This window comes from Caballeronia sp. SBC1 (assembly GCF_011493005.1).
GTDB lineage: Bacteria > Pseudomonadota > Gammaproteobacteria > Burkholderiales > Burkholderiaceae > Caballeronia.
In genome coordinates, this window is sequence record NZ_CP049156.1 from 690298 (window position 1) to 747645 (window position 57348).

Annotated in this window: 51 protein-coding genes, 1 tRNA gene and 1 riboswitch (2 of these 53 cut by a window edge); of the genes, 27 read left to right on the forward strand and 25 right to left on the reverse strand. The window is 60.1% G+C overall.

All coding sequences use genetic code 11. The features are described 5' to 3' along the window. Together SBC1_RS02965 and SBC1_RS02970 are read left to right on the forward strand one after the other, a co-directional pair. Positions 1-784: the 3' portion of an MFS transporter gene (locus SBC1_RS02965; protein ID WP_165987249.1), read on the forward strand. Its footprint begins 395 nt before the window's first position; 784 of the gene's 1179 nt are visible here — the last part of the coding sequence; the start codon falls outside the window, past its left edge; its stop codon occupies positions 782-784. 298 nt (positions 785-1082) lie between these two features. Next, positions 1083-1952 carry a hypothetical protein gene (locus SBC1_RS02970; RefSeq protein WP_165987251.1) on the forward strand — a complete coding sequence of 290 codons (870 nt, stop codon included), beginning with the start codon at positions 1083-1085 and terminating at the stop codon, positions 1950-1952. Positions 1953-2179: 227 nt separating this feature from the next. Here the strand turns inward: SBC1_RS02970 and ribB are convergent, their stop codons facing one another. The 3 genes from ribB to glpD form a co-directional block, all read right to left on the reverse strand. After that, the gene (gene ribB / locus SBC1_RS02975; RefSeq protein ID WP_165987253.1) at positions 2180-2905 is read right to left on the reverse strand and encodes a 3,4-dihydroxy-2-butanone-4-phosphate synthase; all 726 of its coding nucleotides are present in this window, start codon (positions 2903-2905) and stop codon (positions 2180-2182) included. 159 nt (positions 2906-3064) lie between these two features. Continuing rightward, a riboswitch (FMN riboswitch) is annotated at positions 3065-3254 on the reverse strand. A gap of 100 nt (positions 3255-3354) precedes the next feature. Then, positions 3355-4128 (reverse strand): helix-turn-helix domain-containing protein, encoded by a 774-nt coding sequence (locus tag SBC1_RS02980; RefSeq protein WP_165987255.1) that lies wholly within the window; start codon positions 4126-4128, stop codon positions 3355-3357. A 164-nt stretch (positions 4129-4292) separates the two neighbouring features. Then, a complete protein-coding gene (gene glpD, locus SBC1_RS02985; protein ID WP_165987257.1) occupies positions 4293-5867 on the reverse strand; it encodes a glycerol-3-phosphate dehydrogenase in 1575 nt (524 codons plus the stop codon). Between the two features lie 245 nt (positions 5868-6112). Here glpD and SBC1_RS02990 point away from each other — a divergent pair, with 245 nt between their 5' ends. Next, a complete protein-coding gene (locus tag SBC1_RS02990; protein ID WP_165086611.1) occupies positions 6113-6493 on the forward strand; it encodes a hypothetical protein in 381 nt (126 codons plus the stop codon). A 94-nt stretch (positions 6494-6587) separates the two neighbouring features. On the opposite strand, the gene SBC1_RS02995 is transcribed toward SBC1_RS02990, so the two are convergent. Next, entirely contained in the window at positions 6588-6785 is a 198-nt protein-coding gene (locus tag SBC1_RS02995; protein WP_165093030.1) for a hypothetical protein, read from the reverse strand. Positions 6786-7114: 329 nt separating this feature from the next. Next, entirely contained in the window at positions 7115-7894 is a 780-nt protein-coding gene (locus SBC1_RS03000; RefSeq protein WP_165086613.1) for a DeoR/GlpR family DNA-binding transcription regulator, read from the reverse strand. 764 nt (positions 7895-8658) lie between these two features. Between SBC1_RS03000 and SBC1_RS03005 the strand changes: the two genes are divergently transcribed. Beyond that, a complete protein-coding gene (locus tag SBC1_RS03005) occupies positions 8659-9486 on the forward strand; it encodes a ferritin-like domain-containing protein (RefSeq protein ID WP_165086615.1) in 828 nt (275 codons plus the stop codon). Positions 9487-9573: 87 nt separating this feature from the next. Beyond that, the gene (locus tag SBC1_RS03010) at positions 9574-10080 is read left to right on the forward strand and encodes a hypothetical protein (protein WP_165987259.1); all 507 of its coding nucleotides are present in this window, start codon (positions 9574-9576) and stop codon (positions 10078-10080) included. A 179-nt stretch (positions 10081-10259) separates the two neighbouring features. Here SBC1_RS03010 and SBC1_RS03015 read toward each other — a convergent pair whose 3' ends face one another. From SBC1_RS03015 to SBC1_RS03040, 6 genes are all read right to left on the reverse strand, one after another. Next, entirely contained in the window at positions 10260-11750 is a 1491-nt protein-coding gene (locus tag SBC1_RS03015) for a DEAD/DEAH box helicase (protein WP_165987261.1), read from the reverse strand. 312 nt (positions 11751-12062) lie between these two features. After that, a complete protein-coding gene (locus tag SBC1_RS03020) occupies positions 12063-12683 on the reverse strand; it encodes a hemolysin III family protein (protein ID WP_165086623.1) in 621 nt (206 codons plus the stop codon). A 266-nt stretch (positions 12684-12949) separates the two neighbouring features. Beyond that, positions 12950-14248 carry a cytochrome c gene (locus tag SBC1_RS03025; protein WP_165086626.1) on the reverse strand — a complete coding sequence of 433 codons (1299 nt, stop codon included), beginning with the start codon at positions 14246-14248 and terminating at the stop codon, positions 12950-12952. 21 nt (positions 14249-14269) lie between these two features. Next, on the reverse strand, positions 14270-15031 hold the full coding sequence (locus SBC1_RS03030) for a cytochrome c (RefSeq protein ID WP_165086627.1): 762 nt from the start codon (positions 15029-15031) through the stop codon (positions 14270-14272). Positions 15032-15386: 355 nt separating this feature from the next. Then, positions 15387-15671: a DNA-binding transcriptional regulator gene (locus SBC1_RS03035; protein ID WP_165086630.1), complete on the reverse strand. Its 285-nt coding sequence runs from the start codon at positions 15669-15671 to the stop codon at positions 15387-15389. Further along, entirely contained in the window at positions 15664-15978 is a 315-nt protein-coding gene (locus tag SBC1_RS03040; RefSeq protein ID WP_165987262.1) for a transcriptional regulator, read from the reverse strand. The genes SBC1_RS03035 and SBC1_RS03040 overlap by 8 nt, the downstream gene beginning before the upstream one ends. Positions 15979-16368: 390 nt before the next feature. Between SBC1_RS03040 and SBC1_RS03045 the strand changes: the two genes are divergently transcribed. Beyond that, a complete protein-coding gene (locus SBC1_RS03045) occupies positions 16369-17304 on the forward strand; it encodes a CopD family protein (RefSeq protein ID WP_165987264.1) in 936 nt (311 codons plus the stop codon). A 35-nt stretch (positions 17305-17339) separates the two neighbouring features. Here the strand turns inward: SBC1_RS03045 and SBC1_RS03050 are convergent, their stop codons facing one another. Continuing rightward, a complete protein-coding gene (locus tag SBC1_RS03050; protein WP_165987266.1) occupies positions 17340-17645 on the reverse strand; it encodes a hypothetical protein in 306 nt (101 codons plus the stop codon). Between the two features lie 290 nt (positions 17646-17935). Further along, a complete protein-coding gene (dgoD, locus tag SBC1_RS03055; RefSeq protein WP_031359553.1) occupies positions 17936-19084 on the reverse strand; it encodes a galactonate dehydratase in 1149 nt (382 codons plus the stop codon). A gap of 149 nt (positions 19085-19233) precedes the next feature. On the opposite strand from dgoD, the gene SBC1_RS03060 reads away from it, so the two are divergent. From SBC1_RS03060 to SBC1_RS03080, 5 genes are all read left to right on the forward strand, one after another. Further along, positions 19234-19932 (forward strand): FadR/GntR family transcriptional regulator, encoded by a 699-nt coding sequence (locus SBC1_RS03060; protein ID WP_165988783.1) that lies wholly within the window; start codon positions 19234-19236, stop codon positions 19930-19932. A 149-nt stretch (positions 19933-20081) separates the two neighbouring features. After that, positions 20082-21146 (forward strand): DedA family protein/thiosulfate sulfurtransferase GlpE, encoded by a 1065-nt coding sequence (locus tag SBC1_RS03065; protein WP_165987268.1) that lies wholly within the window; start codon positions 20082-20084, stop codon positions 21144-21146. A 38-nt stretch (positions 21147-21184) separates the two neighbouring features. Beyond that, a complete protein-coding gene (locus SBC1_RS03070; protein ID WP_165987270.1) occupies positions 21185-22069 on the forward strand; it encodes an alpha/beta fold hydrolase in 885 nt (294 codons plus the stop codon). Positions 22070-22473: 404 nt separating this feature from the next. Beyond that, complete coding sequence (locus tag SBC1_RS03075) at positions 22474-23568, forward strand: IS630 family transposase (protein WP_165987272.1); 1095 nt, start codon at positions 22474-22476, stop codon at positions 23566-23568. Continuing rightward, the gene (locus SBC1_RS03080) at positions 23565-23807 is read left to right on the forward strand and encodes a DUF6429 family protein (protein ID WP_165987274.1); all 243 of its coding nucleotides are present in this window, start codon (positions 23565-23567) and stop codon (positions 23805-23807) included. The genes SBC1_RS03075 and SBC1_RS03080 overlap by 4 nt, the downstream gene beginning before the upstream one ends. A gap of 775 nt (positions 23808-24582) precedes the next feature. On the opposite strand, the gene SBC1_RS03085 is transcribed toward SBC1_RS03080, so the two are convergent. The 4 genes from SBC1_RS03085 to SBC1_RS03100 form a co-directional block, all read right to left on the reverse strand. Beyond that, positions 24583-24659: transfer RNA gene (locus SBC1_RS03085), tRNA-Met, on the reverse strand. Positions 24660-24778: 119 nt separating this feature from the next. Next, entirely contained in the window at positions 24779-26437 is a 1659-nt protein-coding gene (locus tag SBC1_RS03090) for an MFS transporter (protein WP_165086734.1), read from the reverse strand. 227 nt (positions 26438-26664) lie between these two features. Next, on the reverse strand, positions 26665-28242 hold the full coding sequence (locus SBC1_RS03095) for a sensor histidine kinase (RefSeq protein ID WP_165987276.1): 1578 nt from the start codon (positions 28240-28242) through the stop codon (positions 26665-26667). 21 nt (positions 28243-28263) lie between these two features. Then, the gene (locus tag SBC1_RS03100) at positions 28264-29007 is read right to left on the reverse strand and encodes a response regulator transcription factor (RefSeq protein ID WP_165988785.1); all 744 of its coding nucleotides are present in this window, start codon (positions 29005-29007) and stop codon (positions 28264-28266) included. A gap of 225 nt (positions 29008-29232) precedes the next feature. On the opposite strand from SBC1_RS03100, the gene recA reads away from it, so the two are divergent. The 8 genes from recA to SBC1_RS03140 all read left to right on the forward strand — a co-directional run bounded on the left by recA (position 29233) and on the right by SBC1_RS03140 (position 39405). Then, complete coding sequence (gene recA, locus SBC1_RS03105) at positions 29233-30309, forward strand: recombinase RecA (protein ID WP_165086739.1); 1077 nt, start codon at positions 29233-29235, stop codon at positions 30307-30309. A gap of 16 nt (positions 30310-30325) precedes the next feature. Beyond that, the gene (recX, locus tag SBC1_RS03110; protein ID WP_243830268.1) at positions 30326-31963 is read left to right on the forward strand and encodes a recombination regulator RecX; all 1638 of its coding nucleotides are present in this window, start codon (positions 30326-30328) and stop codon (positions 31961-31963) included. A 698-nt stretch (positions 31964-32661) separates the two neighbouring features. After that, positions 32662-33360, forward strand: a complete 699-nt coding sequence (locus tag SBC1_RS03115; RefSeq protein WP_165987278.1) for a DUF2889 domain-containing protein — start codon at positions 32662-32664, stop codon at positions 33358-33360. Positions 33361-33577: 217 nt separating this feature from the next. Further along, on the forward strand, positions 33578-34744 hold the full coding sequence (sucC, locus tag SBC1_RS03120) for an ADP-forming succinate--CoA ligase subunit beta (protein WP_047895824.1): 1167 nt from the start codon (positions 33578-33580) through the stop codon (positions 34742-34744). 131 nt (positions 34745-34875) lie between these two features. Continuing rightward, on the forward strand, positions 34876-35757 hold the full coding sequence (sucD, locus tag SBC1_RS03125; protein ID WP_031359567.1) for a succinate--CoA ligase subunit alpha: 882 nt from the start codon (positions 34876-34878) through the stop codon (positions 35755-35757). A 156-nt stretch (positions 35758-35913) separates the two neighbouring features. After that, on the forward strand, positions 35914-36624 hold the full coding sequence (locus tag SBC1_RS03130; protein ID WP_165987280.1) for a TerC family protein: 711 nt from the start codon (positions 35914-35916) through the stop codon (positions 36622-36624). 118 nt (positions 36625-36742) lie between these two features. After that, complete coding sequence (locus tag SBC1_RS03135; RefSeq protein WP_165086747.1) at positions 36743-37357, forward strand: pilin; 615 nt, start codon at positions 36743-36745, stop codon at positions 37355-37357. A gap of 230 nt (positions 37358-37587) precedes the next feature. Further along, positions 37588-39405, forward strand: coding sequence for a PglL family O-oligosaccharyltransferase (locus SBC1_RS03140; protein ID WP_165987282.1), 1818 nt, complete (start codon positions 37588-37590; stop codon positions 39403-39405). Positions 39406-39564: 159 nt separating this feature from the next. Here SBC1_RS03140 and SBC1_RS03145 read toward each other — a convergent pair whose 3' ends face one another. The 8 genes from SBC1_RS03145 to SBC1_RS03180 all read right to left on the reverse strand — a co-directional run bounded on the left by SBC1_RS03145 (position 39565) and on the right by SBC1_RS03180 (position 48070). Further along, positions 39565-41499 (reverse strand): acyltransferase family protein, encoded by a 1935-nt coding sequence (locus SBC1_RS03145; protein ID WP_165987283.1) that lies wholly within the window; start codon positions 41497-41499, stop codon positions 39565-39567. Between the two features lie 586 nt (positions 41500-42085). Continuing rightward, entirely contained in the window at positions 42086-42565 is a 480-nt protein-coding gene (gene moaC, locus SBC1_RS03150) for a cyclic pyranopterin monophosphate synthase MoaC (protein ID WP_165086752.1), read from the reverse strand. A gap of 103 nt (positions 42566-42668) precedes the next feature. Further along, positions 42669-43301 (reverse strand): DUF2946 family protein, encoded by a 633-nt coding sequence (locus SBC1_RS03155; RefSeq protein ID WP_165987285.1) that lies wholly within the window; start codon positions 43299-43301, stop codon positions 42669-42671. Next, positions 43294-44589: a YheT family hydrolase gene (locus SBC1_RS03160; protein WP_243830269.1), complete on the reverse strand. Its 1296-nt coding sequence runs from the start codon at positions 44587-44589 to the stop codon at positions 43294-43296. Before SBC1_RS03160 ends, SBC1_RS03155 begins: the two co-directional genes overlap by 8 nt. 149 nt (positions 44590-44738) lie before the next feature. Next, positions 44739-45185, reverse strand: coding sequence for a nuclear transport factor 2 family protein (locus SBC1_RS03165; protein WP_165086759.1), 447 nt, complete (start codon positions 45183-45185; stop codon positions 44739-44741). A gap of 299 nt (positions 45186-45484) precedes the next feature. Beyond that, positions 45485-46534 carry a lipopolysaccharide heptosyltransferase II gene (gene waaF / locus SBC1_RS03170; RefSeq protein WP_165987287.1) on the reverse strand — a complete coding sequence of 350 codons (1050 nt, stop codon included), beginning with the start codon at positions 46532-46534 and terminating at the stop codon, positions 45485-45487. A gap of 292 nt (positions 46535-46826) precedes the next feature. Continuing rightward, on the reverse strand, positions 46827-47021 hold the full coding sequence (locus tag SBC1_RS03175) for a zinc-finger domain-containing protein (protein WP_031359576.1): 195 nt from the start codon (positions 47019-47021) through the stop codon (positions 46827-46829). 125 nt (positions 47022-47146) lie between these two features. After that, complete coding sequence (locus SBC1_RS03180) at positions 47147-48070, reverse strand: branched-chain amino acid transaminase (protein ID WP_165086766.1); 924 nt, start codon at positions 48068-48070, stop codon at positions 47147-47149. Positions 48071-48662: 592 nt separating this feature from the next. Here SBC1_RS03180 and SBC1_RS03185 point away from each other — a divergent pair. The 8 genes from SBC1_RS03185 to SBC1_RS03220 all read left to right on the forward strand — a co-directional run. Then, the gene (locus tag SBC1_RS03185) at positions 48663-49523 is read left to right on the forward strand and encodes an AzlC family ABC transporter permease (protein ID WP_165987289.1); all 861 of its coding nucleotides are present in this window, start codon (positions 48663-48665) and stop codon (positions 49521-49523) included. After that, positions 49520-49843 (forward strand): AzlD domain-containing protein, encoded by a 324-nt coding sequence (locus SBC1_RS03190; protein ID WP_165086771.1) that lies wholly within the window; start codon positions 49520-49522, stop codon positions 49841-49843. The genes SBC1_RS03185 and SBC1_RS03190 overlap by 4 nt, the downstream gene beginning before the upstream one ends. Before the next feature lie 464 nt (positions 49844-50307). Beyond that, entirely contained in the window at positions 50308-51498 is a 1191-nt protein-coding gene (locus tag SBC1_RS03195) for a phosphoglycerate kinase (RefSeq protein WP_165086774.1), read from the forward strand. Between the two features lie 472 nt (positions 51499-51970). Then, a complete protein-coding gene (gene pyk, locus SBC1_RS03200; protein ID WP_165093035.1) occupies positions 51971-53407 on the forward strand; it encodes a pyruvate kinase in 1437 nt (478 codons plus the stop codon). A gap of 881 nt (positions 53408-54288) precedes the next feature. Continuing rightward, positions 54289-55191: a phosphoribosylaminoimidazolesuccinocarboxamide synthase gene (locus SBC1_RS03205; RefSeq protein WP_165086776.1), complete on the forward strand. Its 903-nt coding sequence runs from the start codon at positions 54289-54291 to the stop codon at positions 55189-55191. A 227-nt stretch (positions 55192-55418) separates the two neighbouring features. Next, the gene (gene purE / locus SBC1_RS03210; RefSeq protein ID WP_165086779.1) at positions 55419-55946 is read left to right on the forward strand and encodes a 5-(carboxyamino)imidazole ribonucleotide mutase; all 528 of its coding nucleotides are present in this window, start codon (positions 55419-55421) and stop codon (positions 55944-55946) included. Positions 55947-56014: 68 nt separating this feature from the next. Continuing rightward, positions 56015-57202 (forward strand): 5-(carboxyamino)imidazole ribonucleotide synthase, encoded by a 1188-nt coding sequence (locus SBC1_RS03215; RefSeq protein ID WP_165086782.1) that lies wholly within the window; start codon positions 56015-56017, stop codon positions 57200-57202. A 5-nt stretch (positions 57203-57207) separates the two neighbouring features. Beyond that, positions 57208-57348 carry the beginning of an L-threonylcarbamoyladenylate synthase gene (locus tag SBC1_RS03220; RefSeq protein WP_165987290.1) on the forward strand. Its footprint extends 882 nt past the window's final position, so the window shows 141 of its 1023 coding nt (coding positions 1-141); the start codon lies at positions 57208-57210; the stop codon falls past the right edge of the window.

A 57348-nucleotide genomic window follows, 5' to 3' on the forward strand; every position in this document is an offset into this window, starting at 1 on the left:
GTTCACCGGGCTCACGCTCGCGAACGTCCTCGGCGTGCCGTTTGGGACGTTTATCGGTCAGGAATTCGGCTGGCGCGCAACGTTCTGGGTCGTGGCGGCGCTCGGCGTGTTGTCGCTGATCGGCGTGGCCGCGCTTGTGCCGAACAAGCACGATTCGGGACCGTCGAACCTCGGCCACGAACTGCGCGTGCTGAAAGAGCCTCAGGTCTGGCTCGCCTTGGCAATGACCGTGCTCGGCTTCGGCGGCGTGTTCGTCGTCTTCACCTACATTGCGCCGATTCTCGAACAGGTCAGCGGATTTTCGCCACACGGCGTCACGTTGGTGCTCGTGCTGTTCGGCGTCGGATTGACGATCGGCAACACGATCGGCGGCAAGCTGGCCGACCGGGCGCTGATGCCTTCGCTGATGGGTATTCTCGTCGCGCTCGCCATCATCATGGCGATCTTCGCGAAGACCAGCCACAACCAGATGCTGGCGGCCATCACGATCTTTATCTGGGGTATCGCCGCGTTCGCCACCGTGCCGCCGCTGCAGACACGCGTGGTGGAGAAGGCGAGACACGCGCCGAATCTGGCGTCGACGCTGAATATTGGTGCGTTCAACCTGGGCAATGCGGGGGGCGCATGGCTCGGCGGCGTGGCGTTGAGCCAAGGGCATCCGCTGGATTCGCTGCCGTGGGTCGCGGCTGTAGTGGCCGTGATCGCGCTCGGCGTGACGTGGTACGCGGCCCGGCTCGATCGCGGCGGGCGAGACGCGAGGGCGGGTGCAGCGGATGCGGTTTGAGTCCGTGGGGCGGCTGGGATGAGGGAGTGCCTAAATCGATCTAACGTGCGGCGTGGAGCGGCGAGCGCGCCGATCCAGCGGGCGCCGCAGGGCGACCCACAGGCCGATCCAGCCTACGTACTCGCCGGATGTTGCCCCGGCGTGCATAAACCGATCTCGCGTGCGGCGCAGGGAGGCGTGCAGGCCGATCCATCCAACGTATTCGCCGGATGTTGACCCGGCGCCCTCAACCGACTAGCGTGTCGTGCGAGCCGCATCCGCGGCTTATCGCTTGATCACGCTTTTCGACCGAGGTTTTATGGAAGACATCACGCTGCGCCAATGCCTGAAGGGCGCATGGCGCGACGCCGCCTCCGCCGTGCGACACATGCCGATCGTATTTCTAGTGGCGTTCGTAGCCGTGCTCGCAACGGCAACCGCCGGATACAAGGCGCAATTCCCCGGGATGGAGGCATCGGGCGCTTCATTGACTGCGATGACCAGCAGCAGCGCCGGACACGCCGCCGGGTTCGCCCAGGGGTTGATTTCCCTTGGCGTCACGTTTGTACAGACATTGATACTCGCGGTGCTGGCCGTGTTCGTGGTCCGCTTCGCGATGAAACTGAACGCCGAGCCCGCCGGCGCTTCCGCAACGTCCGCGCCGGTACTCCCGGCAACGCGCCTCTGGGACGCCGGCATCCGGCGCTATTTCCTGCTTTGCATCGCGCTGATTGCCGGGTACGTGGGCGCGATGCTCGCGGTCGTGATCGTCTGGATCGGGTTGCGGCTGGCGGGATTGTCCAGCGGCACGTCCATGGCTGCGACCGCTACGCTCGCGATCCTGGTCGTTTGCGGCGTGAGCTATGTGTCGGCGCGGCTTTCCTTGCTATTTCCGCACACGGCGGCTGGCGGCCGGATTCAATGGCGCGCCGCGTGGGAGGACACGCGCGGGCACTTCTGGTTCATCACGACGGCCGCCGTGCTCGCGATCCTGCCTATCGTGGGAATTGCGACGGTGTTGACGGTGATCGCGGAAATGCTGGCGACGACAGGGTCCATCGGCGGCATGACCATGGGTTTGATGGTTGTGCAAAGCGTAGGCACCGTGCTTTATACGGCGACGGGGGCGACCTGTTCGGTCTGGCTTTACAGGAAGCTAGCGGCGATTTTGAAGGCGGAAGCTAAGTGATCTTGTGTTGACGGTGTTTGCGTTTCAACGCTTGCATGAGAGCGATTTGAAACGCTTCGGCCAGCGCGGCGCTGGTGGATGAATCGCTCTCTTGCCGGAAGCGGTTGTTGCAAGCTTTCCCACGATTTTCCCAAGATATCCAAACGCAAAACGCGACCCTTCAGCTCAGGGTCGCGTTTTGCATTGCTCAGTCGATACTCCGTTAAAACGAACGGAACCGCCAGCCGTTAAACCGTTTCTTCGGCTAATTCGCGCGCGGCGGCGAGCGCCATGCGGAAATCGGCGAGTTCGGCGATGGTCAGTACCGGGATGTTGCGCTCTTTAACAAAAGCATCGATCTGCGCACCGCGCGCCATCGTGCCATCCGGGTTCATCAGTTCGCACAGCACGCCAGCCGGCTTCAACCCGGCAAGGATCGTCAGATCGACAGTTCCTTCCGTATGACCGCGCCGGGTCAGCACGCCGCCCGGCTGCGCGCGCAGCGGGAACACATGGCCAGGACTCACGATATCGCCAGCCTTGGCGTTATCGGCAATCGCCGCGCGGATCGTGGTCAACCGGTCAACGGCTGAAACGCCCGTCGTCACGCCTTCGCGTGCTTCGATAGAGACCGTGAACGCCGTGCCGTATTTGCTGCCGTTGTCGACGACCATCGGCGGGAGGTGGAGCGCGCGAACGGTCTCGTCGGGAAGGCACAGGCACACAATGCCGCTGCACTCGCGGATCATCAGCGCCATGCCTTCAACGTCGAGCTTTTCAGCGGCGTAAATGAGGTCAGCTTCGTTCTCGCGATCGTCGTCGTCGAGCAGGGCGACTGCGCGGCCTTCGCGCAACGCTTGCAGGGCAGCGGCAATTCGGTGGGGAATAGCAACCGGCGCGTCGCCTGCGCGAAGTTGCGCAAGATCAGCAAAGGCGGTGGCCTGGGAGGTGGAGGTGAAAACTGAGTCGGACATGGATGAAACGCTCTCGCAAAAGAAATGGGGCGAAAAACGTTTCAGGGCATTGCAAACAGACAGAACGACACGCGTTTTCAGCGCCGTCAATTCGACAGCGCCAGTTCAGCGCGGGCGCAAATACGCCGCGGCAAACACGCGAAACGGACATGACCGTCTGCACATCTTCTTCCATCCGGACTATGACCGTCGGCTCTGGCATCTCACCAGATCTGCTGACCCCGTAACTTGTGACTGGCGGCCCACAATTGCTTGCAAGCCACGTTCACGGGCGCTCGCGGGCTCGCGAGAGGCTTTCGGCCACTCGCATACCGCCGGTGGGGAATTGCACCCCGCCCTGAAGACGTACTGACTTGTCGCTAAACACTTAACAACGCGACTATTTTCAGGATACAACAGACTTGGCCGTGTTGCAGTACTGAGTGTCTCTAGCTTGGTCGGAAACGCGCCTAGCTGGCATCGTCGATACGACGTAAATCGGCCGGAACATGCCAGCGCGGCGGCGTTTCAGCGTTCACCGTGACCTGATACGCACGCGCTTCCGTGTTGCCGGGATTGCGCAGCGTGTGGGGTTGATCGGCGTCGAACACAATGGCGTCGCCGGTGGCCAGCAACTGCGCCCGGTCATGCACGCGGATTTCCAGCGTGCCGTCGCTCACAACCAGATTGATCGTGGTGCCGGGCGGCCGCGGACTGCCGGATTCGGCGTGCAGCGGTGCGATCCGCAACTCGTGAAATTCCGCCGATCCAGGCGCGTTCAGCGGGAACAGCGGCCGGGCCGAAAAGCGTCCATTCGATGTCACGAGGCGCGTTGCCTGCTCGGCCGGCAAATATTCGATGCCATTGGTCGCGTGGCGTCGAAGAAACGCAGCCACCGATACCTTCAGCGCGCTCGCAATCTTGTGCAGCACCTTGATGGACGGCACGCTGCGCCCGGATTCAATCTGCGCCAGCATGGCCCGCGATACGCCGGACGCGCGAGCGAGGGCATCGAGCGAAAGTTGCCGTTCGGCACGCAGCCGCGCCAGGTTCACGCCAACGAGATATTCGAGCGCGTCGTTCGCTTCCTGCGCGTCCGTGTTATGCGCGTGATGAGTATTGGCCGGAATGTTGGCCGCGATGTTGGCAGACCCCGCCTGTGTTGCCTCGGCGAGTTCGGCCGGCGCGTGCGCATCGAACGACTCGCGCACGAGTTCCAGCGATGAATAAGCCGGTGCAACCATGGTGAGCCTCCAGTCTTGCTGTCGTCCTGTCGATTAGACTCGCTCAGCAATACGGCGCTGGAACGAGTGAAGGCAAGACTAGCATTCGCTCAACTGGCGTCAAACGAAGATATCGTCACACCGTTATCAGGTGCCGCAGGGTTGCTATTCGCGGCAACGCCCGGTTAAACGACCGTGCGAATAGGCATGGATGACGTCGCCCGCGGCTCCGCTTCCGGCTTGCTCGACGCGAACCAGCCATCAATGCGGCGAATCACGTCATCCAGCGACCCCGGCTCCAGGTGCAGACCGAGTTTCGAGCGGCGCCAGAGCACGTCGTCCGCGCAAGTTGCCCATTCGTTGTCGCGCATGTAGCGGAGTTCCGCTTCGTATAAGCCCGGAGCTAGTGCGTCGCCGAGATCGGCCAGCGAGCTTGCGTCGCCCAGGAGCTTCTGCGCGCGCGTACCGTAAGCCCGTGCATAACGATGCGCAAGCTCACCGGGCAGCCACCGATTGCGCTGCTTGAACGAGCTGAGGAAAAGCGCGAAGTTGGCATTGGCAATGTCCCCGCCCGGCAGCGGCGCGCCTTCCGTCCAGGTCTTGCTCCGGGCCGGCGATTGCAGTGCTTCGCCGAGTTTGTCGACAGCTTCTTCGGCCAGCTTTCGAAACGTGGTGATCTTGCCGCCGAACACCGACAGCAGCGGCGCTTCGTTCGCGGGCGTGTCGAGTTCGAGCAGGTAATCGCGCGTGACCGCCGATGCGTTCTCCGCGTTTTCGTCTTCGAGCAAACCACGCACGCCGGCATAGGTCCAGCAGACGTCAGCCGGACTGATGTGCTTTTTGAAGTAGCGATTGATGGAGTCGCAAAGGTACGCGGTTTCTTCCGGGCTGATGGCGACCTTCGACGCGTCGCCGTGATACTCGAGGTCGGTCGTCCCGATCAGCGTGTAGTCGTGCTCGTACGGAATCGCGAAGATGATGCGTTTGTCCGGATTCTGGAAAATATACGCGTGGTCGTGTTCAAAGAGACGCCGGGTGACTATGTGGCTTCCCTTGACCAGCCGCACGGTGTGGCGCGTGTGTGTGTTGCTGTTGAGCGAATCCTTGAGCAGGTCGCTGACCCACGGGCCGGCAGCGTTCGCGATGGAGCGCGCGCGAATGTCGAAGGTCGCGCCGTGATTGTCGCCGAGTGTGGCATGCCAGACGCCTTCGAAGCGGCGTGCACTTACCAGCCGCGTGCGCGTCTTGATTACCGCGCCGTGTTCCTGCGCGTCGACCGCGTTGAGCGCGACGAGCCGTGCGTCGTCCACCCAGCCGTCGGAATAGACAAAACCGCGCTTGATTGAGTCGATAAGCGGTGCGCCAGCCGGGTGCCGGCGCATGTCAATGCCCCTGGAGCCTGGCAGCAACTCGCGCCGCGCGAGGTGATCGTAGAGGAAAAGGCCGGCGCGGATCATCCAGGCGGGCCGCAGGTTGGGCATGTGCGGCATCACGAAACGCAGCGGCCACATGATGTGCGGCGCCGCGCGCAGCAAGACTTCGCGCTCCTGAAGCGCCTTGCGCACGAGCCGGTATTCGCCGTATTCAAGATAACGAAGGCCGCCGTGAATGAGCTTCGTACTCGATGACGACGTGTGCGAAGCCAGGTCGTCCTTCTCGCACAGAATGACCGTGAGGCCACGGCCCGCCGCGTCCCGCGCTATACCCGTGCCGTTGACCCCGCCGCCCACCACGAGCACATCATAAAGATTGCCTTGCATCGCTTGTCCGCCCCATGGCCACCAACGGAAAACTCCGTCGGAACATAATAATGTTCGAATTCGAAATTTAACGAACAAAAACGAAAATGTAAAGTCGTCTTAACGGCTAACGTTCCGCTATTGCTGCGATTCGCCGGAAAAGTGCAGATCGGGGTCGTATTTGGGCTCATAGGCCGTTCAGCCGAGTGGCGCGAAGCGGACCATCGACCGATACTGTAGTCACTGGAAACCAAGGAGTAGATGCAATGCGAAAGATGTGGGTGGCCGGTGCGCTAGGCGCGCTGATGCTGGGTGGATGTATATCCACGCCGGATGTCTCAGGATCAAGGGGGGCGCCGTCCCTGGCCGCGCTCCAGTCCATGTGCGGCGGCAGCGCTGTTGATTACGGCACGGACGCGCAGGGCGTGTATTCCGCGTTTCTCGACGCTTACGTGGCGCAAAAGCGCGGCAAGTTGCCAAAGGAACAGTTTTGCGCGTTCCAGGCCGGAATCGCGGGTCAATATGCGGCGTTTAGTGCCAGCCGTACGGCGGCAGCGCAGAGCGCGTGGGCCTCGTTCTTCGCGGATCAGCGGGCGCAAGCGCTTAGCTGGCGCGCAACCGTCGATCCGACGTTGCGCGCTGGCTAATTAGTTCGCTGAGGGTTCGCTGATCGGTTCGCTCGCAGCCTGATTCACTCGCCGGCGAGTGCGGGCTGACCGAAAAGCGGTGGGTTGCCGAAACTTACGAATACCGTTTGATTGCTTTGATCGTGGAGTCGCCGGAAGCCGTCAGGCTCCACAACTGGCGTCCAGACGCGAGATTTTCCAACTGAACAAGCTGGCGCTCAAGCAGGGCGTCGAGTTCGTCGCGCACCATTTCCATCTGATTGGGAGCGTCTTGCAATAGGAGCAGCGTGGCAAATTCATGCGGACTGAGCATCGTGTTCTCCATGACGATCTACCGGCACTTTTTCCGGTCGGCGACCGGCATTCGTGCTTAGGAACGTTGTACGAGACTGGAACTTCGATCCGGCAGACGCATGATGCATAGCGTGGTAGGCGGCGCCGAAAAGCGGCGCTTCGTTGCCGGGATTTGATTGTAGGCAAGTGTCGGACGAGTGCCAAACGCTTGCGGAAAATATTGGGTTTGACTTTTCAGGGGCGCGAAAGCGGTTCGGCGGACGAGCGGAATCGTAGAAATTACGTGAGGTTCCTGCCGCAGTGCACCAGGCAGCGCACACTTGCGGCGCAGGGTTTTGGGACCGGCTGCTACTCCGCTACGAACACCTGCGTGTTTGCCTCGGCGAGCGTTTGAGCCATTTCGGGTGGCGCGGGGGCATCGGTGAAAAGCGCGTCGATCTGGCTCAGGTGACCGAGCCGGACGAGCGCCGGGCGGCCGAACTTCGAATGATCGGCAGCGAGGAACACCGTGCGCGCGTGTTTGATGATTGCTTCGGCCACGCGGACTTCGCGGGTATCGAAATCGCGTAGCGTGCCGTCGGTTTCAATGCTGGACGCGCCAATAATCGCGAAGTCCACCTTGAACTGACGGATGAAGTCGATCGCTAGCTCGCCCACAATGCCCTTGTCCCAGGGCCGCACAATGCCGCCAGTGATCAGTACCTCGCATTCGGGGTAACCGCTCATCATGCTTGCTACGTTGAGGTTGTTCGTGATCACGTGCAAGCCGCGATGCCGGTTCAGCGCCCGGGCAACTTCCTCGGTCGTCGTCCCCAAGTTGATGAAGAGCGACGCCTGATCGGGAATGTGTGACGCGACCAGCGCGGCTATGCGGCGCTTCTCGTCGTGGAACATGCGCTGGCGCGCGGTGTATGAGACATTCTCCGAACTGGTCGGGAGGCTCGCGCCACCGTGATAGCGGCGCAGCAGGTTCATGTCGGAGAGCCAGTTGACGTCGCGGCGAATGGTTTGCGGCGTGACGTCAAAGTGCGTGGCCAGGTCCTCTACCGTCACGAAGCCATCGCGTTGCACCCAGTCGAGCAGCTCTTGCTGTCGTGCGTTCAAGGTGATGCGGGGATCTCGTGTCATGGCGTCGAAGAGTGCGCTTTATTGTCGTGAGGTGGCCCGTATTGTAAGGGAAAGGCCCGGCAGGCCGGCAATGCTGGATCACCCGTCTTGCCTTTGGATATAGCAGTCCTACGGCACGATGCAAGCGCGCCTGTGAGCGACTTGTCGAGGCAGTTTATGGCTCCGGCGAAGCATTGAGAGCGACGAGTTCGTTACGACGCGTTACGTCACGAGACCCACGCGAACGGGGTTGGATAAAGCCGCTCCCGCGTGATGCATACGCCGCGTGATGCATACGTATACATATCCGCATGTCCCTATGTCTGCACGGACCGTACGGATTGCATGCTTCGCGTTCTGCGCAGCAACTCGTCAGGATGGCAAAATTGATGGCGTCGAGTCTGAATACGGCTTAGCGGCCGGGACGCTATCGCGTTGTATGCGGATTCAATATGAAAATTGGTCGGCGAAAACGCTATTGCTCAATCGTCTTTCAGTGACTTGCCGAAATGTCTCTGTAAGCGGGTGGGAATCAATCGTGACATGCGTTATCGCAATGCGTTCCAGCGCGGTACGATTTATGCTCATTTAAGCGCTATCCGGAACTGATATGTGGTTCCCACGGTCTGTCTTCGGGCCTGCAGCTTCGTTGCAACCCGGCTAAGATGCAGGCTCTAAGTCTTCAAACACATGAGGACGCCGCAGATTTACGCTCACGGCGTCGCCTGATTTTCGGCCGGTTTGGCTGACGGCGCGTTCAGTACAGCTTTGGGAGCGCGATTTTTATGCACACTGACAGTACCCATGTGATGCCCTGGCGGATCGAAGATATCGACCTGTCCCGGATCGACCGGCGTAAAGCGGCATCCAATGAACACCTTCTCCTGTTGCTTTGCGCGGCTTCGTTCATTGAGAGCGGGACCGATCTTTATACGAGCAACCTGAGCACCTATTTCAACGACGACCCCGAAGTTTCCGACTGGCTCAACAATGAGTGGGAACCGGAAGAAATGCAGCACGGCCGCGCGTTGAAAACGTATATCCATCATGTATGGCCAGAGTTCGACTGGGACACGGCATTCAAGAACTTCTTCGCCGAATACTCGCTGACGTGTTCAGTCGAGGACTTCGAAAAAACGCGTGCGCTTGAAATGGTTGCGCGTTGCGTTGTTGAGACCGGGACGGCCACGCTGTACAGGGCCATCAACGACTGCTCGGACGAGCCGGTGCTAAAGCAACTCACCGACAACATCCGTACAGACGAAGTCCGGCATTACAAGCACTTTTTCCGCTTCTTCAAGAAGTACAACAAGATCGAGGGCAATGGACGCTTTGCCGTTCTCGGTGCGTTGTTGCGTCGCGTAATGGAAATCAAGAATGAGGATTCCGAGATCGCGTTGCGCCATGTATTTGCCATCCGTTATCCGGAACGTGCACATGACACTGCGCACAACCGCGAGTTGGCGGCGCGCGTGAATGCGCTGGTCCGGCGGAATTTGTCGGCCGATATGTGCGTGAAAATGCTGCTCAAGCCACTCGATCTGCCGGCCCGAATTCAGCCCAGCGTGCACTATCCGCTTGCGAAGATCACGCAGCACGTGTTCTTCCGATAGCCCAAGCGGGCGTTCGCACGGAATGATTCAGTACGCTTCAATCGATGGCCCGCTTTCGCGGGCCATCGTCTTTTCACGGAGGCCCGCATGACTGATTCCAATGCGTTCGGCATCGAGCATGGCACGTTTGACGAATGGCCTGCCGAATTGCGGACCTTGTTCGATGGCACGTCGATCGAGACAAAAATGGGCTTCACCGCGTCGTTGCTTGCAGCCGATGAAGGCCGTGTGCGGACGTCGCTGCTGAGCGTTGGCGAGTTGTTCGCACCGGATCCGGGTACGTTGTGTTTTTCGTTGTGGCCGCAGTCGCGGGCGGCGCGGTCGGTGCCGAAGACGGGAAACGCCACGCTGACCTTCGTCTTCGATGAAGCCTTCTTCCAGGTGCAGCTTGAGGCGCGAATCGTGCCATTGGAGGGCGCACCGGCCACGTGTTTTATCGCGACGATAGAAAGCGGTGAATGGCAGAAGGTGCCTTATGCGCGGCTCGTGCACGGCATCGGATTCGAGTTTGCCCCGGGGCAGGGTGACGCGGTGCTGGCGCGCTGGCGAGAACAGATCGACGCGCTGAAGCGTGCGGCGAGCGCCGCAGCGTGAAACAAAAAAGCGGAGCCGAGGCTCCGCTTTTTTATCGAGTGCTATGTCAGACAGTTGCGCCGCAAAAAATCTGACCTTCCGCCAGCGTAGCGAGGCTAAAGGCAGCCTCGCTCGCAGCACCTTCCCTCAAGCGGAGAGAAGGCGCAGGTGAACGTCCCACCCACACCTGCATCACTCAATTAACGCCCGCGTTGTCCGGTGCGCGGCGTATCGCGTCGACCTGCACCGCCGCCGCCTTCACTGCGGGGCTTGCCGCCAAGCAGCGCGGCACCAGGCGGCCGTGAGCCTTCGGGTTTGCGCGGCGCGGCGCCATTGCCACCGGTTTTCGCTGCAACAGGTTTCGGCGAGCGCGAACCGTACCCACCGCCGTTGCCACCATTACCGCCACCGTTACCATTCGCCGGCTTGGCCGACGGCCTGCCGCCGCCATTCGATTGCTTCGGTGCGCCCTGACGCGGCGCGCCTTGACCCTGACGCGCACCGCCGCCGCCTTGTCCGCGGCGGAGAATCGGTTCCGGCTTTTGAGTCAGATCCGGTTCAAAACCCGCGATGACTTCCTGCGGAATCGGCCGCTTGATCAGGCGTTCGATGTCCTTGAGCAACTGATGTTCATCGACGCAAACCAGCGACAGCGCCTCACCCGTCGCTCCGGCACGACCGGTACGCCCGATCCGGTGAACATAGTCCTCCGGCACATTCGGCAGATCGAAGTTGACGACGTGCGGCAATTGGTCGATATCGATACCGCGCGCCGCAATATCCGTTGCCACCAGCACTTGCAACGTGTTGTCCTTGAACTCGGCCAACGCACGCGTACGTGCCGACTGGCTCTTGTTGCCGTGAATGGCCAGCGCGCTGATGCCATCCTTCGTCAACTGCTCGGCGAGCCGGTTCGCGCCATGCTTCGTGCGCGTGAACACCAGCACCTGGAACCAGTTGTTCTGGCGGATCAGATGCGTGAGCAACTCACGCTTCTTGTCGCGATCGACCGGGTGAATCTTCTGGGCTATGGCTTCAACCGTCGAATTCCGACGCGCTACTTCAATCAGCGCCGGGCGGTCGAGCAGGCTGTCCGCCAGCGTCTTGATTTCTTCGGAGAACGTGGCCGAGAACAGCAGGTTCTGGCGCTTCGGCGGCAGCTTCGCGAGCACCCGCTTGATGTCGTGAATGAAGCCCATGTCGAGCATGCGGTCGGCTTCATCGAGCACGAGAATCTCGAGCTTCGACAAGTCGATGGTCCTCTGCTGCATGTGATCGAGCAGGCGGCCTGGCGTTGCCACGACAATATCCACGCCGCGTCGTAGCGCATCGATTTGCGGGTTGATGCCCACGCCGCCGAACATCACGGTCGATTTCAGTTTCAGATACTTGCCGTAGCCGCGCACGCTTTCTTCCACCTGGGCGGCGAGTTCGCGCGTCGGCGTGAGGATCAGTGCGCGTACCGGGCGCTTGGCTCCGGCCAAAGCCGCGGGCGCTTCGGACAAACGTTGCAGGATAGGCAGCGTGAAGCCTGCCGTTTTGCCGGTACCGGTTTGTGCGCCTGCGAGCAGGTCGCCGCCGTTCAGCACAGCCGGGATGGCCTGCAACTGGATGGGAGTAGGGATGGTGTAGCCGAGTTCGTTGACAGCGCGAAGCAAGGGTTCGGACAGGCCGAGGGAATCAAAAGACATAAGTGTTCACGGATTCGGTATGACGACCGGCGCTTTCGCTTAAAGCCCCAAAAGGCATGAAGCCCCAAAAAAAGGCGGCTCGCACAATTTTAGGTGCGTGCGTACGACGATCGAGGAAATCGGGCGGCATGACGTTCGGGGCGCTTGCTCGAAGTACAAGCTACGAGCGCCGGGAAAGTTGCCGCGAAGATCAACGCGCTATCAAGACACGCTGACTGGCGTTAAGTTGCATTTGAAACGCCGTAAAACGCTTCAAGTCAGGCATTAGGTGCCGATTAGGGCAGGCTCATGGAACGTACTCAAGCAACGTGCTCAAGCGACGTAGCGTGCAATGCTGACGAATTGACACAAGCTGCCGCCCAACACGAACAGGTGCCAGATGCCATGGCCGTGTCGGATGCGCTCGTCGTTGATGAAAAAGTAAATGCCGGCGCTATAGATCAAACCGCCGGCCAGCAGCCACGCCGTGCCGGCGGGCGGTAGTGCCGAAACGAGAGGACGGATGGCTACGAGCGCGAGCCAGCCCATCATCACGTAAATCACCATCGATACGCTGCGGGTTCGACGCCCGAGCGTGAGTTCCTGGACGATGCCAAGAGCAGCGAGCCCCCAGCTTACGCCGAATAACGACCAGCCCCACGGGCCGCGCAGCGTGACGAGCGTGAACGGTGTGTAGCTTCCCGCGATCAGCAAATAAATGGCCGAATGATCGCATTTTTGCAATACCGCCTTGGCCCGCGGGCTGCGGACCCAGTGGTACAGCGTGGAAATCGTGTACAGCATGAGCAACATGGCGCCGTACACCGCAAAGCTGACGATCTTGTACGGGTCGCGTTCCAGTGACGCCATGGTGACGAGCGTTGCGAGCCCTGCCACCGACAGCACCGTGCCGACGAGATGGGTAACGCTGTTGAACCGTTCACCAAAGTGCATCGACCATCCTCATCGCGGTATTGCGATCCTGTCTGTAACGCCGCGCTCTTCTGCTTTAAAAAGTGTTGAGACCGGAGCCAAACCGCGCAATCCGGCAAACCAACCCAGGGCATTTTACCGCCGCCGTGGCTCATCCCACCCGCTCACCCGACTTCCACCTTATTCGTGCTCAAAAAAGACGAAGGGCGCAGCCCCGGTTCCGAGGCCTGCGCCCTGCTTGCGCCGTTGAGCGCATTTTACTCTACCTGCGGAAAACCCTGCTTCAATCAGTCCAGCGGCGCCGAACGCAGGTTGCTGACTTGTTGCGGCGACACCGGCGTGCCGTGGTTGCCCCACGACATACGAATGTACGTCACGACCGCAGCCACTTCCGTATCCGACAGCGCTTGAGCGAACGGCGGCATGCCATACGGATGCGGGTTGCCTTCCGTACTCGGCGGATAACCGCCGTTGAGCACCATGCGGATCGGGTTCACGGCCGACTGCATCTGGATGGACTGGTTCGTGGCAAGCGGCGGGTAGGCCGGCGGTTTGCCGAGACCGTTTTCCGCGTGGCACTTCGCGCAGTTTTCCGTGTAGATCTTCTTGCCCTGTTGCAGCAATTCCGAACCGAACTGCGCCGATGTTTCGAACTGCATTGTTTCCGGCGCTTCGCCCTTTTGCGGGATCGACTTCAGGAACGTCGACATGGCGTTGATGTCCGCGTCCGTCATGTACTGCAAGCTGTTGTGGACCACTTCGGCCATTGGGCCAAACACCGCGCCGCGTTGCGACACGCCGGTCTTCAGCAGGTCGTTGATGTCCTTGATGTCCCAGTCACCCAGGCCAGCTTCCTTATTCGACGTCAACGACGGTGCGTACCAGTTCTGCAGCGGGATCAGACCGCCGCCGAATGCTGCGGAGCTGACCGGGCCGCCCAGCGGGTTGATCGATGTATGGCACATGCTGCAATGGCCAAGCCCTTCGATCAGGTAAGCACCGCGGTTCCATTCAACCGACTTGGTGGGGTCCGGCTTGAATTCGCCTTCGCTGAAGAACAGCACGCGCCAGCCAATCAGCATGTTGCGCTGGTTGAACGGGAAGCGCAGTTCGTGCGGACGGCTGGGTACATTGACCGGGGGCACCGAGCGCATGTACGCAAACATGGCGTCCGAGTCGGCGCGCGTGACCTTGGTATAGGCCGTGAACGGCATGGCCGGGTACAGCAGGCTGCCGTCTTTCGAGCGACCGAGATGGATCGAACGGTAGAAGTCGTCCGATGTCCACTTGCCAATACCGTACTGGTCGTCCGGCGTGATGTTCGGAGTGTAGAGCGTGCCAAACGGCGTCAGCATGGGCAGGCCGCCGGCAAACGTCTTGCCGCCGCGAACCGTGTGGCAGGCAATACAGTCGCCGGCACGCGCCAGATATTCGCCGCGTTTGATCAACTCGGTCTGGTCGGCGGGCACAGCGGCGACTGCGCCGCCCGAATGGAAGGTGTCGCCACCTGACCAGAGTGCGGCGGCGGCTGCGGCGGCCGTGATGACAACAACAGCCGAAAGTGCGAACAGGGACTTGCGTTTCATATTCTTCTCGCTCCTCGCGCCTTATTGCGGTTCGCTGCCGCAGGCGAGCGGCGTTTTGCGCGAGCCTGCGGGCGCGGGTACCGGATTAGCCGGTGCGGTTTGCGTGGACAGCCAGGCGGCGACAGCGGTCACGTCGTCGTCAGTCAGATGGGTGGCAATCTGTTGCATGCAGTCAGGTGCGATGGCGTGACGCGAGCCCGCACGCCAGGCGCCGAGTTGCGCGCTGATGTAGTCGGAGTGCAATCCCACGAGACCCGGAATAGCCGGTTGCATACCCGTCAGGTTCGTGCCGTGACACGCTGCGCAGGCGGGAATGCCGCGCCCTGCGTCGCCGTTCAGCACGATCTGCTGGCCTTTCGACAACGTGGACGCCGACACAGTCGGCTTGGCCGGTTGCGGATACGGCGGGCGTTGTTGCGAGAAATATGTGGCGATCTGATGAAGGTAGTCGTCCGAGAGATACGTGACGAGGTAGTTCATTGGCGGATACTTCCGGCGGCCTTCGCGGAAGTTCTGCAACTGGTTGTACAGGTAGTCAGCTGGCTTGCCGGCAAGACGAGGGAAATAGTCGTTGTCCGTGCCTTCGCCGTGGACGCCGTGACATGCCGTGCAACCTTGAACACGCGCTGCCATGGTGTCCGGTGCCATTGGCTGGGCGGCGGCTTGAGCGGGCGCCGGGGCTTCTGCTGCGCCGGCAATGCTGGCACTGCCGATCAGCGCCAGAGCCATTAGCGGGGCGAGCAACGGACGAAAGATGCGTCTTGAAGACACGCGACACTCCATGAATTTCGAGGACCTGCCGAGCTTCGTTCGGCTCGGTGCGAATATGTGTGAACCATTGCCACATTGGCTTTGCGAGCCCCTGATGCGACGCGGCATTCTATCATCGTTGCCTGATGATGACTATTTGGGCATCGCCCTGTTGCGTCTCGCTTTCAACGTGTACGCGACAATTTGCCGCGCGACCGATCGACATGGGTTTTTAACTGTGCGTGACATTTATCCGTTGACGGAGTTTGACAAAAAATCGACGCTCCGTGACGGGTTTCGGGGCGGTTTTGCGTGGCTTGGGTGTACGAAGGAAATGCTGATACATGGCGCCTTTGCATTTAAGCTGACTTGGCGCCGTATCCCGGCTTCACGCTGTTTGCAGGTCCCGCAATGCTTCCGGATGGAGAGCAGCGACACGCAGCAGCGTTTGTGCGGCCCCGGTGGGTTCCCGTCGACCTTGCTCCCAATCTTGCAGTGTTCTCGTCGATACACCGAGCAGGGCGGCAAACGCGCTCTGCGAAAGTCCGACCTTGGCGCGGGCTAATGACGCCGTTGTAGGTTCAACTTTGGTGACGCGTCCAGTGCGTCCCGCTTTCATATCGCGGACAGACTTCAACAAGTCCGCTTGGAATTGCTCCATTTCCTTATCCATTCTTCACCTCTTCACGTAACTGGTTTAGAAACGACGCTGGCAGATTGTCGAACTTCGCCTTCGTATACGCGATCAGCAACCAGATGCAGCCATCATCGAGCAGGTTGTAGTAGATCACGCATGCGCCGCCACGTTTTCCCATTCCGGGCCTTGACCATCGTACTTTGCGTAAGCCGCCGGTACCGGGAACGACATCTCCCGACAGAGGATTATTGGCAAGCCAAGCGATGAACGCCTCTCGCTCCGCGTCGCGCCAGATGTCCGCAGCATAGCGCTGGAAAATTTCAGTTTCGATGATCGTATACATCGGGCTGAATTATACGGCATTGCCGTATGGTGAACAAGAATGCCTGTCCATATTCGGGAACAAAGGATTGCCTTGACCGAAAAATCGGAAACCTGCCCGACTAATGCCGCCGCCGCGCTTATTAGCTTTCCACCCGCCCAGCACTAAAACGCCGCCTGGCACTCGCATGGCCAGACCACGCCATGTCCCGCATCACCACGGCCGCCGCATCGAAAGTCGGTTTTGTTTCGCTCGGATGTCCTTGGGCCTTGCTGCATTCCATGTGTCCGTTCCGCTAGACTCGCGTTCCTGGCCCATGCGGTTTGTTTTGTTTCTTCCTCGACCCTTCATCGAACCTTCAATGCATTCCTTGTTTGCTTTCAGCCTGAATTTCTTCGTCAAGGCGTATTCATGACTGACGATCCGCTGTGGTTCGCTCAAGTCCTCATTGCCGCACTCGCTGACATTGCCTTTGCCTGCACCCTCGGCGGGGCGTTCCTGAGCGTGTGGTTATCGAAGGAAAACGCGGCTGCACCCGTTTCGCCCGTGCGTCTCGGCTGGGTAAGGGCGCGGCGGCTGAGCACGGGCGGCGCGGTCGTGCTCGCGGTGGCAGATCTTGTGCTGGTCTGGCTGCAGGCGGCGTCGATGAGCGGCGCGCCTCTCTTTCAAGCCTTCGATGCCATTGTCACGGTAGTGACGGGCACGCACGCCGGCACGGGCTGGGCGATCGCGTTCGCCGGCAGCGTGCTGCTGATCCTAGCGACGGTCTTGGGCAACCCGAAGGGCGGACCGCGAATCGGCTTGTTCATGGTCGGCGCACTCGTGGCGGCGGCGGGCAAGGCGTCCGTTGGACATGCCGCCGATGCCGGCGCGTTTTCGCTCGCCGAAGGCGTGCAGACAATTCATTTGCTGGCGACAGCCGCGTGGGGCGGGTTGGTTATCGCGAGCGCGTGGCGGGTGTTGCCGGCGTTGGGGACGTCGCTTGCGCGGGCGTCCCTGATTCGTATTGTCGGGAAGGTTTCCACGGCGGCGGTGATTGCCGTGTCGCTGGTGGTTCTCACCGGGATATATAACGCGTGGCGCGGACTGGGCGGATCGGTGGTGGCGCTCGAAACGAGCGGGTGGGGCCACGCGCTGGTCGTGAAAGCCGTGCTGATCGGGACCGCGTTGTTGCTCGGCGCGATGAACCGATGGTCCGTCATGCCACGATTGCAGCGCACCGCATCGACAGTCGATGCGCACACGTTCACCGGCGTCATGCGGATGGAAGCGTTGCTGATTGTAGGGGTGTTTGTCGCGGCCGCCGTGTTGTCGCACAGCGTGCCGGGTTTTTCTGCGATGGGTTAATCAGTTAGCCGACGTGGGCCACGTGATGCCGATATCTACTCGTAGCCCAGCTTATGACTCACGATCGGGGCGCAGAACAGTGCCAGCGCGCAGCCAATCGCCTTGCCTTGAAGCTCGATGAAGGCGCGGTGCGACATGGGCCACGAAACGACTACATCGATGAGTTGCGGCAAGCAAAACAGCACAGCCGCGCCGATAAAGCAGCGCGTCACCGTCGACATGCGCCAGCTGTGCTGCGCACCCACGACCGCACCGATCACGCGCAGCACGCCGAACAGCACCAGCGCGCCGACAGCCATCTGCGTGCGGACGAACTCATCTGGAAGGGTGTAGTAATACATGCTGGACTCTCTAGCTTAGTCGTCGCGCTCTTCCCGGGCGCTGGGTCGAAACAAACTCACGTACGCCAGATAATGCAAGACGCGGGCCAGGCGTTGTCACCGCATGCAAAGCCTTTCGGCGCGGGGTTTCATGTGCCGAAAGGGAAGCCATTTCCAGTGCTGTAACCCGTTGGCTGAAGCTATCTCACCAGCACGTTACGTAACGCCATTGAGACGGAATTCCCGTCTCAATAACGCTATTCTACGATGCCCGCCGCTTCTGCATAGTGCGGTGCAACGCAATTCTTCCATCACCACTCTGCAACGCTGCCATCCGCGTGACGCCACACCGGATTACGCCAACGATGCCCAACCTTGGCCATCTCGCGCACTTTCTCCTCATTCACCTCGATGCCCAAGCCCGGCCCTTGCGGAATCATCACCATGCCGTCTTCATATTTGAAGACTTCGGGGTTCTTGATGTAGTCGAGCAGGTCGTTGCCCTTGTTGTAGTGAATCCCGAGGCTTTGCTCCTGGATGAAGGCGTTGTAGCTGACCGCATCGATTTGAAGACACGTCGCCAGCGCGATCGGGCCGAGTGGGCAATGCAATGCGAGGGCGACGTCGTAGGCTTCGGCCATCGATGCAATCTTGCGGCACTCCGTGATCCCGCCCGCGTGCGACGCGTCCGGCTGGATGATGTCGACGTAACCGCCGGCCAGGATGTGCTTGAAGTCCCAGCGCGAGTACAAACGCTCGCCGAGCGCGATTGGCGTGCTCGTCTGGTTCACGATGTCGCGTAACGCCTCAACGTTTTCCGACAGCACCGGCTCTTCGATAAACAGCAGCTTGAACGGATCGAGTTCCTTCGCGAGCACCTTCGCCATCGGCTTGTGCACGCGGCCGTGAAAGTCCACGCCGATGCCAATATTCGGTCCCACCGCTTCGCGCACCGCCGCGACGTTGTTGATGACGGCTTGGACTTTGTCGAAGGTATCGATGATCTGAAGTTCTTCCGAACCGTTCATCTTCACCGCCTTGAACCCGCGGTCCACGACGGCACGCGCGTTGTTCGCGACATCGCTGGGGCGGTCGCCGCCGATCCACGAATACACCTTGATCCGGTCGCGGACCTGGCCGCCAAGCAGCGCGTGAATGGGCACGCCGTGATGCTTGCCCTTGATGTCCCACAGCGCCTGGTCGACGCCCGCAATCGCGCTCATGCCGATCGGGCCGCCACGATAAAACCCCGCGCGATACATGACCTGCCAGTGATCCTCGATCAGCAGCGGGTCTTTGCCGATCAGATAGTCGGATAGCTCATCGACTGCCGCCGCGACCGTGTGTGCGCGTCCTTCGACCACCGGTTCACCCCAGCCGACAATACCTTCATCGGTCGTGATCTTCAGGAAACACCAGCGCGGCGGAACGATAAAAGTCTCGAGTTTGGTGATTTTCATGCTGGCGTCTCCTGATTTTTCCGATGGGTGGGGAACGAGGGTTTCTATGCTATCAAAAATTCATTCGATGTGTATATTAATAGTACTATTAGACGGAAATCCTTATCGGGAAAGGGTCCGTATAATCGCGTGGTTTTGAATCGGCGTGAATTTTAGGCAAGGGGAAAGCTATCCAGCACGATCTGCACGGACGCGTGGCGTACGAGCTTGGCACCGAGATTCTGCGCGGCGATTTTCCGCCGGCGTCTACGCTGCCGCGCGAAGCCGAACTGATGGAGCGTTTTGGCGTCAGCCGGACCGTGCTGCGCGAGGCGCTGCGGACGCTGACATCGAAGGGCTTGATTGAATCGCGGCCGAAGATTGGGACGCGCGTCAGGCCGCGACAGGCCTGGAATCTTCTCGATGCTGATGTCCTGGAGTGGTACTCGCGCGTTGCCAAGCCGTTGCAATTCGCGCTGAAGCTGCAGGAAATGCGCGAGATGATCGAGCCTTATGCCGCTGCATTGGCCGCTGCGAATCACGATGACGATTCGTTAGCGCGCCTCGGCGATGCGCACACGGCGATGCTGGAAGCGCGCAATGTCGATGAATGGGTTCGTGCCGATTTGCGGTTTCATTTGAGCGTATTGAATGCGTGCAGCAATGAGTTGCTGGTGCCGCTCGGGACGTTGATCGAGCGCACGCTTGAGGGGCAGTTGCGGTTGAATGCGCGGCGGGCGGAGGTGTTCAACGCATCCATGGCGGAACACACGGCCGTTTTTGATGCCATCGTCGCGCGGAATTCTGCGGCAGCCCGTGACGCGATGGGCGGTTTGCTCGGCGTGACGCGGGCGCGGATCGAGGAGTAGAGCGGAGATAAACGACGTTCGGCACACTCGGCGATATTTTCATTTTCGAGATAAAGTTGCGGGTCCGAGCGCTGTTTTGGATTGGTTTTATCCGGTTTCTCCGTTCTATCCGACACGCGGCGCTCCGCATCCTTTCGGAGGAGCCCGATTTGCCGCACGTTTCGATCGCCGTTGTGTCGTCGTGGGGCGCGTGGGCCGTGTTCGTCAGCGTGCTCGCCACCCAGCTTGGCGTCCCCATTCCCGCTGCACCCATGCTGGTGCTCGCCGGCACTTTAGTCGCGGCCGGGCTGGCTTCGTTCTGGCATATGTTGGCGGCCGCGGTCATCGCGGTGGTTATCGCCGATTCGCTTTGGTTTGCCGCCGGGCGGTTGTATGGCCGTCGATTCCTGAACTCGCTCGTGCGGTTCTCACTTTCCCTCGATACCACTTTGCGTACCGCCCGGCATTGGTTCGAGCGGTTCGGCGTGCCTTTGCTTGCTCTCTCCAAGTTTGTTCCGGGGCTCGGGCTGGTGTCGTCACCGTTGCTCGGGACGACGCAGATTGACGTGCGGGTTTTCGTGTTCTGGGATCTGGTGGGCGCTGGGTTGTGGGCATCGTCGTGGATGCTCGGCGGCGCGATCTTGAAGGCCGAAGTCGCGCATCTGCTGGTGTTCGTGAAGACGTATGGGCTCACCGCGCTCGATGTGCTCGGGATGGCCGCAGGCGCGTTCTTGGCGTACCGATGGGCGCGGCGTCTGCAGTTCCGTCGATGGCTCGCGAAGTATCGGATCTCGCCCGAACAACTCGATGAAATGATGCGCTCCGATGCCCCGCCCGTTATTTTCGATGCCCGGCCGGAAGCGGTGAGGAGGAAGGAGGCGCATCGGATCAAAGGCGCGATTCCGCTGGATTTGGAGTCGTCACGGAAAATCGATCCGATGTTTCACGAGCACGAGGTCGTGGTGTATTGCGTGTGTCCGAATGAAGCGACGGCCAAGCATATTGTGCAGCAGCTGAAGGTGAAGGGGTTTCGGAACGTGCGGCCGCTGAAGGGCGGGTTGGACGCGTGGGAGAAGAAGGGGTTTCCGGTGGAGCCTATTCCTCTTGATTCTTTGCGGACGGCTGCTGGGTCGTCGGGTTCTGCTTCATTGGATTCGTCTTCCTCTTCGCTCGATGACGACGATGATCGGAGCATGGGCGATATGGTGACCGTTCGGGCTACGGCGCCGGAGTGAGTTTTTTTGTTGTTTTTCGCTAAGCGGAGTTGCATCGGATGAAGCTGTTGGACGGGGTGGATCCTTCGCAATTTTTTGGCCTGCCAGCGCCGGATATCGCCACGCTCGATGATGGCTTGCAAGTTCCCTTTGTACAGACTGGGCATGAGCATCACGAGGTGATGCTGTTCGTGCATGGGTCGCTTTGTGACTTTCGATACTGGAAGCCGCAGTTAGGGCCGCTTGCCAAGCAGTATCGATGTGTGGCGCCCAGTCTTTCGCATTATTGGCCTTCGGGGGTGCTGGGGTTTGGTGCGATGGCCGGTGGATCAAGGCAGTTTAGCTGGGACGCGCATGTTGATGAGTTGGGGCGGTTCATCGAGCGGTTGGGCGTTGGGCCGGTTCATGTTGTCGGGCACTCGCGGGGTGGGTGTGTTGCGTTTCATCTGGCTGTGAGATACCCGGAGTTGGTGAAGTCGTTGGTGCTTGCTGATCCGGGTGGGGCGGTGGCTAGGGCCGGCGATGATGGAAGAGCGCGGACGGTGCTGCCCGCGCCGGTTAATGCGCTGCGGGCGAAGGCTGCGCAGTTGATTGGCAGCGGGGAGGTTGATGCTGGGTTAGGGCTTTTTGTCGATTCGGTGAGCCGCCCTGGGTTCTGGGCGAGGAGTCCGAAAGAGTTCAAGGCAATGGCGTTGGATAACGCGAGTACGCTGGCGCTGCAGTTTCGTGATCCGTTGCCTGCGTACGATGCGCATGCTGCGGGGAGGGTGCAATGCCCTACGCTGCTAATTGATGGGGAGAAGAGCCCGCGGATGTTTCGCGATGCGGTGGGGGCGTTGGAAGGGTGGATTGAAGGAGCGCAGAGAGTGACGATCGAAGGCGCTTCGCATGGGATGAATGTCACGCATGCGGGGGGCTTCAATCGCGTCATTGCCGGCCGGTAGATGCTCTGAAAAGTCGCCGATAATGCAAAAAGCTGCTGCTTCGATTTCATAAAGAATAGAGGTTTTTTAACAATCTGTCGGCGAAAAAGGTGAGTACCTCCCGAATGCTCCGAGCCTTCCTTCGCATGCGCCTGTAAGACGGGGCGGCTGACAGGATGTCATGGTATATCCGGGACTGAGCGAACCAACATATGACAATTGGCGTCCTGACAAAGCGGGTCTATCTACTTCGATAACTCTAGACAATACTTAAGCAGGCTAATAACGCGATCTTGTCTTTGTGTCATTGCAAACGCCGCTGTGCTGAGAATATAAAACGCTAGTGTTCCGAGTTAAAAATTCATTGAATGATGCTGATCGTGTACTAAAGTGTTCTGTGTGGCACTTGATACGAGGGGGCAACGATGAGCGGACGGCCCAAAGGCGAGCTCGTGCTGAGCGAATTGGAGCGCGAAGGACTGCAAGCGCTGACGATGCGACGCAAGACCGCGCAGGCCTTGGCATTGCGGGCGCGCATCGTGTTGGCCTGTGCCGATGGCATGGACAACAAGACGGTTGCAGCGAAACAGCGGGTCACTCAGCAAACGGTTTCGAAGTGGCGTGCACGGTTCGTGATCCATCGTCTGGACGGACTGCTCGATGCACCACGTCCCGGCGCGCCGAGGACGATTGATGACGCGCGCGTCGATGCGCTCATCGCGAAGACGCTCGAGTCCGTGCCTGTCGGAGCGACTCACTGGAGTACGCGGACGATGGCTCGCGAGATGAAACTGTCGCAGACAGCGGTCACGCGGATCTGGCGTGCTTTTGGTTTGCAGCCGCATCGGCAGGAAACGTTCAAGCTCTCCACCGATCCAATGTTCGTCGACAAGGTACGAGATATCGTCGGGCTTTACCTGGACCCGCCGCTCAAGGCCATGGTGCTGTGCGTGGACGAGAAAAGCCAGATTCAGGCGCTCGATCGCACGCAACCGATGTTGCCATTGGCACCCGGCATCGCTGAGCGACGCACCCACGATTACATGCGTCACGGCACAACCACCCTGTTCGCGGCGCTGGACATCGCTACCGGGGAAGTGATCGGCGAGGTACATCGGCGCCATCGCAGCAGCGAATTCGTGCGTTTTCTGCGCACCATCGAAGCCAGCGTGCCTTCTCACCTGGATGTGCATCTGGTGATGGACAACTATGGCACGCACAAAACCTCCTCGATCAAAGCCTGGTTCGCTCGTCATCCCCGCTTCCATGTTCACTTCACACCCACTTCGGCGTCGTGGCTTAACCAGGTCGAACGATGGTTTGCCGCGCTCACTGAAAAATACCTTCGACGCGGTACGCATCGGTCAACACGTCAACTCGAAGACGCGATCCGTCATTATCTGGATGTCTATAACGCGAACCCCAAACCGTTCGTCTGGAGCAAGTCGGCCGATGAGATCCTGGCCAGCCTCGAACGGTTCTGTTTGCGGGTCCGCAAGGCTGCGGCAGGAGCATCATGAATATCAATACAGACGCAATTGATGAAGTTTCCCTTGCGCTTCTCTACCTGACCCTGCATGACCGATACCGCGCATGGAAGGGCTTCGACTGGGATGTGCTGAATCGACTCCATGAACGAGGCTTCATCGAAGACCCTGTCAACAAGACGAAGTCCGTGATTTTTACGGAAGAAGGACTGCTCGAGTCCGAGCGACTTTTTAACCAGCACTTCGTCATTCCGGAAAGAACAGGGGATTGATTCAACGAACTTCTAACTCGGGACACTAGGATCAAAAAAATGAGCGCGTTAGCCCACGATTGCATGGCTGGAAGCCTTGCGAGACTAATCGAGAGGGTGGCGAGGCCCGCCAGTGCGGGAAAGAAGCCGATTCTCTCGATCGAACCCACGAGGATTCCACAACGCTTCTCAAATAAAATCCGCTCACCTTCGTAGTAGGTCAGGACATATCGAATGGCCGAGGCATCGCAGCTTGCAAGTCGTTCGACATATTGGAGATTAAATGTGATCGAAGATTCAATCAGGTAAAAGAATTGCGAAAATGGCGTTTTGAAGAGACTATGAAAAAATGGAATAGATAGTGCAATGGCGACAAGGCTAAGGGCAATCCCAAGTAATTGAGACAATGTTATTGTCGCGAGTGCCGTATTTGCCAGCGGTATGTCGTGGAGAAAATAGGAAAGTGCAGCAAGAATAATTGCCACCGAGAAGCCGATAAGTTGATGTGTAATCAGCCACTTGCTAAGGTTTTCTAAAATTTGTTCGTATCTAGTAAGTTTACGTGCCGGTTGCTTTTTCGTGGTCGCGTCTCTGACAATATTTAAGACTTCGTTGATTTTATGTTGTGAAGGCGTGTTCGACATTTTGTGTAATTCTCACGTAAAAAGATCGCGGTGTCGCCGTATTTATCGATTTTGTATAGTCGTGTCTCGAGCCGTGACAATGAATTTCAGGACGGGTCAAAGCCAAACAAAAAGCCGCTACTTCTTTCGAAGCAGCGGCTTTCTTTACAACTTGGTGGCGAATCAGGGATTCGAACCCCGGACCTGCGGATTATGATTCCGTCGCTCTAACCGGCTGAGCTAATTCGCCAAGAGATCGAGATTATGAAGAGGGTTGCGAAACCTGTCAACCCCTTCCCAGCTGATTCCTAGAGACAAGGTGGCCAGGAAAGCGACCAGCCCACAATCGCTCCCCGAGGCCCCCGAAAATCAATCCGAGTCATAAACCGCCGACCCCCTCGTCTCCTTAACAAACAGCATCCCGATCACGAACGTCACCAAGGCGATCACAATCGGATACCACAGCCCCGAGAAAATATTCCCCTTCGCGGCCACGATAGCAAACGCCGTCGCCGGCAAGAACCCGCCGAACCAGCCATTGCCAATGTGATAAGGCAGCGACATCGACGTGTACCGGATCCGCGCCGGGAACATCTCAACGAGCATCGCGGCGATAGGCCCATAGACCATCGTCACGTAGATCATCATGATGGTCAGGATCACAATAGCCATCGGCCAGTTGATCAGCGCCGGATCAGCCTTCGCCGGATAACCCGCCGACTTCAGCGTGCCCGCCAGCGTCTTGTCGAACGCGGCGCCTTTCTCCTTCGCATCGGCGGCCTTGCCGTCATACGTATCCACCACCGTGTCGCCCACCTTGATCTGCGCGATTGTCCCGGCTGGCGCCGCCACGTTCTCGTAGTTCAAGCCGGACTTCGACAACGCGCTCTTGGCAATATCGCAGGAGCTCGTGAACTTCGATGTCCCCACCGGGTTGAACTGGAACGAACACTCGTCCGGATTGGCAATCACGCTGATGGGCGACTTGGCCGTCGCGGCTTCCAGCGTCGGATTCGCGTAGTGAGCCAGTGCGTGGAAGAGCGGGAAGTACGTCAGCGCGGCAATCAGGCATCCGGCCATGATGATCGGCTTACGCCCGATCTTGTCCGAGAGCGACCCGAAGAACAGGAAGAACGGCGTCCCGATCAACAACGCCACCGCCACCATGATATTGGCGCTCGTGCCATCAACCTTCAGCGTCTGCGTCAGGAAAAACAGTGTGTAGAACTGGCCCGTGTACCAAACCACGGCCTGTCCCATCGTCAGCCCGAACAGCGCGAGCAGCACGATCCTGAGATTCTTCCACTGGGTGAACGCTTCGGTCAGCGGCGCTTTCGACGTCTTGCCCTCCGCCTTGATGCGCTCGAACACCGGCGATTCGTGCAGTTTCAGCCGAATCCACACGGAGACACCGAGCAGCACGATCGACACCAGGAACGGCACGCGCCAGCCCCACGCCCCGAACGTTTCCTCACCGACAGAAGTCCGTACGATCAGGATCACGAGCAGCGAGATGAAAAGCCCAAGCGTAGCCGTGGTCTGGATCCACGCAGTCCACGCGCCGCGTTTGTTGGCGGGCGCATGTTCCGCGACGTAAGTCGCCGCTCCTCCGTATTCCCCGCCGAGCGCGAGCCCTTGCAGCAGCCGCATCGCGATGAAGAGCACGGGCGCGGCTATGCCGATCGTGCCGTATCCAGGTAGCAGCCCGACCACGAATGTGGAAAGACCCATGATCACAATTGTCACTAGGAAGGTGTACTTGCGCCCGACCATATCGCCGAGACGCCCGAACACAATCGCGCCGAAAGGACGCACGGCAAAACCCGCCGCAAAGCCGAGCAAGGTGAAAATGAAAGCGGCCGTCGGATTGACGCCGGAGAAGAACGTCCTGCTTATATAGATGGCAAGCGAGCCCGCCAGATAAAAGTCATACCACTCGAACACCGTGCCTAGCGATGACGCGAAAATCACGCGCCGTTCTTCGCTCGTCATCGGTGCGTGGGAAATGCGCCCCTCAACCGTTGCCATGAATCATCTCCTTGTCTTGATCTTTATATGGCGGCCGCGAATAGCCGCGCCGTGCAACGATTATTGGAGGGAAAACTTACGGCGTTCTGACGCGGAGGGGTAGGGCGCTAAGATCCGGTTTTGTCTTTTTGGTGCCAAAACGTCCATCAACATGCTGGCTTTTACGGCAATAAAGTACCTAACGCCTGTCTAAATTGAGTTATGCAAAAATGCCGAACGAACTTTGATCAGGGTTTGTCCCGGGCAGGATAAACCCGTTGCAAGCCCACCCGGACAAGCGTTCCGGCTTGTCGCGGCGCTTCGCTGTACACGTGATCGTCTATATCGAACGTGCCGCCGTGCATCGTTACGATCTCCCGGACGATGGCAAGACCCAGTCCGCTGCCATCGCCCTCACGTCCAAGAATGCGATAGAACCGCTCCACCACGCGCGTACGTTCCGCTTCAGGAATGCCTAGCCCCGTGTCCTCCACGTCGAGAAAGACGTGCCGCGTGTCGGACTCGTTAGTGCGCACGCGGACCGTGATTCGGCCTCCGGGCGGGGTGTAGCGAATGGCGTTATCGATAAGATTCGACAGCATTTCGCGCAACATCACCGCGTTGCCTTCAACCTCGACCGGATGTGGCGGCTCCTCATAACCAATGTCCATCCGTTTGGCCAACGCCGCCTGCACCCAGTCGCGGACAGCGAGCCGCGCGAGATCGGTCAACTCCACGCGCGAGAAAATTTGCCCCGACATCCGGTTCTCCGCTCGAGCCAGCGCGAGCAGTTGCGTCACGAGCCGCGCCGCGTGCTCGGAACTCGTCGCTATCTGTTCAAGCGAGCGCTGCACTTCCGCCGATACATCCTGCCGCAACGCAAGCTCTGCCTGCGTCCTCAAGCCCGCAAGCGGCGTTTTCATCTGATGCGCGGCGTCCGCTATAAACCGCTTCTGCAACTGCATGTTCTGCTCGAGCCGGTTGAGCAGATCGTTGAACGACGCCACCAACGGCGCGATTTCCGGCGGCGCGCGGCTGGCTTCGAGCGGTGAGAGATCGTCGGGACGACGGGCGCGAATATTCGCTTGCAGCGCGTGCAGCGGCGCGAGCCCGCGCGACAACCCGAACCAGACAAGAACGATAGCCAGCGGCAAGATCACGAACTGCGGCAGGATCACGCCCTTGATGATGTCGTTGGCTAACTGGCTGCGTTTATCGAGCGTTTCGGCCACCTGGACCAGCACCGGATGAGCGAGCGTTGGCGCTTCCACCGTCGTATAAGCGACGCGAATGTCGTTGCCTCGCAGCACATCGTCACGAAATTCCACGATGCCGGGCTGCGGCCGGTCATCGTCGTGAGGCAGGGGCATATCGGCGTCGCCGCCTACCAGCTCGCCGCGCGTGCCCAGCACCTGGAAAAACACGCTGTCCACGTTATCCGCGCGCAGGAAGTCGCGCGTGGCGTTCGGCAGGCGTAATTCCGCGACGCCGTTCACTGGCGCGATCTGCCGCGCGAGCACGTACGCATCCGTCTCCAGCGCGCGGTCGAACGGCCCATTGGCAATCGACTTGGCGACGAGATACGTGACCGCAATGCTCATTGGCCACAGCAGTAGCAGCGGCGCGAGCATCCAGTCCAGGATTTCGCCGAATAGCGAACGCGGCGCGGGCTCCCCGTCCGGCTCAAGCTCGTCGGGCGGTGCGAACGGATTCGCGTAACGCGCGTCGCGGGAAGCGTCGGGGTCGGCTTCGGGCAAATCCGCCGAAGCACGTGACAGCTCGCGCAACGCCGGAGCGGAGCGCTCGGGGGATGCTGGCGAGCCCATGGCGTAGTTACTCGTGGTTGCTTACTTATGCGGCAGACTGGGCGAGACAGGCTCGTCGGCGTTTGCCGGGGAGGGCGGTACAGAAGTGGCCACCGCGGCAACGGCTTTTTCAAGGCTATAGCCTAACCCGCGAACGGTTATGATCCGCGCCCCGCCGGGCTCGATTTTTTTTCTTAGCCGATGGACATAGACTTCGATCGCGTTATTGCTGACTTCCTCGCCCCACTCGCAAAGGTGGTTGACGAGCTGTTCCTTCGACACCAACCGGCCAACCCGTTGCAACAAGACTTCGAGCACGCCGAGTTCGCGTGCAGATAATTCGATGACCTGGTCGTTGATGGACGCGAGGCGCCCGACCTGATCGAACGAAAGCGCGCCGTGTTTGACGACTGTGGGACCGCCACCCGCGCCCCGCCGCGTAAGGGCGCGCACGCGGGCTTCTAGTTCGTTCAGTGCGAACGGTTTGGCCATGTAGTCGTCGGCGCCAAGGTCGAGGCCTTTGACGCGTTCGTCGACACTGTCGGCGGCCGTCAGGATGAGCACGGGCATCTGGGAATTGCGGGCTCTGAGGCGTCTCAGGACCTCCAGTCCGGACATCATGGGCAGGCCCAGATCAAGGATCAAAAGGTCGAAAGTTTGTAGCGACAGTGCGTTGTCCGCGTCCACGCCGTGCCGCACATGATCCACGGCATAGCCCGATTGGCGGAGTGATCGAATGAGACCATCCGCGAGTATGCTGTCGTCTTCGGCAATGAGGATTCGCATCGTAGTGTGCGCAAAAAGCATTGCCGGCACCGCAATTCGCCCGGCGCGGCGGTCTCCAGGTGTAGTGGTGTTCGCAAGGGTCGAACGTGGCGCTGAAACTACGCGCTTCGATCGGACTTGCAAAAATACCTGTTTTTTTATACAGTGTCTGCAGCAGTGCGCCCGGCCGGAAAAAAGTCCCAAGGGCATGCGCCAGACGCCGTTCATCATAGCAAAGGACGATTCATGGAAGATAGCAAGAAAGGCCCGGGCGGGATGTCTGCAGAGAAGAGCAAGGCGCTTGCCGTCGCGCTCGCGCAGATCGAGAAGCAATTCGGCAAGGGGTCGATCATGCGACTCGGCGCTGGCGAAGCCATTGAAGACATTCAAGTGGTGTCAACCGGCTCGCTCGGACTGGATATTGCGTTGGGCGTTGGCGGCTTGCCGCGTGGACGCGTAGTGGAAATCTACGGTCCGGAATCGTCGGGCAAGACCACGCTGGCGCTGCAAGTGATTGCGGAGATGCAGAAGGTCGGTGGCACGGCGGCATTTATCGACGCGGAACACGCGCTCGACATCGCTTACGCGCAAAAGCTTGGCGTGAGTCCGTCGGACCTGCTGATCTCGCAGCCGGACACGGGTGAGCAAGCGCTGGAAATCTGCGATGCGCTCGTGCGCTCGGGTTCCATCGACATGATCGTGATCGACTCGGTCGCGGCACTGGTGCCAAAGGCTGAAATTGAAGGCGAAATGGGCGACTCGTTGCCTGGTTTGCAGGCACGTTTGATGTCGCAGGCGCTGCGCAAGCTGACCGGCACGATCAAGCGTACGAACTGCTTGGTGATCTTCATTAACCAGATCCGCATGAAGATTGGCGTGATGTTCGGCAATCCGGAAACCACCACGGGTGGTAACGCGTTGAAGTTCTACGCATCGGTGCGTCTGGACATTCGTCGTATCGGTTCGATCAAGAAGAACGACGAAGTGATCGGCAACGAAACACGCGTGAAAGTGGTGAAGAACAAGGTTGCGCCGCCGTTCCGTGAAGCCATCTTTGACATCTTGTACGGCGAAGGTATTTCGCGTCAGGGCGAAATCATTGACCTGGGCGTGCAGGCCAAGCTGGTCGACAAGGCAGGCGCCTGGTACAGCTATAACGGCGAACGGATTGGTCAGGGTAAGGACAACGCACGCGAATTCCTGCGTGAGAATCCTGAAATGGCGCGTGAAATTGAAAACAAGATTCGCGAGTCGCTAGGCGTCAATGCAATGGCCGACGCAGTCGCACCGGGTGTTGCCGAAGTGGCGGATGAAGAAGAATGAGTTTTAGGCGGTAAAAATGATGCGCAGCAAGAGCCGGTTCGGATCGAAGACCGATCGCGATTCAAATCGTGACGCGGAGCAGGACGTGAAGGAAGATCCGGACGGCTCGAAGTCCATAAGCGACGAGGACGAAAGTCCCGACGCCGAGGAAGGAGTCGACCGCTACGAACGAAGCAGCGATCGATACCGCGCAGCAGCAGGCGAACGCGCCGGTGCGGAGAAATCTGCGTCGGCGCGTCGTTCGTTTGGAAACAGCTTCTCGAAGAGCGGTGGGGTTTCCGGCGAGAAGAGTGGGAGCGGTGGATTTAAGGGCGGTGGGTTTTCCAGCGGCAAGAGCGCTGGCAGTGGCGGCAGTAGCAGCGGCAGCAGCTTCGCCAGCAAAAGCAGCTTTGGACGCTCGGGTGGTTCGAGCGCGTCCGCGTCATCTGGCAGCAGCAAGGCTGAGGCGATCGCCGCGAGTCTGCAGGCTGCGGCTGCGGGTGAAACCACGCAGGAGGACCACGAGCCGGTGTTCGAACGGTCGAGTGATCGTGCGTATCCGAAACGTGGGTCGTTTGGCGGCGGGGCGTCGGCGCGGTCGGCGTCGGATCGCGTTTCGGCAGATGCCCCGGCTGAATACGAACGATCGAGTGATCGCAGCAAATTTGGACGTGGTGGGTTGACCGGGCGCAAAGCGTCTGGTCTAGGTACGCGTGGGAAATCTTCACCTAATCCTGCTGATGGTGAGGATGTTTTCGAGCGATCTACCGACCGAAAAACCAGCCGTCGCGCCCCGCCGAAGTCGGCAAAACCCGCTGATGAGCACAGCGTCGAAATCGCCGATATTGTGGTTGCGCCGCAAGTTGGACAGCAACAAATTGAACCCGCGCAGCCTGATTCGGTAGCTGCGTTGGACGCGGTCGACGCCGAGGAACGCTTGAGGCGCGCTCGGGCGGTGTTGGAGCAGGCACACGCAGTTGTTCAATCACAGGTCGCTCCTGCGAAAGCTGCCCGCAAATCGCAATCCAAACCTGCAGTTATTTCTCCGGGCGTGGTTGGAGAAACAGGCACCGACATAGCCGATCCATTTGAGCCCTTCGAACAGTGCGTGCCATCCGCAACACAGGCAGTTAGCGAAAGCCAAGTCGCCGAACCGGTTTATTCGCGTGGATCCACCGGACGAAGCAAAACCCCTGCAACCGACGATTCCAAGCGAAAGGGGCCGCAATTATCGTTGCGCGGCCGTGCGCTGGGTTATCTATCGCGTCGTGAACATAGCCGCGCTGAATTGTCGCGCAAGCTGACGCCACATCTGGGCGAAGGCGATTCCCTCGATACCTTGCTCGACGCGCTGGAGCGTGAAGGGTGGTTATCGAATGAGCGATTTGTGGAGAGCGTGGTTCATCGGCGGGGCACTCGTCTTGGCACAAGCCGGATCGTCAATGAGCTGAAGCGCAACGGTATCGACGAAACGCTGATTCAGGATGCTGGCGCTGAGTTGAAGAAAACCGAGCTCACTCGCGCCCGCGAGGTCTGGAGCAAGAAATTCGGCGAACCGCCGACGACGCCGGCCGAACGTGCGAAACAAGCGCGTTTTCTTGCCACGCGAGGATTCAACGGCGGGACGATCGTGAAAGTGCTGAAAGCGGGCGACGACGAATTTATCGACGAATAGGCACCGGCGGCAATTTGGCATCTACGCGTGAACTATTTCGACCAATTCGGCCCCGCAACGCGCGCGCAACTTCGACTCCTGACCTCGAACAACGGACGGTGGCTAACATCCCCAATTTGCTGCCCCAACGACGCCCGAGCCCACCGACCTAAGCCCATCAACCGAAGCCCGAAGCCGACCGCCCGAAGAGGACCGCCCGAAGAGGACCGGCCCAAGACCACCGGCCCAAGACCACCGGCCCAAGACCACCGGCCCAAGACCACCGGCCCAAGACCACCGGCCCAAAACCACCGGCCCGAGGCCACCGGCCCAAAACCACCGGCCCAAAACCACCGGCCCAAAACCACCGGCCCAAGACCACCGGCCCAAGACCACCGGCCCAAGACCACCGGCCCAAAACCACCGGCCCGAGGCCACCGGCCCAAAACCATCATCCCCAGACGACCGACCCAAATCCGCCGCCCCAACTACGCGCAGAGTGGCACCTCACCACCCACCTCAAAAGCACAAACAAATAGCGAACCCCGACGCTGAGCGAAATCCCCCATCACCCGCACCCATCGCGAAACAAACCCGAAACAAACCGCCGCGCAAGCCTCTGCATTGCCCCTCAAGCTTCCCCACGGCAACTCGGTCCGGCTGAAAATGCCCAGTATGGTAAAATTCCGGCGTTTTCTCATTCCGGCCTTCCTCTGCACATGCCGCTTTCTCCGCCCGTTTCCCGACAGTTGCGCCATCGCCGCGCGATTCGAATGGAAGCGTTTGAGCGTGAAGATGGCTTGTGGGATATCGAAGCCTGTCTAACCGATGAAAAGCCGCGCGACGTCAAACTCGCGGCGGGCGTCCGGCCCCAAGGCCTGCCGATCCATGAACTCTGGCTGCGCATCACTATTGACCGCACGTTCACTATCGTCGACGCCGAAGCGGCTTCCGAGTGGGCGCCGTATGCGGGTCTGTGTGCAGCATCGAACTCCGCGTATCGCGCGCTCATCGGTCTCAATCTTGTGCAAAATTTCCGTCGCGAATCCAGCCGTTTGCTGGCCGGAACGACCGGTTGCACGCACATCACCGAACTTTGCGCCGTGCTGCCCACAGCCGCTATTCAGGCATTCGCCGGCGAAGTGTGGAACACCGAAAAAGGCGGTACGCCGGGCCAGTCATCGGATAGTCCAGCAAGCAACGCAGCAGCAAGCGCAGAAACCAACAAAGCAGCAGAAACCGACAAACCCCCATTCCAGCTTGGCCGTTGCAACGCATTGCGTTTCGACGGTGAAGCCGTTCGGCAATATTATCCGCGCTGGTTCGGCCACGCGCCCCGTGGCGCGGCAGACCGGATAGCGGATCAGGACAAATCCAGAAAGGCCGGAAGCGAAGTGGAACCGGCTCAGCGAAATTAGCCAGCGAAATCAATCGGAATTAGGCGATCCTAAGCGAATTTAGCAAGAGCAGGTTCCCAGAACAGGCCGACCAGGAAACATCAGCATGACTCCGGACGCGCATACTTTTCACCCCGGAAGCAACGCCGACGTAATTCAGGTAATCCAAGTAATTCAAGCAACTCATTAATCCACGTAATCGAAGTTCAATCCAACTCTCAGACTGAAGGAATCACGCATGAAGATTCACGAGTACCAGGGAAAGGAAATCCTGCGGAAGTTCGGCGTCGCGGTCCCGCGCGGCAAGCCCGTGTTCTCGGTGGACGATGCGGTCAAGGCCGCTGAAGAGCTGGGCGGCCCGGTATGGGTCGTCAAGGCTCAGATTCACGCTGGCGGTCGCGGTAAGGGCGGCGGCGTGAAGGTTGCAAAGACGCTGGAACAGGTTCGCGAATATTCGAACCAGATCCTCGGCATGCAGCTCGTCACGCACCAGACCGGCCCTGAAGGCCAAAAGGTGAACCGCCTGCTGATCGAAGAAGGCGCGGACATCAAGAAGGAACTGTATATCGGCCTCGTACTCGACCGTATCACGCAAAAAGTCGTGGTGATGGCATCGAGCGAAGGCGGCATGGACATTGAAGAAGTCGCGGAAAAGACGCCGGAACTGCTGCACAAGTTCGCCGTCGAGCCGTCCACGGGTCTGCTGGACAAAGACGCCGACGACCTCTCGCGCAAGATTGGCATTCCGGAAGGCTCGATCCCGCAAGCGCGCGCGATCCTGCAAGGCCTGTACAAGGCATTCTGGGAAACGGACGCATCGCTGGCAGAAATCAACCCGCTGATCGTCACCGGCGACGGCAAGGTGATCGCACTGGACGCCAAGTTCAACTTCGACGCCAACGCGCTGTTCCGTCACCCGGACATCGTCGCGTATCGCGATATCGACGAAGAAGATCCGGCTGAAGTGGAAGCTTCGAAGTTCGATCTGGCCTACATCTCGCTCGATGGCAACATCGGCTGCCTGGTGAATGGCGCTGGTCTGGCAATGGCCACCATGGACACGATCAAGCTGTTCGGCGGCGAGCCGGCCAACTTCCTCGACGTGGGCGGCGGCGCTACGACCGAGAAGGTCACGGAAGCCTTCAAGATCATGTTGAAGAACCCGGGCCTCAAGGCAATCCTCGTGAACATTTTCGGCGGCATCATGCGCTGTGATGTGATCGCGGAAGGCGTGATCGAAGCGTCGAAGGCCGTGTCGCTGAAGGTGCCTCTGGTTGTGCGCATGAAGGGCACGAACGAAGATCTCGGCAAGAAGATGCTGGCGGATTCGGGCTTGCCGATCATCGCGGCCGACAGCATGGAAGAAGCTGCGCAGAAGGTCGTCGCAGCCGCCGAGGGCAAGTAATCCGGGTCGTTTTGGTTCCAGCAAACACCCGGTTACGAGCGTTCCACCAGATACGAAAGGCGTCGGCTGTGCCTATGAGTGCTCCATGAGCATTCGAGGCACGGGCGACGTCGACGAACAGAGGTCACACTATGTCGATTCTGATCAACAAAGACACCAAGGTCATCACCCAGGGTATTACCGGCAAGACCGGTCAGTTCCACACCCGCGCTTGCCGCGAGTATGCGAACGGCCGTGAAGCGTACGTGGCGGGCGTGAACCCGAAGCGCGCCGGCGAAGATTTCGAAGGCATCCCAATCTACGCAAGTGTCGCGGAAGCGAAAGCTGAAACGGGCGCAACCGTTTCGGTGATCTACGTGCCGCCGGCTGGCGCCGCTGCTGCAATCTGGGAAGCGGTTGAAGCAGACCTGGATCTCGCGATCTGCATCACGGAAGGCATTCCCGTGCGTGACATGCTCGAGATCAAGGACCGTATGCGTCGCGAAAATCGCAAGACACTGCTGCTCGGACCGAATTGCCCGGGCACGATCACGCCGGACGAGCTGAAGATCGGCATCATGCCGGGTCATATCCACCGTAAGGGCCGTATTGGCGTGGTGTCGCGTTCGGGCACGCTCACGTACGAAGCGGTTGGCCAGTTGACGGCTATTGGCCTTGGCCAGTCGTCGGCAGTCGGTATTGGCGGCGATCCGATCAACGGACTGAAGCACATCGACGTCATGAAGATGTTCAACGACGATCCCGACACGGACGCCGTGATCATGATTGGCGAGATTGGTGGCCCGGACGAAGCGAACGCGGCTTACTGGATCAAGGACAACATGAAGAAGCCGGTGGTTGGCTTCATCGCGGGCGTCACGGCTCCGGCCGGCAAGCGCATGGGTCACGCGGGCGCGCTGATCTCGGGCGGCGCGGACACGGCCGATGCCAAGCTGGAAATCATGGAAGCGTGCGGTATCACCGTCACGAAGAACCCGTCGGAAATGGCGCGTCTGTTGAAGGCGATGCTTTAAGGGGTTTAAGGAACGGCTGATCGACAGAAAACGCAGGGCTGCGCTATGCTTACGTAAGCTTTTCGTAAAACGTCGATTCCAAAAGCGGGGGAGCTAAGGCTTCTCCGCTTTTTTATTGCGCGTTTTTTTCTGTCGCTGCCGATCACCAGTCTTTTCATGCTCGAATTTTTCGCCACGCTCCATTGGGGCGCTGTTCTGCAAATCATCGTTATCGATATCCTCCTTGGCGGCGATAACGCCGTAGTCATTGCGCTCGCCTGCCGCAATTTGCCGAAGGAGCTGCGCACGCGAGGCGTACTGCTGGGTACGCTCGGCGCTATCGTGCTGCGGGTCGCGCTGATTGCGTTCGCCGTGGTGCTGCTCGATGTCCCGTTCCTCAAATTCGCCGGTGGCCTGATGTTGCTGTGGATCGGCGCGAAGTTGATGATGCCGGATCACAGCGACCCGAATATCAAGCCGACCGACCAGCGTTGGGCCGCGATCAAGACAATCATCGTGGCCGATGCCGTCATGAGTCTCGACAACGTGATCGCAGTGGCGGGTGCTGCCGAAGCGGCCGATCCGGAGCATCGGTTGGCGCTGGTTATCTTTGGCTTGCTGGTGAGCATCCCGTTGATCGTGTGGGGCAGTACGTTGGTGCTCAAGCTGCTCGACAAATTCCCGATCGTGATTGCGCTTGGCGCTGGTTTGCTCGGGTGGATCGCAGGCGGATTGATGATCGACGATCCGTTCTTCGACCGCTGGCCCGCATTGAACGTGCTGGGCGCCGAGTACACCGCGCATGTAGCGGGCGCAGTGCTGGTGCTGGCCGTCGGCTGGTATTTTCGACGGTGTGTGCTGGCGAAGGAAGCGAAAGTCGCGCACTGATTTCCGGTCAAGCCATAGGCCGTCTGGCTGACTGTTGAGATCGCGTGGCGCTCAATAAGATCGAAGCGTCTGGATTGCATTACGCAACCAGGCGCTTCGTCTTTTTGGGAGTTCAGCTATGGCAGCAGCAATAACAGCAGCGGTGTGCAGGTCAGATGAAGCAGGTAGCAGTCACGCGTGGTTTCGAAGACTGATTACGCGCGGCAAAATAAAGCGTTTTGGGATGGGCTTCACGTTGATCGAGTTGATGATCGTGCTGGCAATTGTCGGCGTGGTCGCGGCGTACGCCATTCCGGCTTATCAGGATTACCTGGCGCGTAGCCGGGTGGGCGAGGGCCTGTCGCTGGCATCGTCGGCACGGTTGGCGGTGGCGGAAAATGCCGCGAGCGGCTCTGACCTGGGCGGGGGATATTCGTCACCGCCGGGAACCCGGAACGTTGAGTCGATTCACGTCGACGATACCAATGGGCAAGTCACCATCGCGTTTTCCACGCGTGTGGCGCCAGTTGGATCTAATACGCTCGTGCTCGTGCCTTCAACACCGGACAACGCCGAGGCGCCGACTGCACGTACCGTTCTGACGAAGGGTTCGGTTCAGGCCGGATCGATCACGTGGGAATGTTTCGCCGCCACGAAAACGGCTTCTTCCTTGCCAGCGCCGGGCGCGGGGCCGTCACCTTCGGAAGCACCAACATTACCGCCTAATCTCGCACCGCCGGAATGCAGGACTTAACAAGCGAATAAAAGAGCTGAAAGGCTGGCTGCATGAAACCGTAATCGCGCTGAATCGTTGTCATGGCGCTTGCGAGCGAGCACGCGGATTGCGGACAGCCTCGGTGTTTCGCTGAAACCACCACGGAATTTTCGCTAATGACGGTGATTTCGGCGCATTTCATGCCAGGCGCCGCACAGCATGGGTAATTTTTTGTATAGTGCGCCGGTTGCCGACGTTCCCTACCCCACATGCCTTCAAACATCGCGCGCTACTTTTCTTTTGCTGTCCTCTGTCTGGCACTGACGATCCCGTTCGCGGTCGTCAACCATACCTATCCCATTCCGACCTTCTACGCCGAGTTCAGCGCGCTTGGACTGTTCCTGGCGCTTGGCGGGGGTATGGCGCTGATCGTGCGTTTGTCCGAGCCACGCGTGCCATTCGCGACGCCAGTCATTGCGTTGATGCCGCTTGTGCTCGGCTTGCTGCTCGTGGCGCAGACGGTGGTTTTGCCGGTGTCGCAGCCGTCGATGAACTGGCTCGGCGGCGGCTATTTACTGGCATCGTTTATCGCGGTTCATACCGGTTATGGCTTCGTGCGCGCGGGTCTGGCCGAGAAGGCGTTGCGCTGGGGCGCGGCTGCGTTGATCGTCGGTGGCCTGTTCGCCGTGTTCTGTCAGGTCGTGCAGTTGTTCCATATGGAGGCGAAGTTTTCGCCGTTCGTGGTGGCCTACAACGTTGCGATTGAACGGCGGCCGTTCGGCAATATGGCGCAGGCGAATCACCTCGCCACCTACATTGCATTCGCGACCGCAGGTGCGCTGTATCTGGTGCAAACAAGACGCCTGCCGATGATCATATGGCTCGTCCTATCCGCGATATTTTCGGCGGGCCTCGCGTTGACCGTCTCGCGGGGACCGTGGTTGCAGATGGGCGTGATCGTGGTCGGGGGATTCTGGATGGCCCTCATTCAGGGCCGCTCGACCTTGGCGGATGATCCGGATGGTCCCGCTAGCCGCGTCGTTCGCAGCAAAGCACGCGCGTGGCTGATTCCGGTCGTGCTTCTCGTGTTGTTCTTCGCGGTGAATGCTGCGATTCGCTGGGCGAACTTGCGTTTTCAGCTTGAACTCGGTCAATCGGCGGCGGAGCGGATGCAGGACGCGAATCAGATCGCGCCGCGGCTTGCGCTCTGGAAGTACGGCTGGACCATGTTCCTGACGCATCCGTTGCTGGGTGTTGGCTGGGGCGAGTTCCCGCTGCATCAGTTCGAGTTCGTGCGGGAGCTTGGCGGTGTCGAGATCGCGAACAATTCGCACGATATTTTCATCGACTTGCTGGCGAAAACCGGTCTGCTCGGCATGGCGATCGTGCTGTTCAGCGTGGTGTGCTGGCTCGTGCGCGTGCTGCGTGCACCGCATACGCCTGCGCGGATTTTCGCGCTGTCGCTGCTGGGCGTGCTGATGATGCACGCGCTGGTTGAGTATCCGCAGCAGTATATGTTCTACCTGATGCCCGCAATGCTGATCTTCGGCTTGCTCGAAACGCGTCCGGTGCGATGGGTGTCGCGGTCGTTGTCCTATGGTTTGTATGTCGTACTGGTGGTGCTTGGACTCGCTTCGCTGTACCCCATCTTGCGCGATTACAACCGCTCGGAAGTGCTCTATTACGGTTCGCAGCCGGCTGAGCAATATAGTGCTGATCCGTCGTTTTTATTCGGCGCCTGGGGTGAGTATGGCGCCGCGACGTTGCTGCCGATGAACAGCCAGGATCTCGCTACGAAGCTCGTGATGCATCGTAAGGCGCTGGCGTTGTTGCCGGGGGAAACCGTTTTGAGGCGTTATGCGGTGTTGCAGGCGCTGGCCGGACAGTCACAGGACGCGCTTGATACTATCGCCCGGCTGAAGATATTCTCCACTGAGCTGCACGACTGGCCGCAACAACTGGCCGATGTTTATCAGCTATTGGACGATCAGGGTAAGCCGCTGGCCGGGTTCAAGGCGGAGCTGGTGAAGATGTATGGTGTGCCAGCGCCGTCGACTACTGACGATGAAAATGATGATGACGATTGAGGAAGTCGCTTGAGAGTCGGCCTCGATCAGGCCCGGGCTTTAAAGGCGACGAGATCGATTGTTGGCGAAAATAAAAGCAGTTCGGCTTACGTTGGAACTGCTTTTTTCTCGACTAAACGCGTTAGCTAAAGCGAAACTTCAATCCCACCCAACGCGCCATCATTGTGACGATACAAACACCTTCCGGAACATAGGCACAAGGAAGCGATTGCCGTATTCACTCATGTGATGACCGTCCGAATAAAGCGGCCTTCCTCGGTACGAACCGAGACACTTGCCATTCCGGCAAAGGTATGGAGTTGGATCGAGCAGCCGGACGCCGCACTGGTCGCGCGCTTCGCGCATCAAACCGAGCACGTGGGCATTGCGCTTATAGTAATCGGTAAGATCGATCGTCAAGTCGGGCGCATCCGGGTTCGCGAGTTTCTCGCGTGCAAGGGTATTTGGCACATCTACGTCGAATTCAGGGACTGGTTCGACAAGATAAACCGGCCGCGCTCTCGCGAGTCCGCATATCGTCGATATAAAATGCTGGTCGTACTCCTTGATCGAGAATGGCACGCCCTTGCGCCCGGGATGATCGGGGTCGACGAATGACAGCCCGTTGGTGGTTTCACCCGCGGTATATTCCGACCAGTGATTCACGATGACGACCGGCGGCATTCTCGACGCATCCTTGCCGAGCAGAGTAATGTATTTTTCGTCGGCGGCGAGGCAGTCGCCATTTTCACGGCGTACGCCGTAAATCGTCGGGCAGCCTTGCATCGCAATCAGGATCACTTCGCCGCGCTTGCCGTTCGGCACTGCTGCGTTGAGCGCCTCCGCGAGTGCCTCCGCGTGGCTGTCTCCAATGATGACCGCGCGGCTCTCCAACTGCGTTTTATAGACGTCACACGGGTCGAGCAGCATATGGCAGATGGTGCGGTGCGGATTGGTATCGTAAGTTTCCTCATCCGCGACAAAGACCGAGCGGTCGAACCGCGCGGGTACGCCTTGCCCGTAATAAATCACTCCGCCGCCGGCAAAGACGAACAATGCAAACGCGAGTGCCACCCGCAGGGGAACGAAGGGCAGAAAAGTATGGGCCGCCGCGGACTTCCCTTGCGTGCGCGATTCCACGAGCCACCATGAGAGATAGCCCAAGATAAACGCAGCGACGATCCCGCCTCCGACCCATATCGGATATGTCGCCTTTCCGTAGTAACTTAGGGCCACAACCACCGGCCAATGCCACAGATAGACGGAATACGAAATCTTCCCGATGAACTGCGCGGGTTTTGAGCCTGTTGCCCAGGAGTCGTTGCGGGCTGCAGCGATGATCAGCGCGGTGCCCCCAACGGGCACGATTGCAAGCCACCCAGGCCACATCATCTGAGCATTGAAGCGCATAAGCCCGAAGGCGATCAACGCCAGGCCGGTCCACTCCAGTGCCGCTCGGGTGCGCTCGGATGCGCGTATTGGGTACAGGTACACAAGCGCGCCGGCCAGCATCTCCCACGCGCGCGTGGGCAATAGATAGAACGCTGCAGTGGGCCACTTCGTTGGCGCAGAGAGATAAATGCAGACGGCAAGGGAAAGCCCTGTCCCTACGATAATCCATCGACGTACCCAAACGGCAGACAGCCATTTGGTCAACGCGACCAGCAGAAGCGGATAAAGCAGATAAAACTGCCACTCCACCGAGAGCGACCATGTATGCAACAACCACTTTTCCAAAGATCGCACATCGAAATAACCGGCTTCCCGCCAGAACGAGATATTCGAGAAGAAGCCGATGCTGGCCGCTGCTTCCTTGCCAAGCGCGCGGAACTCGGACGGCAAGAGCACGAACCAGCCGGCAGCCAGCAAGACGAAACAGAGTACCGCTAGCGCGGGAATGATCCTTCGCGCACGGTACTTGTAGAACGTAAGAATGGAAAAGCCGCCTTTCTCGATGCCCCTGAAGATGATGCCGGTCATCAAGAAGCCGGATATGACGAAGAACACATCGACGCCGAGAAAGCCACCTTCGAAGCGCGGTACCGAGAAGTGATAAAGCACGACCGCTATCACCGCAATGGCACGCAGACCGTTGATGTCGCTTCTGAATTTCATCCAAAACTCCCGGACGCCGTTCCCTCAGCCACCACGCCCATGTTCTCGTTGCTGAGACATGTGCCCGTTGATTCCTGCTTCAGTTTCTCTTGGCGTTCTTAGAATCTGTTCGAAAGACTTTTGTATAACGTGTTGACGCAGGAGCGTGTTGAACGGTCACCCGCCACACGCACCATTCGGTCTGACATACGACACAAGCGCTAATGCCGGAGCGCGTCCCAGAGGATCGGGAGATGAAGCGCCTTTCAACGAAGCTGAATTCGGTTCTTGGAGCAATCGACTGAGTGCCAATCTTGCATCGCCATAGCGAGTTGCTAATGTGCTATTCCGCACACAGCGGGGCTCTCGGTTCTTTATGAGGGATCGTCCGCCACGGCAATGTTACCGATCAGCGAACGGTTGCCTTTGTCCCATGAAAAACTCTTCCGCCAGGGTAGAGAGCGTGGCGGGTACCCACGGTTTTTGCCCGCAAGGATGGGGTGGCTAAGGCAGCGAGGTGGAGATCGGGGTCGGGGGCGTCGCAGAACACCAAAGGTAGGTGGACAATGCGGAGAGTGTCAGCGGAAAGATTAGCCAGAAGAATGACTTAACGCTCAGCCACCCAATCCCCCGATTTCCCGCCGTGCTTCTCCAGCACTTTCACGTTGGTGATCGTCATTCCGCGATCCACTGCTTTGCACATGTCATATACAGTCAGCAGTCCGACTTGCACGGCGGTCAGCGCTTCCATTTCCACGCCGGTGCGTCCGAACGTTTCCACGCGTACTTCGCAAAATACGCCCGGCAGGTTTTCATCGATGGAAAAATCCACCGCCACTCGGGTCAACGCCAGCGGATGGCATAGCGGAATCAGATCGGAGGTGCGTTTCGCGCCCTGAATCGCTGCAATTCGCGCGACGCCGAGTACATCACCTTTTTTGGCCTTGCCGTCGCGGATCAGCGCGAGCGTGGCAGGCAGCATGACGATCGAACCGCGCGCGATGGCTACGCGACGCGTCTCGCTTTTGTCGCCAACATCGACCATGTGCGCTTCGCCAGAAGCATCAAAATGTGTAAGTCCGGACATAAGCTCTCCTTGCAACGGGCGCACATCATAACAGCGGCGCGCGGGTGGTCCAGGCGCGCACAAGCCGCTACGATAAGCCTTTCAAGTCATTTTTGCTTTCGCTTCAGGACGCCGCCGCTTTCGCTGCAGGGCTGGTGACAAATCCAAACTTGACTGGCACATCGGCTCGTTCAATACGCTGCAGCGTCAGGTCCACGCCCGCCGAGAAATGAAACACGCCGCCGTTATCGTCGAGATCGGCGTGCGTGGAAAACAGATCGAGATCGTGATCGTGCAACGCGGCGACGCGCGGGGCTTCAGAAGACGCATCGGAGCTATCGGAGAACAGCACACCGCCTTCATCGTCGAGCCAAACCGCCGTCGGCTCGAACCGTCCGCCTGCGTGATCGGTCAGCCGCAGCGAGCCGGCCGTCGCGCTGTCGGTCGCGGCGTCCGTCGCGGCGTCCGTCGCGACGTCCATTTCACTCAGCCGCACGATCCACGGCGTGTAACCCAGCTCCACATACACGCGCTGCGGACCGTTTTGGAAGAACCACTGTCCGTCGGCATCGGCGGCGTAGTTGCGGTTGATGAAACCCAGCAACGCGTCGTGCCGGATGATGTCGCCGGGAAGACGTGCTGCCTGCGTGGCGTCGTCGCGCATACGCCACTGGCCGCGTCGGTCGAGCAGCAGCCAGCCGGTGCAATGCGGGACGTTCGGCCATTTGGCCAAGGCTTGTTTGACGATCTCATCCATGCTCGGAATCCGTTTGGTGTGCCACGTGATGGACGTGATGCACATGGGTCTGCAAATAGCCGAACACCCGCTGCGACAACCAGTCGATCCGCCCTGGAAACGGCCCGGTCATAAAACCGACGTGGCCGCCATGCGCGGGTTGGTCGAGCGTCACGGCCGCTGAAACTTCCGCCGCCGACGGCAACACGCGCCCCGGCAGGAACGGATCGTTGCGGGCGTTCAGAAGCAGCGTTGGAATGGCGATACGCGGCAAATAGGGCCGCGTGGTGGCGCGGGTCCAGTAGTCGTTGGTATCGCGGAAACCGTGCAGCGGCGCGGTCACGGCGTTATCGAAGGCGTGCATGGTACGGGCCGCGAGCATGGCGTCGCGGTCGAACAGGCCGGGATATTGGTCGAGTTTCGCCAGCGCCTTGTGCTTGAGCGTCTTGAGAAAGCTGCGCGTGTAGACCATGCCGAAACCCTGTGATATGGCGTGGCCACCGGCGTGGACATCAAGCGGTGCGGAGATCGCGGCGGCCGCGTCCAGAATGGCGGCTGCATCCTGTTCCTGCTCGCACAGCCAGCGCAACAGCACGTTGCCGCCGAGCGATACCCCCGCCGCGATGACCGGCCCGGGATGTTGCGCCTTTAATCGACGCAGGACCCAGTCGACTTCGGCGCTATCGGCGAGATGGTAGAAGCGCGGCAGGAGATTCATCGAGCCGCCGCAGCTGCGGAAATGCGGCACGACGCCAAGCCAGCCCCGCGCCTTCGCTTCGGCCATCAGCACGCGTGCATAGTGCGAGTCCGAGCTGCCTTCAAGGCCGTGGAAGAGCACAAAGAGTGGTGCGGCAGGGCCGGGAGACGGATTGGTCCCTCCCGCCGTAGTGTCGAGGCCAACGCCATCGCGCAAGGTCGTCGCTTCATCGAACGATGTTGCGACGCCGTTTCGAAGAAGCCCGCACGACGCAGGGTGCGAGGCGTTCGTGATGGCGCCATTGGAATGATCGCGGGTCTTGTTCTCACCATCGGCGTCATAAGCCAGCCAGTCGAGATCGATGAAATCTCCGTCCGGGGTGGTCCATCGTTCCCGCTGGTATTTCACAGCGGGACGCTGTGCGAACAACGCCGGCACAATGGTCTGCGCGTGCGCGGTGGGCAGCCATCGAGGCGCTTGGTACAGCCATTCGGTCAGCGGTTCAAGCGGTTCACGCGCCGCGTCGAGAGGGACGGAAGCGGTTTGCTCAAGCGTAGAAGGGGTATCCAGCGCGGGAGCGGCGGGAAGGAGATGAGCGTGATCGCGTTTCATGGCGCGTCTTCAAACAGGATGCAGAATGCGAACGGATGCAGGCTGCTTCGCCAAGTCAGTGTGCCGATCAACGGGCCAACCGGTCTGGCAAAACAATCGTCGAGCCGCGGACGCCAGCTACCCTGCCCAGCGTACCCGCAAAACCGATGTCAATGCAGCGGACCTTGTCCATGTCGCATTTTCGCCGCAACTTGGCCTGCGGCTTCGTCTGGCATCGCACTAGCGTGGATATGTGCAATGCGCCATTCACCACGCTCGTGGACCATTACATAGGTGCTGAACACCATGATGGGCGAGCTGCCCGGTTCGGCGGGCTGATGCGCTTCGGCGATGGCGTAGACCACGGTGCCGAGACTGTCGTAGACGCGGATATCGAGCGGCTCGACCGTGACCGGCCGGTTTCCCAGTTGCGCCGCCAGGCCCGCGCGAATACTGTCCAGGCCGCTCAGATGCGAGCCGTCCGCACAGATGAAAGTGGCAAATTCCTCGTCAATCCAGAGCGCCATGACGCTGTCGATATTGCCCTCCGCGACAGCCTGGTAATAGGCGTTGAGGGTATCGGCGGCGGCTTCGAACAGGCGGGCAAAACGTGGCATGGCTAGTGGGTCTCTAACGGTCGATGCATGGCGCCTGATGTTCTCGGACAGTGAGCGCCACGGTTCGGTCAAGTTTCAAAAGCATGCCCCGGCTCAGGGACATTGGCATGTCAGGACTTGCTGGTAACCGCACACACGCCGCCGATGAGAACTTGGGGTGGACGCGGACACAGCACCGGGGAACCTTGCGTGGCAGACGCAGCCCTGACGAAGTTGTGAAGCAATCTTTGACGCGGCTCGGCCAGGCTGGCTCATTCAGCACGAGCTGCGGCGCCGAAGCCGCTTCAACTCAACCCGCTTTAATGACGCTGCATCATCAACATGCCGCGTAAATCGCCGAAAACCTGCTCGGCGCCGAGTTCACGCAAACAGTTCAAATGACCCAGCGGACATTCGCGGGCAAAGCACGGACTGCATTCGAGGTGCAGCCATTGTACCTTTGCGAGATCGGAGAGGGGCGGTGTGTGGCGCGGGTCGGTCGAGCCGAACACGGCCACCAGCGGGCGGCGCAGCGCGGCGGCAACGTGCATCAGGCCGGAATCGTTCGTGACCACGGCGCTCGCACGCGAGATCAGCGCGCAGGCTTCGCCCAGTGACGTCTGCCCGCACAGGTTACGCACATTCGGCGCGCGATCGGCGATGGCCTGGGCGATGGGCGAATCTTTCGGTGACCCGAGCGCAACAATCCGTGCATACGGGAACGACTGCGCGATGAACTGCGCGAGCGCCGCGAAATGCTCCGGCGGCCAGCGCTTTGCCGGACCGTATTCCGCGCCCGGGCAAAACACGACGAGCGGCGCGCGCGTATCCAGATTAAAGCGCGCGGAGACGCGTGCCGCTTCGTTCAGGTCGGTATCGAGCCGCGGTACCGGCATGGGAACTGTAGCGTTTTCCTGCAGCCACGGCAGCTTCGCGCCCGGCGCATAAGCGAGGGCGGCGTACTGGCCCACCATGGGCGGGCGTTGACCCTTGGCCGGATTCGCGTGCCGCACGTTGAGCAGGCCATAACGGCTTTCGCCCGTATAGCCGACGCGCAGGTTGATCCCCGCCATCCAGGGAATCAGCGCCGATTTGAAAGAGTTCGGCAGCACATACGCGGCGTCGTAACCCACGTCGCGCAAATCGCTCGCGAGTTGCCATCGACGCAGCATTTGCAGCTTGCCGTGGGCGAGATCCGTGGCGTAGACGTCGTGGATCTCGGGCATGCGTTCCAGCACGGGCGCGACCCAGGCGGGTGCGACAGCATCGATAACAATCCGCGGATGCAGCTTCTTCAGCAGCGAAAACAGCGGCTGCGCCATCAATGCGTCACCAATCCAGTTCGGTGCGATAACCAACGCGCGACGCATCTATGTAAGTTCCAGTCTCAAAAATAACGCAGCTCGCACCATGTGGGCGGGCGCGTTGTTGCAATTGGGGGTGAGGCACCCGGCACCCAGGGTGTCCGGCGTCGAGGCGCGAGGTTTTGTGCTGTCAACCTACCGAATGCGACCGGGGCGTAGCGTTCTACGGGATCGGCGGCGTCAACGGTTACAACGGGGTTACAACGGTCGCATGCAGCACGGCATCGCTTGTGGCCGCGAAGACCAAGCGGGCGGCGTGATTCAAGCCGCATACCGCTTTCTTCACGAAGACAAAGTTTCAATGACCCTTGATGTGTTCGCCATCTTTCAGCTTGTAGCGCGTGCCGCAATACGGGCAACGCGCTTCGCCGTGGGAAATATCGAGGAAAACGCGCGGATGCGTGCTCCAGCGCGGCATGTTGGGGTTCGGGCAGAACGCCGGCACATCTTTCGCCGACAACTGGACCAGCGGCATTTCCTTCAGTTCGCTCATGAGGAATCTCGTTCGTTCTAGTCTGGGGACGCGGTGAGCCTGGTTTTTCGAGTCGGATATTCAGACCCCTAGACCCGAAAAACCCAACTCACCGCCGTACGTCATGCATTGGATTGCGCGCCGGATTACTTAACCTGCGCAAGCCAATCGGCGTACTTTTCGTTCTTGCCGCTCACGATATCGAAGAAAGCGCTTTGCAGTTTTTCGGTAATCGGACCACGCTTGCCTTCGCCGATGGTGCGATTGTCCAACTCGCGGATCGGCGTGACTTCAGCGGCCGTACCGGTGAAAAACGCTTCGTCGCAGGTGTAGACCTCGTCGCGGGTGATGCGCTTTTCGATCACCGGAATGCCGAAGTCGCGTGCGAGCGTGATGACCGTGTCGCGCGTGATGCCGTCCAGGCACGAAGCCAGGTCCGGCGTGTACAGCTTGCCGTTGTTCACCAGGAAGAAGTTCTCGCCGGAGCCTTCGGATACATAGCCGTCAACGTCGAGCAGCAGCGCTTCGTCGTAACCGTCGGTGATGGCTTCCTGGTTCGCGAGAATCGAATTCACGTACCAGCCCGACGCCTTCGCGCGAACCATGGCGACGTTCACATGATGGCGTGTGAACGACGACGTCTTCACGCGGATGCCCTTCGCAATGCCGTCGTCGCCCAGATAGGCGCCCCACGGCCACGCGGCGATCGCGACGTGAATGGTGTTGCCTTTCGCCGATACCCCCAGTTTCTCCGATCCCACCCAGATGATCGGCCGGATGTAGCAGGATTCCAGCTTGTTCACGCTGACCACTTCGAGTTGCGCGGCTTCGAGCGTTGCGTGGTCGAACGGCACTTCCATCTGGAAGATCTTGGCGGAGTTGAGCAGGCGTTTGGTGTGGTCTTTCAGGCGGAAGATCGACGTGCCGTTGCCGGTCTTGTAGGCGCGCACGCCTTCAAAAACGCCCATGCCGTAATGCAGCGTATGGGTGAGCACGTGGATGTTGGCGTCGCGCCAGTCGATCAGCTTGCCATCCATCCAGATCTTGCCGTCGCGGTCGGCCATTGACATACGATTTCTCCTGGCGAGTTGTGTGCAGATAATGAGTGGGCCGCCGGGTTGTGCCAGCTTGTTGCCCGTGTGTCTTTCGTCCGCTTGTTTCGCCCGCTTATTTCGCCGGCTTAACCAGCATGACGATGACGACGGGCCAGATGCGCCTAGTTCCGAGCCGTGGCGCCTGTCCGGAGACAGCGCGCGGGGCATGGAATTTCAGCGCGGAACCGGCAAACGACGGGGCGGCCAAAGACCGTCATTTTAGCGTCTTTTCGATTGAAAAATGGGCGCTGTCGGCCATTTGGCGCCTTTCAGGACGCTATAATTCGGCTTTCGCCGTCGCGCGATGGTCTCAGAGTGCGGTCAAAGTTGCGGTCCGAAAGCAAACCGTGAGGGACTTCCGAAAGGCCGTCGTCCAGATGGGTCGGGCCGTAAGGCGTGATTCAAGGCTCGGCGAGGCGGTTTCGGGTCGTTTGGTCAGGGATTCAGGCTCAATCCGCGCCGGGCCCGCGTCAATTGCCCGGCCGCTGGCCGTTCTTCGCCGGATCAGTCGAATCACTCAGACTCGCCGCTCAACCGCTCAAGCACACCGCGACTCGCACCAATCTCCATGTTCGACCGGCTGTCAGACCTCAACCGACGCGCATTCCTCGATGGCGTCAAAACCCTTTCTCCGGCGGTTCCGGCCACGTTCTCGTGGGGTCTCGTCACTGGTATCGCGATGGCCAAGTCCGTGCTGACCGTGCCGCAGGCGCTCGGCATGTCGCTCGCGGTCTACGCGGGATCGTCGCAACTGGCTGTGTTGCCGTTGTTCGCAGCCAAGCTGCCGCTCTGGACCATCCTGCTGACTGCCGCCATGGTCAACTTGCGGTTCGTCATTTTCAGCGCTGGGCTCGCTCCGCATTTCGCCTATCTGCCGCTGCGCCGCAGGTTGGTGCTCGGCTATTTCAATGGCGACATCATCTACCTGATGTTCCAGAAGCGGAATTTCCCGACCGGCTATCAGCCCGGGAAGGAGGCGTTTTTCTGGGGCATGGCGGCGACGAGCTGGTCCTCGTGGCAGGTGTCGTCCATAGCTGGCATCCTGCTCGCGAGCATTTTCCCCGATAGCTGGGGCCTCGAGCTCGCCGGTACGCTTGCGCTGATTCCGCTGATTGTCTCGGCCATCGCGACGCGCTCCACCTTGGCGGCGGTCGGCGTGGCGAGCGTGATCGCGTTGATTGCGCTGGACCTGCCGTATCGGCTGTCATTGCCGCTAGCTGTGGCGGCGGCCCTGCTCGCCGGAACGTTTGTCGATGTCATGGCGGAGAAGCTGGGGACAGGACGCAAAACCAGCGGCGCGCCAGGGCGTGTGGAAAACACCGCTCCCCGTCTTCCGGATGCCGAGCCGCTGAACCCTTCATTCGATATCCAGCCATCCGATCTCGACAAATCGCCGGTCAGCCCCAAGGGCACCCGGAGCGCCCGATGAGCGCCGCGCAAGTCTGGCTGGCCATAGCGGGCATGGGGCTGATCACGGGCATCACGCGCGCGCTGTTCCTGATGGGCGGCGAGCGCATGATCCTGCCCGAGCGCGTGCAGCGCGCGCTGCGCTACGCGCCGGCCGCGGCGCTGGTTGCGGTTGTCGTGCCTGACCTTCTGGCTACGCCGACTGGCCTTTCTGTCGCCTTCTCGAATCACGCGCTTTACGCTTCCCTGTGCGGTCTCGCCTGGTTTCTCTGGCGCCGCGGCATGCTGGGGACAATCGTCGTCGGCATGATTGTCTTCACGGTGCTCAGGCTGTTCGCCTGACGCTGTTTTTGCTGCAGCGCGTCATGCAGTGGGTCACGTGAGCCATCGGAAACTCGCCAATCCCGAATCCTGGGGATTTGCGTTTCCTGCGTCGGACGGGCATGGGTATCGGTTAAAATGGCGCTCTCGCTGTCGTATCGAATGAGGTCGAAACGTGTATCCGGCAGTCACCGCACACCAGCTTCACTCGCTCCATTCTCCGCTGCAACGCCTCGTCGCCTGGCCCTCCAGGTCGTTGGCGAAAGGCGCGGCACGTCTTGTTTCGTTGTCCCTCGCTTGTTCGAATCGTCTGCTTGGCGCTGGCCGCCTTGCAATGTTGCGCGCACGCCGGCTTACCACCGGAATGGTTTTGAGCACTTCAATTTTCCCGTAGCGACCTTTGTGAGCCCGCTGGCATTAATCCACGGCGCGCAGATTCAACTCGCCCGAACCGCTTTCCAATTACCGCTCACACGCTGACTCCCATGACGAAAGTACTGCGTTTCACCGATCTGATCGCCGAAGGCAAAGTGTCCGGCAAACGTGTTTTCATCCGCGCCGACCTCAACGTCCCACAAGACGACCAAGGCAATATCACCGAAGACACGCGCGTGCGCGCCTCGGTGCCGGCCATTCAACAAGCGCTGGCAGCGGGCGCCGCCGTGATGGTCACGTCCCATCTCGGCCGCCCGACGGAAGGCCAGTTCAAGCCTGAAGATTCGCTTGCGCCGGTGGCCAAGCGCTTGGGCGAATTGCTCGGTCGCGATGTGCCGCTGATCGCCGATTGGGTTGACGGTGTGCAGGTGCAGCCGGGCCAGGTCGTGCTGCTCGAAAACTGCCGCTGCAACAAGGGTGAGAAGAAGAACGACGACGCGCTGTCACAGAAGCTCGCCAAACTCTGCGATATCTATGTGAACGACGCGTTCGGCACCGCGCATCGTGCGGAAGCGACTACGCATGGCATTGCGAAATACGCGCCCGTGGCGTGCGCCGGCCCGCTGCTTGCCGCTGAACTCGATGCATTGGGCAAGGCGCTTGGCGAGCCGAAGCGCCCGCTGGTCGCCATTGTGGCGGGATCGAAGGTATCGACGAAACTCACTATCCTGAAGTCGCTGGCGGAGAAAGTGGACCAGTTGATCGTGGGCGGCGGGATTGCCAATACATTCATGCTCGCGTCGGGGTTGAAGATCGGCAAGTCGCTGGCGGAGAAGGATCTCATCGATGAAGCCAAGACCATCATCAGCGAAGCGCGGGCGCGTGGGGCGTCGGTGCCCATTCCGAGCGACGTTGTGACTGCGAAGGAATTTGCCGCGACCGCCAAGGCGGAAACGAAAGCCGTGGACCAGGTGCAGGACGACGACCTGATCCTCGATATCGGCCCGGACACCGCGAAGGCGCTTGCTGCGCAGTTGGAAAAGGCGGGCACGATTGTGTGGAACGGGCCGGTTGGCGTGTTCGAATTCGACCAGTTCGGTAACGGCACGAAGACGTTGGCGGACGCGATTGCGAACTCATCGGCGTTTTCGATTGCAGGGGGCGGCGACACGCTCGCGGCCATCCAAAAGTACGGCATCCACGACAAGATCAGCTACATATCGACAGGCGGCGGGGCGTTCCTGGAGTTTTTGGAAGGCAAGACGTTGCCGGCGGTGGAAGTGCTCGAATCGCGGGCCTGAGCCCATGAAACGAGCCACGTCGAAGAGCGATCGTCCTGTATCCATACTTGCCGCCGACATTAAAGAGTGGGCGGCCGAGGTTAAATCCGAGGTGCGTGCCGCGGCTGGTTCCGGTGACGCTGACCTTCATTCGGAGCCTTCCGCCACCGATGCTGTTGCGCAAGTGTCGGCACAGGTTGGGGCTGGCGCGATGGCGGGCGCGAAGTCCAACCCGGCACGCGCCGCGAGCAAGCCCCGGCGTGGCGCGACGGCGTCTACGCGGCGTGGCGCCAGTCTCAAGCAGGAAACGGTGGTCATGATTGGTGGCGCGAGTGCGTCGCTGATTCCGGTCGCCGGACAGATATCGAATAGTCATCACAAAGCGACGCCGGCCCAAGCTGGCGCGCGTTCGCAGGCGGAGACATCTTCATCCCCGTCGGCACACCGTACTCGCAGCGCTGTCCCAGGCGATACCACCCAGACGAGGAGTTCCATGCATCGCGCTACAAAGATTGTCGCCACTATCGGCCCCGCTTCCAGCACCCCTGAGATCCTGCTGCAAATGATGCAGGCGGGTCTCGACGTGGTCCGCTTCAACTTCTCGCACGGCACTGCCGACGACCATCGTCAGCGCGCGCAATACGTTCGCGACGCCGCCAAGCAATGCGGCCGTGAAGTTGCGTTGATGGCCGATCTGCAAGGCCCGAAGATTCGCGTGGGCAAGTTCGAAACCGGCAAGGTCATGTTGATCGCGGGTAATTCGTTCATCCTCGACGCGCGTTGTGAGTTGGGCAATGACGAACGAGTTGGCCTGGATTACCCGGATCTGCCGCGCGACTTGCGCGCGAACGATGTGCTGTTGCTGAACGACGGGTTGATCGTGCTCGATGTTGTCCGCGTGATTGGCGAAGAGATTCATACCACGGTGAAAGTGGGCGGTGAACTTTCGAACAACAAGGGCATTAACCGTCAGGGCGGCGGCCTGACGGCGCCGGCGTTGACCGAGAAGGACATGGAGGACATCAAGACCGCGATGTCGATTGGTGCGGACTTTGTGGCGGTATCGTTTCCGAAGAACGCGACGGACATGGAGATGGCGCGGCAACTGGCGAACATCGCGGGCGCGCCGTATGGCATCAAGCCGAAGATGATTGCGAAGATCGAGCGTGCGGAAGCCATTCCGGCGTTGCAGGGCATTCTTGATGCTTCGGACGGCATCATGGTTGCGCGCGGTGACCTGGCGGTGGAAGTGGGTAATGCGGCGGTGCCGGCGTTGCAAAAACGCATGATCCGCATGGCACGTGAGTCGAACAAGTTCGTGATTACGGCGACCCAGATGATGGAGTCGATGATCCATGCGCCTGTGCCCACACGTGCTGAAGTGTCGGATGTCGCGAATGCGGTGCTGGACGGTACCGATGCGGTGATGTTGTCGGCGGAGACGGCGGCGGGTAAGTATCCGGTGACGACTATCGAGACAATGGCGGCCATTTGCCTGGAGGCTGAGAAGTCTGAGCAGAGCGAGCTTGACAAGGATTTCCTTGATCGCACGTTCACGCGGATTGATCAATCCATTGCGATGGGTGCGTTGTTCACGGCTTACCACTTGGGTGCGAAGGCGATTGTGGCTTTGACCGAGTCGGGGGCGACGGCGTTGTGGATGTCGCGGCATTGGTCGCATGTGCCTATTTTTGCGCTGACGCCGCGGGTGGGGAGTGAGCGGACGATGGCGCTTTATCGGAATGTGACTTCGTTGCACCTGGATACGAATTCGGACCGGGATATCGCGCTTCAGCAGGCGTTGGAAGTGGTGGTATCGAAGGGGTATGCCGCTCGCGGCGATATGGTCGTGTTGACTGTTGGCGAGCCGATGGGGCAGGCCGGCGGGACTAACGCGATGAAGATTGTGCGGGTAGGAGATCCGTTTTAAGTTTTTCGTTCGCACTGTTTGGGTCGTTCGCACCGGTGGACGGGTTTGGGCGGGGTGAGTTTCGGGGGCGGGCGGTCGGTCGGGGGGAGGGCTGAGTTGCCAGGGTCCGGGGTTAGCGGTCGGGGTCAATGCCGGGTTGCTGCTCTCAGCCTTAGTGGTCCGCGTGAGTCGGATGTTTTCTTTATCACTATTAGCCACTGTGCGTGGCGGCACGTCATTTCTTGGTCCTTAGCGACAAAGAAACGAAGCAAAGAAAACGCTTTCAGAACGAGGGCTCATAAGTGTCCACAGCGTGCAAGCGGGGCGCTTGTGGTTCCCGAAAAGCACGGTGCTCGCCAGAACGATGGATGTGTGAACCCCTCCTTCTCGCGAATCCTGACACGAACACGCTTCGCCCCCAACGCTCTCGGGCAAGCACGATCACCCACAGACCAGCACGGCCTCACGCGTGCTGGTCTGTTCATTTGATACTAAAGTTGTTGGCCCTGGTGATCTTGGTGATCTTGGTGATCTGTGTGCGTGACGGCCTGATTTCCATAAGTTGGGCAATCAGTTGAGTCATAAGTCCAGGCAGGCGTTTGAATGGCCCGCTGGACGGCTTTTTTGAGATAACCTTCCTCGGTGAGGCTGCGGACGATGTCGCCCGCAGCCCCACCGTCGATGAACCAAAAACAAGTCGTCCGTCCGACGCGTTTACAATGGCGTTGAGTCGCGTTTGTCGCCCGGTTTCGCGCCGGGCATCTTACGCCAATGAATACCAAGGCTGACCCCGGGCGCTCGACAGGGCCAGCCGACACGAACCGCCGTTCCCGCAATTCCGGGGAACGGCGTGTTGGTTTTTTCTCTCAGCCTGATTTGCGGCACTTTTCCGGTAGATGACAATGTCCACCTCACATTCCCCGCTGTACGAATCCACGCTGAAATCGTTGCCCCTGCTCGGGCGCGGCAAAGTCCGCGACAACTACGCAGTCGGCACCGACAAACTCCTGATCGTCACGACCGACCGCCTCTCGGCGTTCGACGTGATCATGGGTGAGCCCATTCCGAACAAGGGTCGCGTCCTGAACCAGATGGCCGATTTCTGGTTCGCAAAGCTCTCGCACATCGTGCCAAACCACAATACGGGCATCGATCCGGCAACAGTCGTCGCCGCCGATGAAGCCGATCAGGTCAAAGGCCGCGCCGTCGTGGTAAAGCGCCTGGAGCCAATCCTGGTGGAAGCGGTCGTACGCGGTTATCTGGCCGGCAGCGGCTGGAAAGACTATCAGGCAACAGGTTCGGTCTGCGGCGTGGAATTGCCGCCCGGCCTGAAAAACGCCGAAAAGCTGCCCGAGCCAATTTTCACGCCGGCAGCCAAGGCCGAAATGGGCCATCACGACGAAAACATCACCTACGATGAAATGGAACGGCGGATCGGCACGGAACTCTCGGCGACCATCCGCGAGATTTCGATCAAGCTGTACAAGGAAGCAGCCGAGTACGCGGCGACGCGCGGCATCATCATCGCGGATACGAAGTTTGAATTCGGGCTGGACACGCGCGGCGAGCTGTTCCTGATGGACGAAGTGCTGACGGCGGATTCGTCACGTTTCTGGCCGGCGGACGGGTATCAGGTCGGCACGAACCCGCCATCGTTCGACAAGCAATTCGTGCGCGACTGGCTCGAAACGCAATCGTGGGGCAAAACGCCTCCGGCGCCGAAGTTGCCCGAAGACGTGATCGCGAAAACAGCCGAGAAATACGAAGAAGCGCTGCAACGGTTGACCGGGCAGTCGCTGGCGTAAAGCTTCAGGCGGCCGGGCCGGCGCACGATTGCGCTCGCTACGGCGGCCTGGTTTCGGTGGCGTGCCCGCGGCAAAGGCAACAAAGCCGCCGGCAATCAACGCATCCGTGCCTCAGGTCATGCAGCGCCCAGCCCAGAAAGCCGTTCCATAATGGCCGGAAAGCTATCAATCCGCATCACCCGAAAAAGGCCGCGAAGGCCTGTCCACCCCCAAAGGAATGCAGCACGATGAGCGAAGTCCAGACCGCCGCCGCGGCCCACACGCATGACGCACCGTTGATCGGCGTGTTAATGGGTTCCAGTTCCGACTGGGACGTGATGAAAAATGCGGTCGCGATCCTTCAGGAATTCGGTGTGCCTTACGAAGCCAAGGTCGTCTCGGCGCACCGCATGCCCGACGAAATGTTCGCCTACGCCGAAAGCGCGCGTAAGCGGGGCCTCGCGGTGATCATCGCGGGGGCGGGCGGCGCGGCGCATCTGCCGGGCATGCTCGCCGCCAAAACCACCGTGCCGGTGCTGGGCGTGCCGGTATCGAGCAAATATTTGAAGGGCGTGGATTCGCTGCATTCGATCGTGCAAATGCCCAAGGGCGTGCCCGTGGCAACGTTCGCTATTGGCGAGGCGGGCGCGGCGAACGCGGCGTTGTTCGCGGTCTCCATACTCGCTGTCACCCAAACCGCCTATGCTGACAAACTCGCGGCATTCCGCGCGCGCCAGAACGACGCGGCGCACGCCATGGTCCTCCCGCCGCTATAAACGCAGCAGTTTCACGTAACACCTCCGGCACTATTTCCGGCCCGAGACCGACTGACCGACCCCACAAGATGAACGCACACACCCAACCCAGTTCTCCCATCCAGCCGGGCGCATGGCTCGGCATGGTCGGCGGCGGCCAGCTCGGCCGCATGTTCTGTTTCGCCGCGCAGTCCATGGGCTATCGCGTGGCGGTCCTCGATCCGGACGAGACGAGTCCGGCAGGTTCCGTCGCGGATAAACACATCCGCGCCGCCTACGACGACGAATCCGCGCTCACCGAACTCGCACGCTTGTGTGCGGCGGTATCGACGGAATTCGAGAACGTGCCGTCCGCCAGCCTCGATTTCCTCGCGAAAACCACGTTCGTCAGCCCTGCCGGACGGTGCGTGGCGATCGCGCAGGATCGCGTGGCGGAGAAACGGTTCATCGCGAGCGCAGGCGTGCCGGTGGCGCCGCATGTGGTGATCGAGTCGCCCGAGGCGTTGGCCGCTTTGAGCGACGAGCAAATCGCCGCCGTGCTGCCGGGCATTCTGAAGACGGCACGCCTCGGCTACGACGGTAAAGGCCAGACAAGCGTGCGCAACGTTGACGAAGTGCGCACCACTTATGGGTCGCTCGCGGGCGTGCCTTGCGTGCTAGAAAAGCGCATGCCGCTCAAGTTCGAAGTGTCCGTGCTGATCGCGCGGGCGGGCGACGGGAAGTCGGCCGTTTTTCCGCTCGCGCAGAACCAGCACGTCAGCGGCATTCTGGCAAAAACCGTGGTGCCCGCGCCGGACGCATCGCCCGCGCTCGTCGCCCAGGCGCAGGACGCCGCGCTTACGATCGCCGCGAAGCTGGATTACGTCGGCGTGCTGTGCGTGGAGTTTTTTATCCTGGAAGACGGCACGCTGATCGCCAATGAAATGGCGCCGCGTCCGCACAATTCCGGTCACTACACCGTCGATGCCTGCGCCACCAGCCAGTTCGAGCAGCAAGTCCGGGCAATGACCGGCATGCCGCTCGGCGATACACGCCAGCATTCGCCGGCCGCGATGCTGAATATTCTCGGCGATGTCTGGTTCGAAGGCGCGAAAGCGTGCACGCCGCCGTGGCATGACGTGATCGCGTTGCCGACCGCGCGGCTGCATCTGTACGGCAAGGAGGAGGCGCGGCCCGGCCGCAAGATGGGCCACGTGAATTTCACCGGGGCTACGCTGGAAGAAGTGCGCACGGCGGCGCGCGATTGCGCCCGCATGCTGCACATTGCGCTGGATTAACCTTGATGACTTTCGAAGCTCCCACCGTCGCGCAGATTCAGGAGGCCGCCGCGTTGCTCGACGCGGGCCAACTCGTCGCGTTTCCGACTGAAACCGTCTACGGACTGGGCGCCGATGCCCAGAATCCCGAGGCTATCGCGCGGATC

Excerpts from the sequence above, each read along its gene's own strand:
- SBC1_RS02970 (WP_165987251.1), top strand. The coding sequence starts at position 1,083 with ATGGAAGACATCACGCTGCGCCAATGCCTGAAGGGCGCATGGCGCGAC.
- ribB (WP_165987253.1), bottom strand. The coding sequence starts at position 2,905 with ATGTCCGACTCAGTTTTCACCTCCACCTCCCAGGCCACCGCCTTTGCT.
- SBC1_RS02980 (WP_165987255.1), bottom strand. The coding sequence starts at position 4,128 with ATGGTTGCACCGGCTTATTCATCGCTGGAACTCGTGCGCGAGTCGTTC.
- glpD (WP_165987257.1), bottom strand. The coding sequence starts at position 5,867 with ATGCAAGGCAATCTTTATGATGTGCTCGTGGTGGGCGGCGGGGTCAAC.
- SBC1_RS02990 (WP_165086611.1), top strand. The coding sequence starts at position 6,113 with ATGCGAAAGATGTGGGTGGCCGGTGCGCTAGGCGCGCTGATGCTGGGT.
- SBC1_RS02995 (WP_165093030.1), bottom strand. The coding sequence starts at position 6,785 with ATGCTCAGTCCGCATGAATTTGCCACGCTGCTCCTATTGCAAGACGCT.
- SBC1_RS03000 (WP_165086613.1), bottom strand. The coding sequence starts at position 7,894 with ATGACACGAGATCCCCGCATCACCTTGAACGCACGACAGCAAGAGCTG.
- SBC1_RS03005 (WP_165086615.1), top strand. The coding sequence starts at position 8,659 with ATGCACACTGACAGTACCCATGTGATGCCCTGGCGGATCGAAGATATC.
- SBC1_RS03010 (WP_165987259.1), top strand. The coding sequence starts at position 9,574 with ATGACTGATTCCAATGCGTTCGGCATCGAGCATGGCACGTTTGACGAA.
- SBC1_RS03015 (WP_165987261.1), bottom strand. The coding sequence starts at position 11,750 with ATGTCTTTTGATTCCCTCGGCCTGTCCGAACCCTTGCTTCGCGCTGTC.
- SBC1_RS03020 (WP_165086623.1), bottom strand. The coding sequence starts at position 12,683 with ATGCACTTTGGTGAACGGTTCAACAGCGTTACCCATCTCGTCGGCACG.
- SBC1_RS03025 (WP_165086626.1), bottom strand. The coding sequence starts at position 14,248 with ATGAAACGCAAGTCCCTGTTCGCACTTTCGGCTGTTGTTGTCATCACG.
- SBC1_RS03030 (WP_165086627.1), bottom strand. The coding sequence starts at position 15,031 with ATGGAGTGTCGCGTGTCTTCAAGACGCATCTTTCGTCCGTTGCTCGCC.
- SBC1_RS03035 (WP_165086630.1), bottom strand. The coding sequence starts at position 15,671 with ATGGATAAGGAAATGGAGCAATTCCAAGCGGACTTGTTGAAGTCTGTC.
- SBC1_RS03040 (WP_165987262.1), bottom strand. The coding sequence starts at position 15,978 with ATGTATACGATCATCGAAACTGAAATTTTCCAGCGCTATGCTGCGGAC.
- SBC1_RS03045 (WP_165987264.1), top strand. The coding sequence starts at position 16,369 with ATGACTGACGATCCGCTGTGGTTCGCTCAAGTCCTCATTGCCGCACTC.
- SBC1_RS03050 (WP_165987266.1), bottom strand. The coding sequence starts at position 17,645 with ATGTATTACTACACCCTTCCAGATGAGTTCGTCCGCACGCAGATGGCT.
- dgoD (WP_031359553.1), bottom strand. The coding sequence starts at position 19,084 with ATGAAAATCACCAAACTCGAGACTTTTATCGTTCCGCCGCGCTGGTGT.
- SBC1_RS03070 (WP_165987270.1), top strand. The coding sequence starts at position 21,185 with ATGAAGCTGTTGGACGGGGTGGATCCTTCGCAATTTTTTGGCCTGCCA.
- SBC1_RS03075 (WP_165987272.1), top strand. The coding sequence starts at position 22,474 with ATGAGCGGACGGCCCAAAGGCGAGCTCGTGCTGAGCGAATTGGAGCGC.
- SBC1_RS03080 (WP_165987274.1), top strand. The coding sequence starts at position 23,565 with ATGAATATCAATACAGACGCAATTGATGAAGTTTCCCTTGCGCTTCTC.
- SBC1_RS03090 (WP_165086734.1), bottom strand. The coding sequence starts at position 26,437 with ATGGCAACGGTTGAGGGGCGCATTTCCCACGCACCGATGACGAGCGAA.
- SBC1_RS03095 (WP_165987276.1), bottom strand. The coding sequence starts at position 28,242 with ATGGGCTCGCCAGCATCCCCCGAGCGCTCCGCTCCGGCGTTGCGCGAG.
- SBC1_RS03100 (WP_165988785.1), bottom strand. The coding sequence starts at position 29,007 with ATGCGAATCCTCATTGCCGAAGACGACAGCATACTCGCGGATGGTCTC.
- recA (WP_165086739.1), top strand. The coding sequence starts at position 29,233 with ATGGAAGATAGCAAGAAAGGCCCGGGCGGGATGTCTGCAGAGAAGAGC.
- recX (WP_243830268.1), top strand. The coding sequence starts at position 30,326 with ATGATGCGCAGCAAGAGCCGGTTCGGATCGAAGACCGATCGCGATTCA.
- SBC1_RS03115 (WP_165987278.1), top strand. The coding sequence starts at position 32,662 with ATGCCGCTTTCTCCGCCCGTTTCCCGACAGTTGCGCCATCGCCGCGCG.
- sucC (WP_047895824.1), top strand. The coding sequence starts at position 33,578 with ATGAAGATTCACGAGTACCAGGGAAAGGAAATCCTGCGGAAGTTCGGC.
- sucD (WP_031359567.1), top strand. The coding sequence starts at position 34,876 with ATGTCGATTCTGATCAACAAAGACACCAAGGTCATCACCCAGGGTATT.
- SBC1_RS03130 (WP_165987280.1), top strand. The coding sequence starts at position 35,914 with ATGCTCGAATTTTTCGCCACGCTCCATTGGGGCGCTGTTCTGCAAATC.
- SBC1_RS03135 (WP_165086747.1), top strand. The coding sequence starts at position 36,743 with ATGGCAGCAGCAATAACAGCAGCGGTGTGCAGGTCAGATGAAGCAGGT.
- SBC1_RS03140 (WP_165987282.1), top strand. The coding sequence starts at position 37,588 with ATGCCTTCAAACATCGCGCGCTACTTTTCTTTTGCTGTCCTCTGTCTG.
- SBC1_RS03145 (WP_165987283.1), bottom strand. The coding sequence starts at position 41,499 with ATGAAATTCAGAAGCGACATCAACGGTCTGCGTGCCATTGCGGTGATA.
- moaC (WP_165086752.1), bottom strand. The coding sequence starts at position 42,565 with ATGTCCGGACTTACACATTTTGATGCTTCTGGCGAAGCGCACATGGTC.
- SBC1_RS03155 (WP_165987285.1), bottom strand. The coding sequence starts at position 43,301 with ATGGATGAGATCGTCAAACAAGCCTTGGCCAAATGGCCGAACGTCCCG.
- SBC1_RS03160 (WP_243830269.1), bottom strand. The coding sequence starts at position 44,589 with ATGAAACGCGATCACGCTCATCTCCTTCCCGCCGCTCCCGCGCTGGAT.
- SBC1_RS03165 (WP_165086759.1), bottom strand. The coding sequence starts at position 45,185 with ATGCCACGTTTTGCCCGCCTGTTCGAAGCCGCCGCCGATACCCTCAAC.
- waaF (WP_165987287.1), bottom strand. The coding sequence starts at position 46,534 with ATGCGTCGCGCGTTGGTTATCGCACCGAACTGGATTGGTGACGCATTG.
- SBC1_RS03175 (WP_031359576.1), bottom strand. The coding sequence starts at position 47,021 with ATGAGCGAACTGAAGGAAATGCCGCTGGTCCAGTTGTCGGCGAAAGAT.
- SBC1_RS03180 (WP_165086766.1), bottom strand. The coding sequence starts at position 48,070 with ATGTCAATGGCCGACCGCGACGGCAAGATCTGGATGGATGGCAAGCTG.
- SBC1_RS03185 (WP_165987289.1), top strand. The coding sequence starts at position 48,663 with ATGTTCGACCGGCTGTCAGACCTCAACCGACGCGCATTCCTCGATGGC.
- SBC1_RS03190 (WP_165086771.1), top strand. The coding sequence starts at position 49,520 with ATGAGCGCCGCGCAAGTCTGGCTGGCCATAGCGGGCATGGGGCTGATC.
- SBC1_RS03195 (WP_165086774.1), top strand. The coding sequence starts at position 50,308 with ATGACGAAAGTACTGCGTTTCACCGATCTGATCGCCGAAGGCAAAGTG.
- pyk (WP_165093035.1), top strand. The coding sequence starts at position 51,971 with ATGCATCGCGCTACAAAGATTGTCGCCACTATCGGCCCCGCTTCCAGC.
- SBC1_RS03205 (WP_165086776.1), top strand. The coding sequence starts at position 54,289 with ATGTCCACCTCACATTCCCCGCTGTACGAATCCACGCTGAAATCGTTG.
- purE (WP_165086779.1), top strand. The coding sequence starts at position 55,419 with ATGAGCGAAGTCCAGACCGCCGCCGCGGCCCACACGCATGACGCACCG.
- SBC1_RS03215 (WP_165086782.1), top strand. The coding sequence starts at position 56,015 with ATGAACGCACACACCCAACCCAGTTCTCCCATCCAGCCGGGCGCATGG.